Annotated in this window: 46 protein-coding genes (2 of these 46 cut by a window edge); 37 read left to right on the forward strand and 9 right to left on the reverse strand. The window is 56.6% G+C overall.

The genetic code is table 11. From position 1 onward, the window contains the following. From ETAA8_RS08390 to ETAA8_RS08430, 9 genes are all read left to right on the forward strand, one after another. On the forward strand, positions 1-3076 hold the 3' portion of the coding sequence (locus tag ETAA8_RS08390) for an efflux RND transporter permease subunit (RefSeq protein WP_315851586.1). Its footprint begins 449 nt before the window's first position; only the last 3076 of its 3525 coding nucleotides appear in the window; its start codon lies beyond the left edge, outside the window; it ends in the stop codon at positions 3074-3076. Beyond that, entirely contained in the window at positions 3069-4205 is a 1137-nt protein-coding gene (locus ETAA8_RS08395; RefSeq protein WP_202921680.1) for a sialidase family protein, read from the forward strand. Before ETAA8_RS08390 ends, ETAA8_RS08395 begins: the two co-directional genes overlap by 8 nt. Positions 4206-4249: 44 nt before the next feature. Next, the gene (locus ETAA8_RS08400; protein ID WP_145087432.1) at positions 4250-4606 is read left to right on the forward strand and encodes a hypothetical protein; all 357 of its coding nucleotides are present in this window, start codon (positions 4250-4252) and stop codon (positions 4604-4606) included. Positions 4607-4612: 6 nt separating this feature from the next. Continuing rightward, positions 4613-5275, forward strand: coding sequence for a YHS domain-containing protein (locus ETAA8_RS34465; RefSeq protein WP_202921681.1), 663 nt, complete (start codon positions 4613-4615; stop codon positions 5273-5275). A gap of 66 nt (positions 5276-5341) precedes the next feature. Beyond that, the gene (locus ETAA8_RS08410; RefSeq protein WP_261343640.1) at positions 5342-8092 is read left to right on the forward strand and encodes a cation-translocating P-type ATPase; all 2751 of its coding nucleotides are present in this window, start codon (positions 5342-5344) and stop codon (positions 8090-8092) included. Between the two features lie 213 nt (positions 8093-8305). Further along, positions 8306-9538 (forward strand): acyltransferase family protein, encoded by a 1233-nt coding sequence (locus tag ETAA8_RS08415; RefSeq protein ID WP_145087436.1) that lies wholly within the window; start codon positions 8306-8308, stop codon positions 9536-9538. A 307-nt stretch (positions 9539-9845) separates the two neighbouring features. After that, the gene (locus ETAA8_RS08420) at positions 9846-10253 is read left to right on the forward strand and encodes a heavy metal-responsive transcriptional regulator (RefSeq protein ID WP_145087438.1); all 408 of its coding nucleotides are present in this window, start codon (positions 9846-9848) and stop codon (positions 10251-10253) included. A 41-nt stretch (positions 10254-10294) separates the two neighbouring features. Then, positions 10295-12643: a heavy metal translocating P-type ATPase gene (locus ETAA8_RS08425; RefSeq protein WP_145087440.1), complete on the forward strand. Its 2349-nt coding sequence runs from the start codon at positions 10295-10297 to the stop codon at positions 12641-12643. 50 nt (positions 12644-12693) lie between these two features. Continuing rightward, on the forward strand, positions 12694-13215 hold the full coding sequence (locus ETAA8_RS08430; protein ID WP_145087442.1) for an alpha/beta fold hydrolase: 522 nt from the start codon (positions 12694-12696) through the stop codon (positions 13213-13215). Between the two features lie 591 nt (positions 13216-13806). Here the strand turns inward: ETAA8_RS08430 and ETAA8_RS08435 are convergent. The 6 genes from ETAA8_RS08435 to ETAA8_RS08460 are packed head-to-tail and all read right to left on the reverse strand — an operon-like array spanning position 13807 to position 17443. Beyond that, entirely contained in the window at positions 13807-14292 is a 486-nt protein-coding gene (locus ETAA8_RS08435) for a cupin domain-containing protein (protein WP_202921683.1), read from the reverse strand. A gap of 24 nt (positions 14293-14316) precedes the next feature. Further along, complete coding sequence (locus ETAA8_RS08440; RefSeq protein WP_145087444.1) at positions 14317-14694, reverse strand: OsmC family protein; 378 nt, start codon at positions 14692-14694, stop codon at positions 14317-14319. After that, a complete protein-coding gene (locus tag ETAA8_RS08445) occupies positions 14691-15443 on the reverse strand; it encodes a methyltransferase domain-containing protein (RefSeq protein ID WP_145087445.1) in 753 nt (250 codons plus the stop codon). The genes ETAA8_RS08440 and ETAA8_RS08445 overlap by 4 nt, the downstream gene beginning before the upstream one ends. Positions 15444-15471: 28 nt before the next feature. Further along, positions 15472-15864, reverse strand: coding sequence for a rhodanese-like domain-containing protein (locus tag ETAA8_RS08450; protein ID WP_145087448.1), 393 nt, complete (start codon positions 15862-15864; stop codon positions 15472-15474). Positions 15865-15905: 41 nt separating this feature from the next. Further along, positions 15906-17051, reverse strand: a complete 1146-nt coding sequence (locus ETAA8_RS08455) for a cysteine desulfurase family protein (protein WP_145087450.1) — start codon at positions 17049-17051, stop codon at positions 15906-15908. Further along, positions 17048-17443, reverse strand: a complete 396-nt coding sequence (locus tag ETAA8_RS08460; RefSeq protein WP_145087451.1) for an ArsR/SmtB family transcription factor — start codon at positions 17441-17443, stop codon at positions 17048-17050. The genes ETAA8_RS08455 and ETAA8_RS08460 overlap by 4 nt, the downstream gene beginning before the upstream one ends. A gap of 526 nt (positions 17444-17969) precedes the next feature. Here ETAA8_RS08460 and ETAA8_RS08465 point away from each other — a divergent pair. The 9 genes from ETAA8_RS08465 (at position 17970) to ETAA8_RS08505 (ending at position 30465) form a co-directional block, all read left to right on the forward strand. Beyond that, complete coding sequence (locus ETAA8_RS08465) at positions 17970-18167, forward strand: hypothetical protein (RefSeq protein ID WP_145087453.1); 198 nt, start codon at positions 17970-17972, stop codon at positions 18165-18167. A gap of 301 nt (positions 18168-18468) precedes the next feature. Further along, positions 18469-19875: an efflux RND transporter periplasmic adaptor subunit gene (locus ETAA8_RS08470; RefSeq protein ID WP_145087455.1), complete on the forward strand. Its 1407-nt coding sequence runs from the start codon at positions 18469-18471 to the stop codon at positions 19873-19875. An 11-nt stretch (positions 19876-19886) separates the two neighbouring features. Beyond that, entirely contained in the window at positions 19887-23387 is a 3501-nt protein-coding gene (locus ETAA8_RS08475) for an efflux RND transporter permease subunit (RefSeq protein WP_145087457.1), read from the forward strand. A gap of 30 nt (positions 23388-23417) precedes the next feature. Further along, positions 23418-23915: a hypothetical protein gene (locus tag ETAA8_RS08480; RefSeq protein ID WP_145087459.1), complete on the forward strand. Its 498-nt coding sequence runs from the start codon at positions 23418-23420 to the stop codon at positions 23913-23915. Positions 23916-23949: 34 nt separating this feature from the next. Further along, entirely contained in the window at positions 23950-24294 is a 345-nt protein-coding gene (locus ETAA8_RS08485; protein ID WP_145087461.1) for a hypothetical protein, read from the forward strand. Positions 24295-24402: 108 nt separating this feature from the next. Beyond that, entirely contained in the window at positions 24403-25752 is a 1350-nt protein-coding gene (locus tag ETAA8_RS08490; RefSeq protein ID WP_145087463.1) for a TolC family protein, read from the forward strand. A gap of 46 nt (positions 25753-25798) precedes the next feature. Then, positions 25799-27028 (forward strand): MFS transporter, encoded by a 1230-nt coding sequence (locus tag ETAA8_RS08495; protein ID WP_202921684.1) that lies wholly within the window; start codon positions 25799-25801, stop codon positions 27026-27028. Positions 27029-27648: 620 nt separating this feature from the next. Beyond that, positions 27649-28503 carry a hypothetical protein gene (locus tag ETAA8_RS08500; RefSeq protein ID WP_145087467.1) on the forward strand — a complete coding sequence of 285 codons (855 nt, stop codon included), beginning with the start codon at positions 27649-27651 and terminating at the stop codon, positions 28501-28503. Between the two features lie 1272 nt (positions 28504-29775). Next, positions 29776-30465 (forward strand): hypothetical protein, encoded by a 690-nt coding sequence (locus ETAA8_RS08505; RefSeq protein ID WP_145087469.1) that lies wholly within the window; start codon positions 29776-29778, stop codon positions 30463-30465. A gap of 102 nt (positions 30466-30567) precedes the next feature. Here the strand turns inward: ETAA8_RS08505 and ETAA8_RS08510 are convergent, their stop codons facing one another. Beyond that, positions 30568-30798 carry a hypothetical protein gene (locus ETAA8_RS08510; protein WP_145087471.1) on the reverse strand — a complete coding sequence of 77 codons (231 nt, stop codon included), beginning with the start codon at positions 30796-30798 and terminating at the stop codon, positions 30568-30570. Positions 30799-31073: 275 nt separating this feature from the next. Between ETAA8_RS08510 and ETAA8_RS08515 the strand changes: the two genes are divergently transcribed. From ETAA8_RS08515 to ETAA8_RS35870, 4 genes are all read left to right on the forward strand, one after another. After that, positions 31074-33551: a heavy metal translocating P-type ATPase gene (locus tag ETAA8_RS08515; RefSeq protein ID WP_145087473.1), complete on the forward strand. Its 2478-nt coding sequence runs from the start codon at positions 31074-31076 to the stop codon at positions 33549-33551. A 311-nt stretch (positions 33552-33862) separates the two neighbouring features. Continuing rightward, positions 33863-37006 carry a CHAT domain-containing protein gene (locus ETAA8_RS08520; RefSeq protein ID WP_145087475.1) on the forward strand — a complete coding sequence of 1048 codons (3144 nt, stop codon included), beginning with the start codon at positions 33863-33865 and terminating at the stop codon, positions 37004-37006. A gap of 28 nt (positions 37007-37034) precedes the next feature. After that, entirely contained in the window at positions 37035-38012 is a 978-nt protein-coding gene (locus ETAA8_RS34470; protein ID WP_202921685.1) for a hypothetical protein, read from the forward strand. 87 nt (positions 38013-38099) lie between these two features. After that, positions 38100-38717 carry an ISAs1 family transposase gene (locus ETAA8_RS35870; RefSeq protein WP_145087477.1) on the forward strand — a complete coding sequence of 206 codons (618 nt, stop codon included), beginning with the start codon at positions 38100-38102 and terminating at the stop codon, positions 38715-38717. 343 nt (positions 38718-39060) lie between these two features. Here ETAA8_RS35870 and ETAA8_RS08535 read toward each other — a convergent pair whose 3' ends face one another. Then, positions 39061-39366: a hypothetical protein gene (locus ETAA8_RS08535; protein ID WP_202921686.1), complete on the reverse strand. Its 306-nt coding sequence runs from the start codon at positions 39364-39366 to the stop codon at positions 39061-39063. Positions 39367-39862: 496 nt separating this feature from the next. Between ETAA8_RS08535 and ETAA8_RS08540 the strand changes: the two genes are divergently transcribed. From ETAA8_RS08540 to ETAA8_RS34475, 11 genes are all read left to right on the forward strand, one after another. After that, on the forward strand, positions 39863-41302 hold the full coding sequence (locus tag ETAA8_RS08540; protein ID WP_145087479.1) for a trypsin-like peptidase domain-containing protein: 1440 nt from the start codon (positions 39863-39865) through the stop codon (positions 41300-41302). Between the two features lie 1054 nt (positions 41303-42356). Then, positions 42357-42857 (forward strand): YajG family lipoprotein, encoded by a 501-nt coding sequence (locus ETAA8_RS08545; protein WP_145087480.1) that lies wholly within the window; start codon positions 42357-42359, stop codon positions 42855-42857. A gap of 628 nt (positions 42858-43485) precedes the next feature. Next, positions 43486-44655, forward strand: coding sequence for an ABC transporter permease (locus ETAA8_RS08550; protein WP_145087482.1), 1170 nt, complete (start codon positions 43486-43488; stop codon positions 44653-44655). Positions 44656-44681: 26 nt separating this feature from the next. Then, positions 44682-45191: a hypothetical protein gene (locus ETAA8_RS08555; RefSeq protein ID WP_238397705.1), complete on the forward strand. Its 510-nt coding sequence runs from the start codon at positions 44682-44684 to the stop codon at positions 45189-45191. A gap of 30 nt (positions 45192-45221) precedes the next feature. Further along, on the forward strand, positions 45222-46841 hold the full coding sequence (locus ETAA8_RS08560; RefSeq protein ID WP_145087484.1) for an efflux RND transporter periplasmic adaptor subunit: 1620 nt from the start codon (positions 45222-45224) through the stop codon (positions 46839-46841). Positions 46842-46854: 13 nt separating this feature from the next. Next, a complete protein-coding gene (locus tag ETAA8_RS08565) occupies positions 46855-47580 on the forward strand; it encodes an ABC transporter ATP-binding protein (protein ID WP_145087486.1) in 726 nt (241 codons plus the stop codon). A gap of 3 nt (positions 47581-47583) precedes the next feature. Next, positions 47584-48726 (forward strand): ABC transporter permease, encoded by a 1143-nt coding sequence (locus ETAA8_RS08570; protein WP_145087488.1) that lies wholly within the window; start codon positions 47584-47586, stop codon positions 48724-48726. Positions 48727-48760: 34 nt separating this feature from the next. Continuing rightward, positions 48761-50230, forward strand: a complete 1470-nt coding sequence (locus tag ETAA8_RS08575; RefSeq protein WP_202921687.1) for a TolC family protein — start codon at positions 48761-48763, stop codon at positions 50228-50230. Positions 50231-50341: 111 nt separating this feature from the next. Beyond that, positions 50342-50701 (forward strand): heavy-metal-associated domain-containing protein, encoded by a 360-nt coding sequence (locus ETAA8_RS08580; RefSeq protein ID WP_145087492.1) that lies wholly within the window; start codon positions 50342-50344, stop codon positions 50699-50701. A gap of 240 nt (positions 50702-50941) precedes the next feature. Next, positions 50942-51298, forward strand: coding sequence for a hypothetical protein (locus ETAA8_RS08585; protein ID WP_145087494.1), 357 nt, complete (start codon positions 50942-50944; stop codon positions 51296-51298). 498 nt (positions 51299-51796) lie between these two features. Next, positions 51797-51970: a hypothetical protein gene (locus tag ETAA8_RS34475; RefSeq protein ID WP_202921688.1), complete on the forward strand. Its 174-nt coding sequence runs from the start codon at positions 51797-51799 to the stop codon at positions 51968-51970. Positions 51971-52006: 36 nt separating this feature from the next. Here ETAA8_RS34475 and ETAA8_RS08590 read toward each other — a convergent pair whose 3' ends face one another. After that, positions 52007-52336 carry a YnfA family protein gene (locus ETAA8_RS08590; protein ID WP_145087496.1) on the reverse strand — a complete coding sequence of 110 codons (330 nt, stop codon included), beginning with the start codon at positions 52334-52336 and terminating at the stop codon, positions 52007-52009. Positions 52337-52404: 68 nt separating this feature from the next. Between ETAA8_RS08590 and ETAA8_RS08595 the strand changes: the two genes are divergently transcribed. From ETAA8_RS08595 to ETAA8_RS08610, 4 genes are all read left to right on the forward strand, one after another. Then, positions 52405-54585, forward strand: coding sequence for a heavy metal translocating P-type ATPase (locus ETAA8_RS08595; protein WP_202921689.1), 2181 nt, complete (start codon positions 52405-52407; stop codon positions 54583-54585). Positions 54586-54671: 86 nt separating this feature from the next. Continuing rightward, the gene (locus ETAA8_RS08600; RefSeq protein WP_145087498.1) at positions 54672-55055 is read left to right on the forward strand and encodes a hypothetical protein; all 384 of its coding nucleotides are present in this window, start codon (positions 54672-54674) and stop codon (positions 55053-55055) included. 138 nt (positions 55056-55193) lie between these two features. Next, positions 55194-56615, forward strand: a complete 1422-nt coding sequence (locus ETAA8_RS08605) for an efflux RND transporter periplasmic adaptor subunit (protein WP_145087500.1) — start codon at positions 55194-55196, stop codon at positions 56613-56615. A gap of 22 nt (positions 56616-56637) precedes the next feature. Beyond that, positions 56638-57671: the start of an efflux RND transporter permease subunit gene (locus ETAA8_RS08610; RefSeq protein ID WP_145087502.1), read on the forward strand. The gene runs 2173 nt beyond the window's last position; the window shows 1034 of its 3207 coding nt (coding positions 1-1034); the start codon lies at positions 56638-56640; its stop codon lies beyond the right edge, outside the window.

Below are 57671 nucleotides of genomic sequence, written 5' to 3' on the forward strand. Positions count from 1 at the left end.
GTTGCGTTCGCTGCAGGACTACGTCATCAAGTACGAACTGCAATCAGTTCAAGGAGTCAGCGAAGTTGCCAGTGTTGGCGGCTATGTCCGGCAATATCAAATCGAAGTCGATCCCGATGCACTTCGCTTCCACGACATCCCGCTGGATCGAGTAATCGCCGCCGTTAAAGACTCGAACATCGACGTCGGCGCGAAGACAGTTGAATCGGGTGGTATGGAATACGTCATCCGAGGCCGCGGCTTCATAGGCCAAAGTAAGGACGTGCTGCAGTCGCTAGCCGACATTGAGAAAACCGTCGTTGTTTCGCGTGACGGAGTTCCTGTGCGGATTCGCGATCTGGGGCAGGTTCAACTGGGGCCTGACTTTCGCAGCGGCGCTATCGACCTCAACGGCTCGGAGGCTGTTGGCGGGGTGGTAGTGATGCGGTTCGGCGAGAACCCTCGTGACGTGATTCAGCGCGTGCGCGACAAGATCAAGCAGATTGAGCCCGGCCTCAAGGGAGTGAAGGTCGTGGCGATTTACGACCGCACCGGCCTCATTAACGAAACGGTGGAGACGCTCACCGAGTCGCTGCGCGAAGAACTAATGATTACCGCGGTCGTCATTGTCATTTTCCTGTTGCATATCCGAGCCAGCATCATTGTGGCCGTGACCTTACCCATGGCCGTGTTGATGGCCTTCATCGGAATGGTGTGGTTCAAGATCGACGCCAACATCATGTCGCTGGCGGGGATTGCAATTGCCATTGGCGAGGTCGCTGACCTGGGGATCATCATTTCGGAGAACATCTATCAACACCTGGTGGAATGGGAAGCCAGCCAGGCAGGAGGCGTTCGTGCTACCGATGGAACCTTGCAACCGCGCGATGCCCGCACGCGAACCGAAGTGATTATTGACGCCACACACGAAGTAGCGCCGGCAGTGATGACCGGTGTGTCAACGACAATCGTCAGCTTCCTGCCGGTCTTCTTCTTGACCGGCCGCGACTACAAATTGTTTGCGCCGCTGGCCTGGACCAAGACGTTCGCCATGTTCGCGGCACTGTTAGTCGCCGTCTTTCTGGTTCCCGCGCTCTGCCGCTTGCTACTCAGCAGCGCTCGCTGGCCAACCTGGCGGGGGTGGGTAGCTGCCGGTGCCGCGGGCGCGGTGGGCATGCTCGCCAGCATCCTGTTTTGGCATCCTTGGATAGAGGACGTATCGCCGTTGCCCTTGTGGGCCACTGCACCGCTCGCCGGCTTACTCATCGGCGGCATGGCTTACTTGATGTCGCGGGAACGACTTCGACCGATCGAGGAGAATCCGACGAGCCGGATCATTCTGTGGATCTACGAGCCAACGCTTCGTTTTCTGCTTGCGCACAAGTTCAGTTTTATGGCGGTGCCATTGCTGATCATTCTGCTTGGCACGGGTGCCTGGTTGGGATTGCCGACGATTTTGTACCCTGCCGAGCAAGTTGTCCACGGTTTAGGTGCAGAGCCGAATGCGATTCCCGGTTACGTCGATCTCAAGCATCGGTTGCCTGGGCTGCGCACCGACGACTGGATTGCGCTCGATGAGGGAACCTGGTTCTACATGCCCACCCTCTATCCCGCAGCCAGTTTTTCGCAGGGTATGGAAGTGTTGCAAACTCAGGATGCCCTGATCAAGGAAATTCCGGAAGTCGCGAACGTGCTCGGAAAAATCGGACGAGTTGAATCGGCCCTTGATCCGGCGCCGGGCGTAATGATCGAAACGTACGTCATGTTGAAGCCCGAGTCGGAGTGGCGTCCCGGAGTAACCATCCACAGCATCTGGGAACAAATCAACGCACTTGGCACCTTGCCCGGCGTCACGCCAGCGTCACCACTGCAGCCCATCGAAGGGCGAGTGGTGATGCTCCAAAGCGGCATCAAAGCGCCCATGGCGATTCGCGTCTATGGCGATAATCTGGATGGCCTGGCTGAGGCGGCTCGCAGCGTCGCTGAGCGATTGAAGAAGATTCCCCAAGTGAATGCAGCCACGGTCAATCCGGATATTGTGCTCGGAATGCCGTACGTTGAGTTCGATGTGGATCGCGAGGCCGCCGCTCGTTTTGGCATGACGACGATGTCGGTCAATCAAGTCATCGAAACTGCGCTGGGGGGCATGAATCTCACGACGACCGTGGAAGGGCGCGAGCGCTATCCGATTCGCATTCGCTATCAACGAGATCTGCGCGAGCGCATCGACGACCTACCACGACTTCCGGTGGTGACGGAGTCAGGCGAGGTGGTTCCGCTGGAAATCCTAGCCAAGATGAAGACGACCTGGGGACCGGGCATGATCAGCAGCGAGGATGCGCGGCTGGTAGCACATATCGCGTTTGCTCCATCCGGAATGACGGGCGATCTGGAAACGGTTGAAGCCGTAGAGAACCATTTGCGCCAGGCACAAACGGATGGCACACTCAAGCTCCCTGCAGGTTATGCGCTGCTAACCGTCGGTTCATTTCAGAATCAGATCGCGGCGAATCGCCGCCTGATCCTCATCATGCCCCTCGTTGCCCTTGCGGAATTGCTCATCATCTATCTGAATTTTCGCAGTATCCCTCTGACGTTAATCATTTTTACACAGATCCCAATCGCGGTCTTCGGTGGCATGATTGGCCTGGGGCTATACGGGATCGAAATGAACACAGCCATTTGGGTTGGCCTGATTGCACTCATCGGCATCTCGGAAGACGACGGCGTGGTCATCGCGACCTACATGGAGCAGTTGTTCGCCCGCCTGCCGGTCCAGACGGTTCAGGGATTGCGCAATGCGACGCTAGAAGCCGGCCGCCGGCGCATTCGTCCCTGCTTAATGACGGCATTCACCACTTTCGCGGCCCTCCTGCCCGTCATGTTAGCCACCGGCAGAGGTGCTGACGTAGCCCGCGCGATGGCACTGCCAGTGTTTTTCGGCATGTTTATCGAATTAGTCTCGCTCTTCGTCGTTCCAGTCCTCTACTGCGGCTATATGGAGATGAAACTTCACTTGGCACCGCAGGACAATGCAGGACCACAACTTACCCAGGCAGCTTCCGAACGCCCCACCATGGAGACAACTCATGTTTAAGCGTCACTCGCTTGTTAACTCGCGGCTTCGGTTTCTATTTTGTTTATTGGCAATCTCAGCTTCTGTTCACGCGGCCGAACCGATTGAACTTGTGCGTGGTGAGGCACCTCGGCATCCTCAGCAACCACAGCTGTCCGTCGATGGCTCCGGTGGGGTTCACGTCGTTTATGGGGTTCACGACGTCGTCTGCTACCAATCCTCCAATGATGGCGGCAAGACTTTCAGCAAGCCCACGGAACTCACCTTTGCACACGCCATGTCTTTGGGCATGCGGCGCGGGCCAAGGATTGCCGCGACGGACAAAGCAATCTGCATCACCGCAATCGGCGGGAAGCAAGGAAAGGGACGCGATGGCGACGTACTGGCGATGAGTTCGCTCGATGGCGGCAAGACCTGGACTGGCCCCGTGCAAGTCAACGACGTCGATGATGCCGCCCGCGAAGGTTTGCACGCGATGGCCGCGGGGCCCAAGGGCGAAATATGCTGTGTCTGGCTCGACCTCCGCAACAAGGCAACGGAAATCGCGGCATCGACTTCGCTCGATGGGGGCAAGACCTGGAGCAAGAACGTCCTCGCCTACAAGTCTCCCGACGGCAGCGTTTGCGAATGCTGCCATCCGAGCGTTGCATTCGATGAACGTGGTCGGATTTATGTACAGTGGCGAAATTCGTTGGGTGGGAATCGTGACATCTACGTCACGACATCAGCCGACGGCGGTAAGAAATTTGCGAACGCAACCAAACTTGGAACCGGAACATGGCCGCTGAAGGCTTGCCCGATGGATGGCGGCGCAATTGCTGTTACAGGCAATCAAGTCAGTTCCGTTTGGCGGCGCGACAAATCGCTGTTTCTCGTTCTCTCTGGAAAGCAGGCTGAACAACCTCTCGGAGTCGGCGAGCAGCCTTGGATTGCGTCCACCAAAGACGGGCCGTTTGTGATATGGCTAATCAAGCGAGGAGAGCAAGCGTACTTGCTAACTCCCGACCAAAAGACCCCCGTTCCTTTGGCGAATCGTGCTGGTGATCCAGTGATTGCGGCCAGTCCTAAAGGGACGGGGCCGGTTGTGGTTGCTTGGGAATCGAGAGATGGCAAGAACTACACCATTCTTTGTCAGACCGTTAGCGAGTAACGAACTTCTACGTTTCAAGAATAAAATATCGAAAGGGTCATTCCATGATTCGACAAATTGCGTCCATTCTGCTTCTGTCTGTCGCTGTGTTGGGAGTTACCGCTGGTTGCAATCAAAACTCCAATCCACCGGCAGCCAATCCGCCGGCCTCTGGCGGCAATGTGGTTGGTCCTTCCGACATGGAAAAAATGAAAGCCGAGCTGGCCAAACTCTCCCCGGAGGATGCTGCATCAGCGGAGAAACAGCACGTTTGCCTAGTCACGGACAAGATGCTCGGAACGATGGGTCCGCCGCTGAAGGTCGATGTCGACGGCAAACCAATCTGGATTTGCTGCGAAGGCTGCCGCGATGAAGTCCTGGCCAACAAGGACACCTACCTCGCCAAGCTAAAGAAGGAATAAGGGACTATGGCCGACCTCCTTGAGTTTGCCAAGCAAGTGAAAGACCAATTGACCCGGGTCACGCGTGAGCCCCATTGGGAGTCTGGCGAAGCTGAACGGTACATGGTCGAGATCAACGCTCGTCGTGAGCGCCTTGCGCAAATCACGAACAGACTAATGACGACGACAATTCAACCGCGTCTGGAGATTCTCGCCGAGTATTTCTCCAATGCCACTCGCACCAGAAACGAACCGAGTGGCTGTTGCTCGTATTGGTTCGGCTACTGCGAACGGTTTCCGACGAGCACTAAGGTGTCTTACACGGTTGAGCACGATGTTCGTTTTGAAAAAGTTATCGTGCGTTACGACGCTGTGATGATGCCCGTATTCATCAAACTCGTGGAGCATGACAACCTGACATTTGCGCTGGATGAAGTGCAGGACGACTTAGTCGCAACGTGGGTGGAAACCAAATTGCTGGATTTTCTTGACGCCTACTTGCGCATTGATCGGGGCGCGGATTTCGCCGACGAAGCAACCACCGACCCCGTATGCGGCATGCGAATCAGTCGGTCTACCGCCAAGGTGAGCGACAGCTATCGGGGACATCCCTACTTCTTCTGTTCCGGCGAATGCCAGGAAGCGTTCGCTCGCGAACCCAAGGCCTATGTCGAAGTAAAGACCATGTGAGGTTTGGGCCGCAATTGGGACTGGGCGCGACCGCGTCCACCGGAAATCATGATGACAACGGCCGAAATGAACTCCGAGAGTGCGAGCCAGCCACATGCAATCAGCGCGAAGGATGCTCTGCGAGCGCATGGAATGAGTCGCGAGCATGGACACAACTCCACCTCGATTGCTGCAGTCCGGGCCGAGCATGGCTGGAACGAATTGCAGGAAGGACCACCGTACCCCTGGTGGAAGCGGCTATTAGGCCAGTTTCAGGATGTCGTGATCCTGATGCTGTTTTGCGCGGCGATCATCTCCGGAGCCCTCAACGAATGGAGCGATAGTCTAGCGATCATCGCGATCGTCATCCTCAATGGATTGATCGGATTCTTTCAAGAAGAACGTGCCCAGCAGGCGCTCGCCGCGCTGAGAAAGATCTCACGTCCGCAAGCGAAGGTGATTCGCGACGGCGCGTTAACCACCGTCCCCGCTATGGAACTTGTGCCAGGAGACGTCATTGAAATCGAAGCCGGCGATGACATTCCCGCTGACGCGCGATTGCTCACAGCGTTCAACCTTGGCGTTCAAGAGGCAGCATTGACTGGTGAATCGGTGCCAACCGCCAAGGACTCAGAGGCGATTCTGGCAGCAGATGCGTCACTCGGTGATCGCCGTAACATGGTGTATCTCGGGACGATTGTGGCCTGCGGCAAAGGACGCGCGCTCGTCACCGCGATTGGCATGCGGACGGAGTTGGGCCGAATCGCGGGCTTTCTCAAGCAAGTCGAACCGGAACCCACACCGCTGCAACTCCGCCTCGCGGAGTTAGGGAAGACGCTGGTGGCATTATGCCTCGGCATCGTGTTCGTGGTTTTCCTGCTGCAGTGGTTTCGACAGGGCAAGTTCTTGGAGGCGTTTCTCACTTCGGTCGGGCTGGCTGTGGCAGCGGTGCCTGAAGGATTGCCGGCAGTGGTCACGGTGGCTCTAGCGCTCGGTTTGCAGCGGATGGTGCGGCGGAACGCGCTCGTGCGCAAATTGCCGAGCGTAGAAACACTGGGATCGGTCACCGTCATTTGCTCCGACAAAACGGGCACGCTAACGCGAAATGAGATGACCGTGCAGGAGATCGTGACGGGTGATGGGGGCTTTCACGTTACCGGTTCCGGGTACGCGCCGCGCGGAAACTTTCTGCGGCACAGCTCGGACACGTCGAGCGACGCCGACACACTTTTGGCACCAGCGAAGGAAATTGCATTACGGCGAGTGCTCTTGATCGGCGGTTGGTGCAACAACGCGCGATTGCAACCTCCGGAATCAGCAGAGCAATCTTGGTCCGTGGTGGGCGATCCGACCGAGGGGGCCTTGATCGTGGTGTTCGCCAAGGCTGGCTTGGGTGGCGAACTTTCCACGCCCCGCGTGATCCACGAAATTCCGTTTGATTCCACTCGCAAACATATGACCATGTTCCTCGACTCGCGCGAGGAAGGTACGGTGATTTTCGCCAAAGGAGCCCCGGAAGTGCTGTTGGCACTTTGCCAACAAGAATGGGTGGGAGCGCGGGCCGTACCGCTCACGCCGGAGCGACGGGAGTTTTGGTCGCAAGCCAACGCCGAACTCGCGTCACAGGCATTGCGTGTGCTGGCGATGGCATCGCGCCCGGCACAGTCAGGTGAGCCGCACTCAGACTTGGAATCCGACCTGATATTCGCGGGGCTCGTAGGCATGATTGATCCACCACGCGATGAAGCCCGCGCCGCAATTGCCACCTGCCGGGCGGCGGGGATTCGGCCGGTGATGATCACCGGCGACCATCCCGCTACAGCCTTCGCCATCGCTCGCTCGCTGCAGCTAACTAGCGATGAGTCTGCCGTCATTGCTGGCCCCCAATTAGAGACGATGAGCGACGATGAACTACGCGAACGTGTGCTTCACACGGCCGTGTACGCCAGAGCTACGGCAGAACATAAGATTCGCATCGTGAAGGCCTGGCAATCGCGCGGGGATATTGTGGCGATGACCGGCGACGGTGTGAACGACGCCCCCGCCGTGCAAGCCGCCAATATCGGTATCGCCATGGGAATCGCCGGAACGGATGTCACCAAGGCGGCGGCCGACATGGTGCTGACCGACGACAACTTCGCCTCGATCGTAAGCGCCGTCGAAGAAGGGCGCGGCATTTACGACAACATCCGCAAGGTGCTTCAATACCTACTGGCCTGCAACTTCGGCGAGCTACTGCTGATGTTCTTTGCCAGTCTGTTCGGTTGGCCCTCCCCGCTGCTAACGATTCAGCTCCTGTGGATCAACTTGGTGACCGACGGAATCCCCGCGCTGGCACTCACGCTCGAACCGACAGAGACGGACGTTATGCAGCGACCGCCCCGACCGGCCAACGAACCGATCTTGTCTCGTCACTTAGGATTAGCGATCATCGCCCAGGGATTTCTGGTGGGAAGCACATCACTGATTGCCTTCGCAATAAGTCGCTACTATTTCGGCGACTCGTTAGAGCAAGCCCGCGCGGTCACCTTCTGCGTGCTCGTGTATAACGAGTTACTCCGTTCCCTTTCTGCGCGCAGCGATATTAAGACCGTTTTTGAACTTGGCTGGTTCGGGAACCCGTGGCTGTTAGTAACCGTTGTCATCTGCGTCTTACTGCAGGCAGCCGTGGCCCTTACTCCGGGTGTACGCGGTTGGTTCGAAATGCCGCCCCACGATACGCGACATTGGGTAATGATCGCTGTTTTGGCCCTAGTTCCCATCACGCTGGTTGAATTAACGAAAATCGCACTCGCGTTCAAGCATGGCCGTAACCGCAAAGTCCGGCTCAAAGAATAGGCATGCGGTCGCCCTCCTCTAACACGTCGCCTTCAACATTCGAAGTCCGCGCGGTCCTGCTTGCTTCGATAATAGCGATTGAGTCGGGCCTTAGCCCTGTCAATCTGCAGGAACCGTAGCGGCCCTGGATCGAACAAAAGATGCATCCCCAAGTGCGTCGTATTTTTGCAGTTCGAAACAATTCGGTAGATCCGATGCGCTGGACGTTTCTTTATGGGCTGGTACATCCCGATTGTTGGACGCGCGGCACGGTTTGCTGTGCCCGATTCTCAACCCTTGCAATTGCCGCGCGGGCACATCCCAGCGCTCGATGGAATCCGTGGTTTGGCTATTCTGCTGGTAACGGCTTACCGGTTCGCCGGGCCCCACGACGAAAGCACACCGGGCTGGGCATTACCGCTCATTGATCTCGGCAATCGTGGAGTCGATTTGTTCTTCGTCCTGTCTGGTTTCTTGATCACCGGAATTTTGTTCGATGCAAAGGGGCAAGCTAGTTACTTCCGGAATTTTTATGCTCGCCGTACTTTGCGAATCTTCCCGCTCTATTACACGACATTGTTCGTGGTTCTGGTTCTTCTGCCGCTATTAGGCATTTCGACAGCCTGGTTGAAGGCATCAACAACTGACCTCAATTCCCTGTGGTTGTACGGAAGCAACCTAATGATGAGTCACCGGGGCGAATGGAATTTTGGTGGATTGAATCACTTCTGGTCACTGTGCGTTGAAGAGCACTTTTACCTGGTCTGGCCGCTCGTGATCTTCGCCTTGTCGCGGACGAATGCGATGCGACTCTGCATCGGCTTGTTCTGCCTGTCAGCAGGTTCACGAATTGCTTGGATTTTGCTTGGTGGAACCGGCCCCGCAACGGAAGTGTTTACTTTGTTCCGGCTGGACTCGCTATGTGCCGGAGCGTGGATTGCCCTGGCAGCTCGCGGCCCTAATGGCCTGGGCGCGCTCCTGCCCGCTGCCCGCAGCGTCCTGCTCGTTAGCGGCCTACTGCTCCTCCGACTCGTCGTGTTGCGCATGCGTCTGATGACAATTCCAACGACACTATTTGCCTGTTTCTTTGCCGCTTTTATCTTGCTCGCAGTAGCTTCAGCGAAGCAGGGAATACTTTCTTGCCTCGGCCGTTCCAGTTTTCTGCAGTGGTTTGGACGGTACAGCTACGGCATGTACGTCTATCAGAATTTGCTGCTCTATGGCTTGGCAAGCGTCTTCACTGCCCAATCGCTTCAGCAACTGACGGGATCTGCCCTGTTTGGCCGACTTGGCTTTATGCTCGTCATGTCTCTGCTGACCTGCGGCCTGGCGTGGCTCAGCTGGCATAGTTACGAGAAGCGGCTGCTAGCTTTTAAGCATCTGTTTGAATCCAAGCGTCCAACAGTTCCTCTTGAACAGATTGGCGCTACCCTCCCGGCCAAAGAGGCGCGCGTCGCCCATACATAGGCCGCAAAACCAGAGCCAGGTCGATTCGAGAAGGCTGATTTCGATGCCCCAAGGCAGCGCAATCAGCCTTTTTTCATGGCTCGGGCTCCTCTTGCGCAGCTAGCGCGACGATGGCACCGCGTTCGCCTCGAAGCATCCGAGGTTGCGGTCGCCGGCGTTATCAGGGCGGAAGTCGCGGACGCTCCATATTCGAAGGCCATGGATATTCGGGACACCTGTCGAGAGCGGGTTACCGCGGACTCACCCTGATAGGCCTTGACCCTGTAGTAAGGTACAGACCGTAAGATGGCTATAGAGGAGACAAGCAATGCTGACGCTGACAATCGGCCAAGTCGCCCGCGAAGCTGGAATTGGCGTCGAAACCGTTCGATTCTATGAGCGCGAAGGATTGTTGGAACTGCCTGCGCGGCGGGCTTCTGGGTATCGACAGTTTGAACCAGATGCTGTTGCCCGTTTGCGTTTCATCAAACAGGCGCAGCGCCTTGGGTTCACCTTGCGTGAGATCAGGGAGTTATTGTCGCTAAAGCTCAATCCAGGAGCGACACGGGCACAGGTACGGCAGCGGGCCTTGGATAAAGTTACCGACTTTGACCGGCGAATTGCTGACCTGAAGCGGATGAAAAAGGCACTCGCACCGCTCATTGAAGCCTGCGACGGCAGAGGAAAACTGGACGGCTGTCCGATCCTCGCTGCAATTGAAAAGCCGTGCCACTAGCGGCGGACTCGCTCATCAACAACTTAATCGGGAACGATTCAATGTCGCACTCACACACCTCCCACAGTCTCCAAGTCTTAGGCGACCAAAACAAACCCACGATTGATCCGGTTTGCGGGATGACGGTAGACCCGAAGAGTGCTGCGGGTTCGGTGGAGCATCAAGGCACCACCTACTACTTTTGCAGCACACATTGCGTCCACAAGTTTCAAAAGAGCCCTGCCCAGTTTCTACACGCTGAAGAACCGCCAAAACACGATCGACCTGAAGTCAATGGCGACCAAGAGTCGGTCAAGTACACTTGCCCAATGCATCCGGAGGTTGTGCAATCCGGCCCCGGTGCTTGCCCGAAGTGCGGCATGGCGCTTGAGCCTATGCAACCAACCGTGGATGATGGGCCAGACCCTGAATTGATCTCGATGCAGCGTCGCTTTTGGATCGGCACGGTGTTGACGTTGCCGATCTCTCTGATCGCGATGGCGGGACTGATCCCTTCGGCGTCGCTGATGAAACTGCTGCACGAGAATATGGGTGTTTTGAATTGGACGCAGCTTGTGCTCGCTACGCCCGTTGTTCTGTGGTGCGCGTGGCCATTTTTTGAACGGGCCTGGCTGTCGGTTATCAATCGCAGCCCGAACATGTTCACGCTGATCTCAATCGGCGTGGGAGCGGCATACCTGTATAGCCTCGCCGTGACGATTGCACCCGGTATTTTTCCGGACGGTTTTCGGAACGCGGCAGGTGCAATTGAGCCTTACTTCGATAGCGCTGCGGTGATCGTCGTTCTCGTGTTGCTGGGCCAGGTCTTGGAACTGCGGGCGCGCTCACAGACCGGCGCCGCTATCCGGTCGCTGCTTGGCCTGGCGCCGAAGACGGCGCGTCTCGTTCGGGAGAACGGCTCGGAAGCGGATATTCCGCTCGGACACGTCCACGTCGGCGACCGGCTTCGCATACGGCCAGGTGAGAAGGTACCCGTAGACGGGGCCGTGCTCGACGGACAAAGCAACGTCGACGAGTCCATGGTCACTGGCGAGCCGATTCCCGTCGAGAAGGTGTCGGGAACCAAGGTGGTCGGCGGTACGGTGAATGGTACCGGGAGTTTGCTGATGCAAGCCGAGCGGGTTGGTGGAGATACGCTGCTGGCACAGATTGTTCGCATGGTAGGTGAAGCTCAACGCAGCCGCGCTCCGATTGAGAAACTCGTCAACAAGGTCGCAGCGGTCTTCGTCCCGGCAGTGCTTGGCATAGCGTTGTTGACCTTTGTGATCTGGGCAGTCTGGGGTTCTGAGCCGCGGCTGGCCCACGCCCTCGTCAATGCGGTGGCTGTGCTGATCATCGCGTGCCCGTGCGCCCTGGGACTGGCGACACCAATGGCGATCATGGTGGGAACGGGGCGCGGAGCCACTGCAGGTGTGCTGTTTCGTGACGCCGAGGCGCTCGAAACCTTGCGCAATGCTGACACGCTCGTCGTTGATAAGACCGGCACTTTGACCGAAGGCAAGCCAAAACTGGTAACGGTCGAACCAACAGGCGACTTCAGCGAACATCAATTGTTGGCCATAGCTGCGGGACTTGAGGTGAGTAGCGAGCACCCGCTGGCCTCAGCGATCGTACAAGGCGCTAAAGATCGCGGCGTTTCATTATCGGAAGTCCAAGACTTTCAATCCGTCACGGGGAAGGGTGTCCGTGGCTTGGACCAATCACGGCGCGTGGCAGTTGGCAATCCCGCCATGATGCGCGAGGAAAATGTGGCTGTCAGCACTGTCGAAGCACGGCTTGAACAGCTACGCAGGGAAGGGCAAACCGTTATGCTCGTCGCCGTGGATGGCGCCATCGCCGGATTGATCGGCGTTGCCGACCCGATCAAAGAAACCACGCCCGAGGCGCTGCAGATGCTACATGCAGAGGGCTTTCGGGTGATTATGCTCACAGGCGACAGTCGGGCAACCGCTGAGGCGGTCGCTCGGAAGCTCGGAATCGACGAGGTTATCGCGGAAGTGCTGCCCGAACAAAAAGGTGAGGTCGTCGCGCGCTTGCAACGAGAAGGCCGTGTGGTCGCAATGGCAGGCGACGGAATCAATGATGCTCCTGCGCTGGCCAAAGCGAATGTTGGCATCGCCATGGGCACGGGCACCGATGTAGCGATGGAAAGCGCGGCGATCACCTTGGTCAAAGGCGACCTCCGCGGCATCGTTAGAGCCAAACGGCTAAGCCGGGCCATTTCCGCTGGCATTCGCCAGAATCTCTTCCTCGCATTCGTTTACAACGCGCTGAGCTTACCTTTGGCAGCGTTTGGGCTAGTGACCCCAATGCTGGCCAGCGCCGCCATGAGTCTCAGTTCGGTGAGCGTGATCGCCAATTCACTTCGGCTTCGCGGAACAAAACTTTAAGATCGAATGCCGAACCGCGGTACAAGAGGCTGAGCCGTAAGGTGAACGTAATGAACGAAGTCCATTATTTCGGAGCCGACGGTTGTGCGCTTTTCGCGGCATTGGTCTCGGGTTCCAGTGAGCACGCGGCCGAAACAGATGAGTCAGTTGTTTTGGTGCTGCACTGCGGCGGTCCGGATCACCAGAGTCTCGTTCCGCTTGCTCGGCGAACCGGCGGTGTCCACCCGGTTGTTCTTCCTGATGTCCGAGGATACGGCAAATCCATTTGCCGCAACCCGAGCTGTTATACTTGGACGCAGTATGCCCAGGACGTGATCGCACTACTGGATGAGCTCGGTGTGCGTAAGGCGATTCTGGGCGGCGCTGGACTTGGTGCCACGATCTGCCTAAGCACCGCGGTCGCGTATCCCGATCGTTTTCGGGCTTTATTGCTGATTAGCGTCGAAGACATTGAAGTCGACGAAGCAAAACAGGCCGAAGTTGCATTTATGGACGCATTTGCGGAGCGAGTCCGGCTCTACGGAATTGAAGCGGTTGGTTGTCGCGGAACACCACATTCCGCCCTTCGGTGATCTGATGCACCGATACATCGAATTGTGGAATTGCGATCACGATCAAGAATTGACGCCAACAGATCTCGGGGCCGAGAGCTCTGAACAATCCGCCAGCTAGATGGCAATCATTTTTGGTGGGAGTTTGCCACCAACGATGCGGCGAATTGCTCCCGCTCGTACCATCTCATGCGTTTCAAAGGGCGTTTTGCACTGGGGAACGTTTACGGTGCGGCCTAATTCCACTGATGTGAGAATAGTCCTGATAGCTAAAAAAAGAGAAGGAGTGCGGAGGCCTTCGCCCCCTTGCCACTCCGCTGTGTGTGGGCCTGATGGCTTTGCCGCTGGAACATGGAGGGACGATGATCATGGCCGGCTGAATAGTTGCTGGCATGTCGATCGCCGCCAAAGTATCCGCGGCTGCTGTATCTGGCCTAGACGCTTCCTTGTTGAGCCATCGCCGGCTCAATCGCAGCAACCTAGCGCTGCCCCGGCAAAGGCGGCCGTCAACCACGTTTTACAGAGGGAGTTCAACAGCATCGCGAGATTACCCGAGTGTGTGACTTGCGTTCCGCCACAGTGTGCATTTGCAGAAGGAGCCAATCTCCTGTCTTACTTCGATTCCTTTTGGTTCCGAGGATCGTCATTCGGGTTCACGTACTCAATCTTCCACGGGCCAATGCCGTGAAACTGAACCACCGTTTCGCCTTTGATCCAAACAAAGTGCTTCATGCCGGTTTCCCAGTAGCCATAAGTTCCAGCCGGCATCGGCTTCGTCGCAGCTGCGTCGAATTTGTCGCCCATGCCAATGTTGAAGGTTCCTGAAATCACCGTGATCCGCTCCGTCTTGGGATGGGTATGCGGTGGGATACGATAGCCGTCGGGAGCCTTGACCCGGAACACGAATGGCCCTTCTTTGCTGGGATCACCTTCCAAGACGGCGATCTTGACGCCTGGGGGAAGTGAAGGCGGGCCTTCTTTCCATTCAATCTTGTCGAGGTGGTAAAGTCGAAATTCTTTCGTGTCGTGATCGTCGGCGCGTAGCAGTGAGCCGACGAACATTGCCATCGTCGCGACGGCCAGCGATGTATTTCGCATGGAGTGCTTTCTAAAAGAAGGAGTCTAGGTGGCCACGACGGCGATGCGTGCGGCCAGAGTCCGAGCAACGGGGCAACTCGCTGCTGCTGCTTGGAGCAGTTGTTTTTCCTCAGTCGTCAAGTTGCCTTCCAACGTCAGCGCATAAAACAGCGCCACTGATTCGATCGCGGATCGGTCGATCCGCACATCACAATTCACCGAGGTGAGCGGTAAGTGGTGTCTATCTGCGTACATGCGAACCGTCATCACCATGCACGTCGCCAGCGCCGCCTCTAACAATTCGTGCGGACCAAAGCCGAGCCCTGCCCCGCCTTTGGCGACCGGCAGATCTGCGAAGCTGGACTGGCCACCGTTGGTAAACGCTGTCTGGCAGGACTGATTGAGGCTAGCTGCTTTGATCATTTTTTGTCTGCCCGAATCACCGCGCAAAGCGAGGCTTCGTGTCCCGTACGAGCATTGCGACCCAACCAGAGGACTTGAGGATTGCTAAAACCATGTGCTTTCATTCGGTTCAGAAAGTCATCCTGGACCAAGGCTCCGCCAATGCACCGGAACCAATCGTTAATCTCACGTCGCACGTCCTGCGGCAATTCACCCTTGAGGACGATCTCGGCGAAAATGGTTCTCCCACCAGGCTTGAGCACTCGCGCGACTTCCCTCATCACGGCGTCTTTGTCCGGCGACAAGTTGTAGATGCCGTTGGCGGTTACAAGATCAACAGAATTATCCGGCAGAGGAATCGCGTCCGCTGGAGCATGTAGCCACTCGACGTTCTCGATGCCGAGTGCGGTCAGGTTGCTGCGGGCTTTGTCGAGCATGGGCTGGGCCAAATCCAGACCGAACAGGCGTCCGGACGGGCCGACCTTTTGTGCATAGAGATACAGGTCGAGTCCAGCACCACAGCCCAGATCGAGGACCGTTTCCCCCGACTTGGCATCCACGAATGCCTGAGGGTTTCCAGCTCCGGTAAATGATTCCCACATGCCGGCCGGCAAGCGATCGAGCAATTCGGACTCGTATCCAACGCTTTCGGCGAACTTGCGGCCGACCGGGAAGTTGAATTTCTCACCGGGAGTCGTCGCCACCAGTCCGTAGCGTTCCGCGACAGTGCACTTAATTTCCTCGCCGGAGAGTTCTGCAAGCGGTTTCATCTAACACCATGCTGCTTTCTGGAACGCCTTACTCGGCATCCTTGAATCCGGCCTTCAGCAACTCGGCGTAACCCGCCTTCAGCGGACGCACGTTGTAGCCATGCTTTTTGAGAAGTTCGGCTGCCTTGAGCGAACGCACGCCGACAGCGCAGTGCGTATAGATGATGCGGTCCTTGGGCAGTCGTGCTAATGAGGCTTTGACGTCATCGGCCTCCTCCAAACTGCTCAGCGGAAGCAGCAGAGCGTCCGCGATATGGCCACTATCCCATTCTTCTTTCTCGCGGACGTCGACAAGTACAGCTTTCTTCGCAGTGATATTCTCTTTGACGGTTGGCAACGAGTCCTTGGTGAGGTCCAGAGCGATCAAATCTGTCCCGATCAAGCAAACAAGAACCAAAGCGAAATGCGGCGCTGATTTCATTGGTTGGTTTCTCCCTAGGTGGGTGAGGCAGAAGATTCGTCCTAATGGGCAATCGCTGAACAGGCGTTGATGTGAAGCAGCATTTCAACAACAGTGTCGATTTCGCTGCGGGTAGTCTCGCGCCCGAGGCTGAATCGCACGGCTCCGAGGGCAACTTTGCGAGGCACTTCCATGGCGGCGAGGACGGGACTGATGTGAGTTGTTCCGGCGTGGCAGGCGGAACCAGTGGATGCGGCCAGGTTCGGCATAGCAGCCAGAATCTCGGTCCCATTCCTGCCGCGAAAGCTGACGTTGAGTGTATTGGGCAAGCGCTGCGTGGGATGCCCGTTCAGCGCGATCTTGTCGCCGAATGCCGCTTGTAAGTCGATCCAAAACTCATCGCGCAGAGTTTTGATTGAATAATCTTCGGTCCACAACTGGGCCAGTTCGCAAGCGGCACCCAGGCCCACAATTTCGAGAACATTCTCCATACCGGCACGTCGTCCGGCCTCGTGACCGGCGCCATGCAGCAGCGGTTCTAGCTCCACTCCCTCGCGAACATAAAGTGCCCCGACTCCCTTGGGGCCATACAGCTTGTGGCCGGCCACGGTCAGCAAATCGACGCCTAGCGATTCGACGTCAACCGGAATCTTGCCGACGGTTTGTGCCGCATCGGTATGGACAAGGATCTCATGTTTGCGCGCAATCGCCGCGATCTCCATCAGAGGTTGAATGGTGCCGACTTCGTTATTGGCGTGCATGATCGAAATCAGCGCAGTGTCTGGTCGGATCGCCCGCTGCAAATCCTCCAGATCAACGAGACCATGCCGATCAACTGGCAGGCGAGTCACTTCCGCCCCGAGGCGTTCTAAGAAACTGCAAGGCTCCAGAATCGCCGGGTGCTCAATGCGAGTGGTGATGACATGGAAGGGACGGCCACGAACACGCTTAGCAAAGAACAGCCCCTTGAGGGCGTAGTTGTTGGCTTCGGTTCCGCCTGACGTAAAGACGACTTCGGTCGCATCGCAGCACAGCAGCGCCGCTACCTGTGACCGAGCGGTTTCAACTGCATCACGAGCTGGCAATCCTGCCCAATGCACACTGGAAGGATTGCCGTACGGCTCCGTGAGGCACCGCGACATCGCCGCCGCAACTTCGCCGGCAATCGGCGTGGTCGCGTTGTAGTCGAGATAGATCGGCGAACTCATCGCTTGGCTACCTCGCGACGCCCGGACTTTGCTGATTGTGCCGTAGACTTCGCAATCGCCTTGGCCAGCCGCTCCTTGTCTGCCTGGATCTCTGCGGGGGTACGCTTAACGATAGGATCATTGCGGCCAACAAGTGCCAGCATGTCCTCGACCAACGCAGGTCGGCACAGATAGTAACAACGCAGTGAACCATCCTGGGCATAGTCCACGAGCTTCGCATGCCGGAGTACCGCCAAGTGCTGGGAAATGTTCGCCTGCCGAGCCGGTAGCAACTCCTCCATGTCCGTTACGCACTTCGGGCCCACGACCAGCTCCAGCAAAATTGCCAGCCGCGTGGGGTGCGAGAATGCCTTGAGTAATTCAGCGGCAGCGCGCGAATCCTTCAAATCCATGGCGACAAACTCCGTATTCGGATATTCGATCCTTCGAATATCCTAACGGCGAATGCCCCCGACGGTCAACAACAGAACCATTACCGTCCTGCCGCGTGTTATTCGCCTGATTGGCATTTCCAGGCGCCAAGATTGCGCATGGCTCAACACGCACCGCGACACTTTGTCGCGAATGCTCGATCTGAAGGAGATTCATGACGCCGTCCGACACTTACGGCAGGTCGCGAACTCGCCGAGAAATTGGGAGAACTGCGAAGGTTCAGCGCTCCCGGAAAATCCGGTTGGAGCGGTTGAACGAATGCTGCCGAATAGCCGTAATAATCGGTGTTCTACGGATCGCCACCCGGCGGGCCTCATTGTCCGCTGGCAGGTTTCGACATAAGCTGAATGTGAAAGGGAGAGCTAGCAAGAACCATGTTTCGCCGTTGCGTTTCACTCCTGATGATCGTGGGAATGTTTGCCAGTCAACTGGCAGCGATTCCTCACGCGCACGGAGCGACTTCACGAGAGGAGCAGCGGAAGCACGATGCGACGCCGCACTTCCATTGGTTCGGCCATTGCCATTCGCATCCCCACGCTCATGGGAAACACGACCACTATCATCAGCAAGATCAAACGTCCAAAAACGACACATCAGATGGTCAAACTCCGCGCCCTTCCGGCACTGATCCCGACCACAATGCGGACGCTGTTTACCTCGCAAGTGGAACGAGCTGCACGTTAGATTCCGGCGCCCAAGTCTCGTCGGTCCGCATTTTGCTGTTTGCTTTGCAAATGCCCGTCGCGCCATCGATTTGTGGAATTGACGGAAAGGCAGTGCGCGGCCTCCCCTGGCGCCCGCCTGATCAGGTGCTCGACGGCTCGGAAATCTATCTCACTCTGCGGACTCTCCGCATCTAAGCGCCCTCTTTGCGCTTACTCGCTCATTGCTGCGCAACTTGCTCGTTGCTCACTACTTCCCTTCTCCTGTTTGCGTTGCTCGGTTCGGCGCATTCTGCATTGGCCTGCGGTTTCGGAGAGTCTCCATGACTCGAAGCAAGTTCATCATCAATATCGCTGTCTCGCTGATGTCGTTGGGCGTCGCCATCGGGCTCGGAGCCTACGCCTTCAACGAATGGAAAAGTCGTCAGACCGCCGCTGCCACCAGTAAGGATGCTCCGCCCAAAGCACCTATCGCCGATGGAAATACGCCGGTGCGGATTAGTGCCGAAGCGCGCAAGAACCTGGGCGTTTCGTCCAAACCACTTCAGCTCAGCACGTACTTCCGGAAGATCGAAGTCCCAGGTGTGATCACTGACCGTCCCGGTATCAGCGATCGCGGCGTTGTCGCGCCCGTGACCGGCATCGTCACCAAGATCCATGCCTATCCAGGCAGTACTGTAGCTCCGAATGCACCGCTATTCGCGCTACGCTTGGTCAGCGATTCGCTGCACACTTCGCAACTCGAACTATTCAAAGCCACCAAGGAAATCGAAATTGCTCGCCAGCAGCAAAAGCGGCTTGAAGGATTGGCGGATATGGGAGGTATTGCCGGATCGCGGCTCATCGAAATCGAAAATCAAGTCAAACGTATGGACGTTAACGTCTTGGCATACCGGCAGGATCTGAAGGCACGCGGACTCTCGGAGAAGCAGATCGAAGCTGCGGCCAATGGGGACTTTGTAGCGGAGATTACGGTCACGGCTCCCGGCGAACAGGCTCTCAAGGTCGCGGAAGTTGCCCTGGCGTCAGCCATCGAAGGCGAACCGGCTCGATTACCGTTCAGTTTCGAGTTGCAAATGCTCAAAGTTGAGTTGGGGCAGCAAATCGAGGCCGGCCAACTCCTCTGCACGCTTGCCGATCACCGCGCCCTGCTGATCGAGGGGCAGGGCTTCAAGAAGGACATGCCGCTAATCCAGCGCACCGCCAAAGAACAACTCCCGATCAACGTCGGATTTGAGGTTGAGGAGGGAAACAACTGGCCGGCGCTGCCGAATGAACTCCAGATAAGTCATGTCGCAAATCTGATCGACACCGAAACCCGCACGTTCAGTTTCTACCTGCCGCTCGACAATCAATGGCAAGCCTATTCGCAAGGGGGCAAAGAGCGGCTGATTTGGCGGTTCCGCCCTGGCGACCGCGTGAGTTTATCCATCGCCGTTGAGAAAATCGAGAACGTGTTCGTATTGCCGCAAGCCGCACTCGTGCGCGAGGGGCCAGAAGCATTCGTGTTTCGCCAGAACGGCGATCTGTTCGACCGCGTCGCCGTCCACGTGTTGCACGAAGACAGCACCTCGGTGGTGATTGCCAATGATGGCGGTCCGCGGAAGGGAGCATTCGTCGCTCAGAACGCGGCGGCCTCGCTGAACCGGGTTTTGAAGGCCCAATTAGCGAGTGGCATCCCGACGAATGTTCACGTCCATGCCGACGGCACCACGCACGAAGCTCACTAGGAACCTAAACCATGCTTAACGCCGTCATCCGCTTTGCACTGCGGTATCGCATGTTGGTCGTCGTGATCAGCCTGACGCTGTTGGTCTATGGCGGCTACTCGGCCACAACGCTACCGATTGACGTCTTTCCGGATCTTGATCGCCCGCGGGTTGTCATCATCACAGAATGCCCCGGCCTGGCGACAGAAGAAGTCGAAACGCTCGTGACGCAGCCCATCGAAATTGCCTTGCTCGGTGCGGCCGGCGTGCAGGCCGTCCGCAGTCAGACGACTGCGGGGCTGAATGTGATTTACATCGAGTTCAGTTGGGACACGGAGATTCGCGCTGCTCGTCAAACGGTGCAGGAACGATTGGGCTCTCTGGGTGGCGTCCTGCCACCTGGCATCCAGCCTCAAATGACTCCTCCAGCCTCGATCATGGGCCAGATAGTGATCGCCGGCATGTACCGCCAGCGCGGTCCCCAAGGAGGTCAACTCGTTCCTATCGGCAAGACAGGTAACATGGCAGAGCTGATCGAGGGAACCGGTGAGCCGATCAAAGTCCTGGCCTGGAAGCCGGTCGATCGCCATCGCGTTGACACCTGGCAACCCTTGCCGATCTCCGAGATTGCCTGGGAACCCAAAGAAGCGAATGCCGCGATCTTCGAGCGTAAGGCCACGGCAAACGTCGCTGGACAATCGGTTGAACTCACGTTTCCATCCGACGAAGAACAAATCATGGTATTGCGTACGACTGCCGACTGGGTCGTGCGACCACGGCTACTCAAGATTCCAGGCGTCGCGGAGGTCTTCATCCAAGGTGGTGATCGCAAGCAATATCAGATCCTGGTCAATCCAACAGCATTGCTCGAATACGAAGTGACGTTGCAGCAGGTCGAGAAGGCGCTTTCGGAAAGCAATTTGAACACCAGCGGCGGATTTGCCATTCAAGGTGAAAGTGAGCGACCGATCCGCATTCTCGGCCGCCTTGGCCCCGATGCACATCGAGTCGTTGAGGATCTGCGAAAAATCCCGATCAAGGCGAATGGTGTTCGCCCAGTGCTTCTTGAAGATGTCGCCCGAGTTGCTGAAGGCGCGCAACTTAAACGCGGCGATGGCAGTGTCAACGGTCAACCAGGGGCAGTCTTCACTCTGGTGAAGCAGCCGCACGTCGATACGCGGTCTCTGACGGATAGCATGGCCGCCGCGCTGAAGGACGTGGAATCGTCGCTGCCGGCCGACATCATCATCAATTCCGATCTGTTCCGGCTGAAGAACTTCATTGACCGCGGGATTTTCAATGTTGCTGAGGCACTGGTGATCGGCGCCGTGCTCGTGCTCATCATTCTGTTCCTGTTCCTACTGAACTTTCGCACGACCTTTATCACCCTCACCGCAATCCCCTTGTCGCTCGTCATCACGACGTTGGTTTTCCGCGCGCTGGGTTTCCTGACGGGAGCACAGCTCTCGATCAACGTGATGACCCTCGGCGGTATCGCCGTCGCGATGGGCGAACTGGTGGATGATGCGATCGTTGACGTGGAGAACATTTTTCGACGGCTAAAGGAGAACAATAATTCCGCGCAGCCGAAGCCCGCAATCGCGGTAGTGTACGAAGCGAGCAAAGAGATTCGCAGCGCGATCGTGTTCGGAACGATCGTCGTGATTCTGGTATTCCTGCCGCTGTTCGCGTTGTCTGGCGTCGAAGGGCGGCTCTTCACGCCGCTGGGCATCGCCTACATCGTCTCGATTCTGGCGTCGCTCGTCGTTTCCCTCACGGTTACGCCGGTGCTGAGCTATTACCTGCTGCCGCAATCCAAGGCGACGCATCACGAAGGGGACGGATTCCTACTCCGCATCCTCAAGGTGGGAGCGACTTACCTGATTCGATTCAGCATGGCAGTCCCAACACCGCTGCTGATCATCACCTGGGTGATGGTCGCCTTCGCGGCCTGGGAACTAGCCAACCTGGGCCGGAACTTCCTGCCGCAGTTCGACGAAGGAAGCATTCTCGTCAACGTCACGCTTCCAGCGGGCTCATCGTTGGAGGCCTCGAACCAGTCCTCACGCTTGATCGACGAAAAGTTCCGCCAGCGGCAGATGTCTCCGGCCAATCCCGACGGAGAGATAATCAACTTTGTCCGCCGCACGGGCCGGGCGGAGATGGACGAGCATGCCGCTCCAGTGAATGCGGGTGAATACATCCTCAGCATGAATCCCAACATGCACCAAGGCCGAGAGGAGATGATTCAGCAGTTGCTGAAGGAGCTTCGCAATGAAGTCCCCGGCGTCGACATCGAAGTCGAACAACCGCTCGCACATCTTATCAGCCACATGGTCTCAGGCGTCTATGCTCAGATCGCGATCAAAGTCGTCGGCGATGATTTGGACACGCTGCTTTCAACCGCGGAGAAGGTGAAACGGGCGATTCAAGACATTGAGGGAGTTACTCCACCAGTCATTGAGCCGGTTCAGCAAACACCGGAAATCCACATTCGGTTGCGCCCGAACGACCTGGCCAAGTATGGCGTCACACGCGAGTATGTCGGCAACATTATGCAGACCGCTTTGCAGGGTGAAGTGACTTCGCAAGTGCTGGAGGGGCAGCGGCGGTTCGACCTGCTGATCCGACTGGAACAAGCGTATCGCACCGATTACGCGAACCTTGGCCGATTGCGAATCGACCTGCCCGACAACCGCGGGCAGGTGGAACTCGCGAGCCTGGCCGAAATCGGCGAAGGGGTTGGGCCAAATGCCATCAATCGCGAGAACGCCCGCCGTCGCATCGTCATCCGTTGCAACACCGAGAATCGAGACCTGGCGAGCGCCGTCGTCGAGATTCAGCAGCGCGTCAAAGACCGTGTCGAAATGCCGGAAGGATATTTTGTAGAGTACGCCGGTCAGTTCGAGAGTCAGCAGCGAGCCACGACGCTGATCGTTCTACTTGCCGGCGTGTCGGTCATTGGCATGTTCGTAGTTCTGCTGGTTCTGTATCCGTCGGTGCGCATCGTGCTCCAGATTCTGAATGCCTTACCGACCGCTTTCATCGGTGGTGTGCTGGCTTTGGTGCTGACCGGGCAAACGCTCACGGTTGCCAGTCTCGTGGGTTTCATTTCCCTGGGTGGCATCGCAGTGCGCAACGGAATCTTGCTGGTGACCCACTATTTCCACCTGATGAAAGAAGAGAACGAGCCGTTCTCGGAGGCAATGGTTCTCCGCGGCAGCTTGGAGCGGCTGGCGCCGGTGTTGATGACGGCGCTGACGGCCGGCATCGGCCTGGTGCCACTTGTGATCGGCGGCCAAGAACCGGGGCGTGAGATTCTCTATCCCGTCGCCACAGTGATCTTAGGCGGTCTGGTCACTTCCACGTTTTGCGAGTTTTTGATTCACCCCGGTTTGTTTTGGCAGTTCAGCGGCAAGGATGCCGAACGGTTAGCACACGAGGTGCATTCGGAAGATGAAATGCTGGTTGATCATCCTGCGCCGGCGCGGCCCTTACCGGTCGTGCCAGAAGCAGGTGCATCTGCGACGTAGTTCCCCCTTTGTTCCTCTTGGAGAAGTTCGATGAAGCGATTTTTTGCACTGATAGTTTGCTCGGCAATGTTATCGGTCATGTCCGGATGTGGCGGACCGCCCGCACCAGCTCCTGCGCCTGTGGCCAATTCCAGTCCGAAGGAAGCTGCACACGGTCCTCATGGAGAAGGCCCACATGGCGGCGCTGTGACCGACTGGGGCGGCGGAGCTTATCACGTCGAATTCACCGTGGATCACGATAAGAAGGAAGCCACGGTGTACATCATCGGCGGGGACGAAAAAACGCCCGCGCCGATCAAGGCCACCTCGATACACCTCGTTATCAACGATCCGATGACGGAAATGGATCTCGCTGCCCAGCCGCTTGAAACTGATCCCGCAGGAACTTCTTCCCGTTTCGTGGGCACACACGCCACGATCGGGATCGTGAAGGAATTCGCGGGCACGATTAGCGGCCAAATTGACGGCACTCCGTACACGGGTGACTTCAAAGAAGAACCGCACGATGCAGGGCACGAAAAGAAGTAACGAAACGCTGGCCGCTTCCTAGAAGGGGTTCGAAATGGGAATTCTTTGGAATAGCGTGCGGGTAGCACTTGTCGCCATCACGGTCGTCGTGGTGGCGGAACTGTCGAAGCGCTACCCGCGCTATGGTGCGCTGTTCCTTTCGCTACCGATCGTCAGCGTGCTCGCATTCATGTTGAGTTGGTTCCAGCATCGGGACCTGCCAACGATCACTCGCCTTTCACGAGAGACGTTGATTTTGGTCCCGCTGGGACTGCCGTTTTTTATCCCCTTAGCAATGGCCGACCGGTTCCACCTTAATTTCTGGTCGGCCTTTGCGGCTGGAATTGTGTTGAGTTTGCTTTCGACTGGAACCTGGTTGATGTTTGGCCCCCGCCTCTAACTATCCCGCCTCTAACTATCCCGCCTCTAACTATCCCGCCTCTAACTATCCCGCCTCTAACTATCCCGCCTCAATGTTCCCGACCTTGCGTTGGAAAGGAATCCGACCATGAATATCCTCGACAAAATCGCCCCGCCGCTCATCTTCTGTGCGGTCGCTGGCTTGTTTTGTGCAAGTCTTACCGCACAGCAACCGGTGACGGTAAGGAAGGTCTCAGTTACTCAAGATCCACCCCTCCCGCTTCCACCACCGGAAGAAATCACGCCGCCAACTCCGCAGCGCGGTTTGTCGTTGACAGACTTGGAGCACATCGCCCTCGGCAGCAATCCTTCGATCGGACGCGCATCAGCGCTGGTAAGCGCGGCGCAAGGCAACATGGTGCAGGTTGGGCTGCCGCCGAACCCCACGGTGGGATACAACGGCCAGCAGCTCGGCAGCGGCGGCCTTGCTGAGCAACACGGTGTGCAGTTTAGCCAGGAAATTGTGAGGGGCGGAAAGCTCCGTTTGAACCGAGCTGTCGCTGAACAGGAGTTGGCACGTGCCCAGCAAGAACTGGCTGCGCAACAACAGCGCGTTCTTACAGACGTTCGGATTGCCTTTTATAAGACGTTGATCGCCCAGCGACAAATCGACATGACTTCGAACCTGGTTCGGACTACGACTCAGGGAGCGGACGTTGTTGATGCGCTGATCAAAGCCAAGGAAGCAACCCGACTCGACGTACTCCAATCGCAGCTGGAAGTCGAGAACGCGCAAATTCTTTTGAAAAATGCCCGTAACTCTCACGATGCCGCTTGGCGTGAACTTTCCTCCGTGATTGGCGATCCTTACCTCCAAGAGCAAGCACTCAGAGGAGATGCCTTTGCGCCGCCCTGCGAAATCGCCTTCGATCAAGCCTTGGCGCGTGTACACGCTGCGAGTCCGGAGATTGCCATTGCGATGTCGGAAATCTCCCGAACACGAATGGCTGCCGAGCGTGCTCGTGTGGAAGCGGTGCCGAATGTGAGCCTGCAAGGACTCGTGAATCCGATTGACAACGGCATCGGGGGGCGACCCGACGGTGGTGTGACGGTGTCGATCCCGATTCCAATTCTCAATCGTAACCAAGGCGGGATTATGCGAGCCCAGAGCGAGATAGTCGCGGCGGAACGAGCCCTGACGCAACTCGAACTGAGCTTGAAGAACCGTCTAGCGCCGACGTTCGAGCGATACTCAAACGCGCGGAATCAAGTGGAACGCTATCGCACGGCGATTCTTCCTGCTGCTACTGAATCTCTCGACCTGAGCCGAAAAATGTACCAGGCGGGCGAGACCGGCTACCTCAACCTGCTCACCGCTCAGCGCACCTTTGCTCAAACGCACTTGCAGTACCTGGATTCACTAAGGCAACTTCGGATCACCGAGGCTGAGATCGAAGGCCTGCTGCTTTCTGGCAGCCTCGATGTAAGAGGCAGGTGATGGTGCCATCTCAATTCGAGGAATTCCGTTTCAGGAGCTTTTTTCCTTGGGCCTGATTGACGATCATCCGCATAAATGGCCGGCTCCCCTTCAGGCCTTGGAGCACCGGACGTTTCGTTGGCTTTGGATTGCTACTTTCGTTTGCAATTCCGGTTCGTGGATGCAGCGTGTAGCGACTGCATGGCTCGTTTTCACACTTGGCAACTCCGAAGCATGGCTGGGATTTGACGCAGCCATGGCGGCGATCCCGACGTTCCTCGTGTTGCCGTTTAGCGGCGTGTTAGCAGACCGCTTCGACCGCCGGGGTGTCCTAATACTGGCGAACATCCTGAACGCGATACTGGCAATAGCGCTCGCCGCAATCTGGTGGAGCGGAAGTCTGGCAGTCTGGCATCTGCTCATAGGTTCACTCTTGTCTGCAATGGTGGCCGCTCTTGCATCGCCAGCGAGTCAATCGCTGGTTCCTACAGCAGCGGGTGAAGATCACATCCCAAACGCCGTGGCCCTGAATTCGTTCCAGTACAACGTCGCACGCGCCGTGGGCCCTGCGATTGGCGGGCTGGCATTAGTGTCGGTGGGAGCCGGCTGGTGTTTCATTCTGAATGCGTTGACTTACTTGGGGCTGATTTTCGCATTGTTAGCAGTTCCAAGTCTAGCGAAACCACTTGGCCGCAAAGCATCTGCACTGGAAAGTGCCAAGGAAGGCTTGGATTTCCTCAGGCACAACACAAACGTACGGCTCTCGATTGCGCTTGTGTTAATACTTGCATTTGGCGGAGCCCCGATGGTGACGCTTCTGCCAGTAATTGCCAAAGGCGTGCTGAACGAAGGCGCCGCCGGGTACTCCATGCTGTTATCTGGATTTGGCGTAGGAGCCGCGTTGGCCGGTGCACTTCTTACATTTTTGCGGCCATCACGGTTGCCGAAATGGATCATCGGCGCAGCAATCATCTGTGCCATCTGTCACGTTGCGATTGTTTTCACTAGCACCTTGGCAATTGCAGTCGCCATAGCCCTGATTGCAGGCTGCGCATTTGTAGGTGCCATGATTGAACTCGGAACGCAGTTGATTTTCGAAACTCCTGATGAACTTCGCGGGCGAATCAGCGCTGTCCAGCAGTTATCCTTCCGGACCGCACAGCCGTTGGGAGGACTCATTGGTGCGTTGATAGCAAGATATTCCGGGATCCAAGTTGCCTTCATCGGATTTGGATTGCTTCTCGTACTTGGAGTTCTAACCGTGCTCTTATTCTGTAAACACCCCAAACTGCGATAGAGAATTGCGGTTCACAAAAGCCATGCTCAACTTCAAACTCAGTAGGTCGCCCTTCAAGCCACTTGGATGGGTGCTGCGCTGTTTGCTCGTCTGTGCTGCTTGGCAGGGCCCGGTTCCATATGCACATTCGCATTGTTCCTTGGTCGGATCTCGTGATCGTCAATTCTCCTCATCGATGGAACATTTGCACCACCGTGCCACCGTCGGCACGGATGCAGATGCGCACTCGGGTTGGCATCTGCATGTGAGCCTTCCGGTAAGGAAAGGGACCGCGCCGAGCGACCTGCAACACGAGCAGGAAGTGCCATTGCTGAACTTCGAGTCAAGCCAAAGCCTAACTGATCCTCTAGTTCGATCCGCTCAATTAATTTCGTGGCTTTCTGCTCCAGCTCAGCAAACTTGCCGGGCAAACATCGCCCCGGACGTGTGTATAGCTCGCACTCACTTCTTCGATTCCTTTGCGCCCACGCTGCCGCTTCCATTGCGGTTCAGCATCTTGCGATCCTGATGTCCCAGATCCCGCGCCAAACGCGAGATTGTGCAACTTGGCTGCTGCTACTGCGCCCACTCGGTGCGGAACTGCTGCGCCACTAACTACACCCATCACATCAGGTAATGCCATGCAATCTTCCATTCTTCGTTTCAAAACCCTCATCGTCCTCTGTTTCACAATCGCTTTCTGCATCTCGTTTGCGGAACCGGCTTTCGCTCGCCGGCGAAGCCGAAGCCGTAGCAATGCAGCTGCTGCCAAAGCCAGGCGAGAGAAGACCATCACAGCGGCACAATCGCAGTATGCAGCGGCTCAGAGCGTGTTGGCCGCCGCTCAAGGCGCCGGCGCCGGTGCAGAGGCACGCTTGCAAGCGGTTCTCGCTGAAATGAACGGTGCAGCATCTGAATTGCGAAATGCTCGATCGGCGTCCAAGGAGATAGCCCTGGATCTCGCTGAAATTGAAGAAGACATCCTCTCCGAGCAATCGGCGGATTCCTCGTACGCTCGCCTCGTGGAGGAAATTCGCACGACCAAACTGCAAATGACTCAAGCCGAGAAACGGCTTACCAAGTCGGCGGACTTCATCCGCAGGTACGAGCAAGCACGTGCCACCGATGGCGGGCCGGCCGCTTTCCGCCTGCGCCAAACGGCTTTGGCGAACGATCCTGCTTATACCTTGCACAAGTCCACGCTGACGGCGCTCGGCGACAAGCAAGAAGCGCTGAAGCGCGAACTCTTTCACAAGGATAAGGAGTGGCTGGAAACGCAAGCCCAACTGGCTGAAGCGCATCGGGATGAGCGTGAGGCGGCCACTGATTTGTATCGCTCGGCCAAGGACAAGTCCGAACCCAAACAACAGATCAAAACCGCTCAGCAGGCCGTGGCTGCGGCTCGCGAGTCGATGGCGCAATCGCAACAGATCCTCAGCAAGTTGGGAGCGAGCACTGCCCCCACCAAATCTGCCAATTCCAAAACAAAGAAGTGATCAGCGATCAAGATCGCAGCAAATGACAACACTTCCAATTTCGCCCGCATGTGTGTTTCATTCTGAGAGTTGACATGAAAACCATTAACCATTTCAGCGAATCGTTCCTCCTGATGTCACTAACGGAAGTGATCGCGCAGTCCATCACGTGTTTGGAAAACTGCACAAATAGAGTCACTCCCCAGAAAGAAGCGATCATTCCTTGGTGACATTGTCAAATGAGCTAGAGCAAGCGCGATACTTGCCGGATAACTTGCGTCCCGCTGAGTTGGGCCGATGAACATTACGAACGCACGGGCAAATGGGTTCTTCCCTGCCCGCGACTGCTTGTGCCGGTTGATTCTGCAGGCTGAAGGCAAACCGCTCGCTTCATGAGTTTTTTTAAGTCCTCGAACAGGGTATTCCGCCGTGGACTAAATCGAAGCTTACGATTGCTCAGATCGATACTGTCTTGGGCTGACGAACACCACGTGGAGCCGACTCCCCCTGAACACGCGCAACCTACGCTGTCAATTAAAACCGGCCTGCGAAGCTTGACTTCGCAGCGAACCGGCTGATACTTTGACGATGTGGTTAATTTGCAGCGGTTCCAAATGCGTCCCATCATTTCAATCCTGAGCTGTTTTGCCTTCCTCTTTCACCTGGGGGTGGGTTGCTGTACGCACCACTCGCACGCGATGGGAGGAAGTTCGCGTTTCTGCCTGGTCGCGATGCCGGCCGATTCTCATGCCTCGCACAGTTGCCATCACGCTGATTCCGACAAATCTACTCCTGGTTCGGAGTGCCCGGGCGAAAATTGCGATCACGGATCGTGCACGTTTATCGGTGCGTCAACTGCAGAGATGGCGAAAACGACGGCCGACGGTTTGGCGGTCGTCCCCTTTAGCAAACTTCCCAACTTGTTGGCCAAGTCTCAGAATCCGGTGGGCAACACGCAGAAATTCGTGTTTCTGCCCGTGCGCATTCATCTCTTCAATCAGCTCCTCTTGAACTGATTTCTTGCGTAGTTCGCGGCAATTTCCAGAAGAATCTGTGCTGCGCTTCTGCAGCCGTACTCCACCCGTCTGAATGCGAATCTGATTTTCATTCTGGTAAAGCAAAGGAGATTTTGTGCTTATATTCTCGGGTATTTCAAACCCTTATGTCCGCTTGGCGCTGGCCATCACAATTTGCGGCGCCGTGTGCTTAGCACCGATGTGTGCCAGTGCTCGTTCCCGTCGGTCAGGCCGCGGCAAAAGTTCGGCGGCTGCGGCTGCGGCCCGGCGACAAGCGATGATTCAGCAGGCCCAAGCTCAAATTGCTGCTGCTCAGACAGTGTTGTCCGCGGCGGAGTCTCAAGGCGGCAACGCCCAAACTCAACTGACCTCGTCGCTCAGCAAGATGCAGCAGGCGACTGACGCTTTCAAACAAGCCCACGAAACGGAGCATGGCCTGTTGAAAGAACTGACGGAGATCGAACACGAGATTCTCGGCGAGCAATCGGTCGATACTCCCTATGGACGCGCGGCCACCGAGATTGCCCAAGCGAAGCGTGAACTGGCGTCCATCAAAGCGCAGCTTTTATCTCAGTCGGACGTGTCGACCAAACTGATAGGCCTTAAAGGCGTCGCCCTTACGACTGCAGCCAACGAGGTCTTAGAAAGTCACCAGCCATATTTGTTCGCACTTTTGCGGGTCAGAACTGCTGGTCGTGAAATCGACGACGTTCGCACGGCGCTGTTTCGAGCAGACGAAGATTGGCGGCAGACTTCCGAAGCCTTGACACAGGTCCGCCAAGACATTGATTCCGCGAAACAACAGGCCATTGTCACTGGATTTGCTCGGATGAAGCCGTTGCATGAGTACCGCAAAGCATCCGATGCTGCGGCGGCCGCCAGGACGGTAATCGCGCAGGCCGAGGGAGTGCTGCAATCGCTCAATGCTACGAACAAACCGCCGGCAGCGTCGAGCAAGAAAAAGTAGGCGTAGCTGTTCAGTCTATATTCGATAGTTTCAAAGCCATTGAAAGGGAATGAATCGTGAGCAAGTGCATGCTGTCAGTTGGCGTCGCAATCTTTACTCTCGTCACGGTGTCCGCCAACGATGCGTTGGGAGCTGGGCACCGCCATCATCATCACCCGCAAGTTTATCGAGTTGGGACTGCAATGAGCGGTAGTTATTCGCCGAGTGATTATGCTCCACCTGTGACTGGATACGGAGGTCGTGGGTATGGTGGATACGTTGCCCCGCATCATCATCACCACCGCGGTAGGTAGGTTGCGAGAGGTGGTGCAGTTGGTTGAGTTTGAGCTTCATGTAGTTTGGGTCTCGGCGGCCGTAGTGTTGGCGATGCGGGGTTTTGATTTTGTTTCCGGTGCGAATGGTACGGTCGAGATTGGGTATCCGCCTAGACGAGATTGCTGTGTGCATGGCCCTTTAGTGTGCGAGCGAAGTCCTGTCGCACGCGAACGCCAAAGCCTTGGAAATCTGCCGAGTGCAAAAATGCTTCATCGGAAAGGTGAGGATGCCCCGCAGCCCTATAATTCGTCCCGTGTCGGAATTTCCCGGCCATTGCGATCTTTGGTGAATCGATGACTGAAAAGACGCGGATTGAAGTTGGTCTGTTGTTGCCCACAGTGCCCGACGCACGCGACCGGTGCGTTCAGCGACTTGGCGACCTGTTGAAAGCAAAACCAGGAATTGAAACTGCACACCTTGCCGACGATAAAGACAAAGGGCCTGCTCAGCTCTGCATTCATTATGATCCCGACCAGCTCTCAATCAGTGAAGTTCGCGACTTAGCCCGCAAGGCTGGCTTGGAACTCGACCAGCGGTTCGGGCATTTGCTGCTCAAAATGGAACCGATGCACGCTCGTCAGGCGCGCACGGTCGAGTCGCGCGCGAGGCGGATCGCGGGGGTACTCGAAGCTGCCGCCTCTCCTGCCGGCGTTCTGCGAATCGAATTTGATCGGCAAGCCATCGACGAAGGAGCATTGCGGGAGGAGGTCAAGAAGACCGGAGTGCGAATCGGCCCACAGTCAACACCGCCGCAGCAGGCCCAGCCACCCCAACCAGCAGGAAAGCCTTCCGAGAAAGAACACGATCATGAACATGGCGGAATTTTTGGTGAGAATACGGAGCTGATTTTTGCTGGAATATGCGGTGGGCTGCTGCTCATCGGATGGTTGCTGTCCTGGACCAGCATCTCGCCCTGGGTGCCGTGGGGTTGCTATCTCACGGCGTATTTCTTTGGCGGCTATTTCACCTTTCGCGAAGCTATCGAGAATATCCGCGCCGGTCGCTTTGAAATTGATTTCCTGATGCTGGTGGCAGCCATTGGCGCCGCGACGCTGGGAGAATGGTTTGAAGGTGCGCTGTTGCTGTTTCTATTCAGCATCGGACACGCACTGGAAAACTATGCGATGGGTCGCGCCAAACGGGCGATCGAGGCCCTCGCCAAACTCGCGCCCCAAACCGCAGTCGTCCGTCGCGACGGCAAAACTCAAGAAGTGCCGGTAGAAGAACTCAAGGTCGGAGATGTTGTGATCGTCAAACCGAACGAGCGGCTGCCCGCCGACGGATTTGTGATCAAGGGGGAGGGGAGCATCAATCAGGCCCCAATTACAGGTGAAAGCGTGCCCGTGGACAAACGGGCTGTGGATGATCCGCAGCTGGCGGCTGCGAATGCCGATCGGCTCGATCCGCAATATCGCGCGTTCGCCGGCACGATCAACGGCAGCGGCGCTCTGGAGATTCAAGTGACCAAGCTCGCAAGTGAATCCACGCTGGCCCGCGTCGTTCAAATGGTGAATGAAGCCGAGACGCAAAAATCGCCCACGCAGCTATTCACCGACAAGTTCGAGCGCTATTTTGTTCCCGCAGCGTTGGCGTTGGTCGTGCTGCTGCTGTTCGCCGGCTTGGTGATCGCTGAACCGTTCAGCAAGTCGTTCTATCGCGCGATGGCAGTATTAGTGGCGGCTAGTCCCTGTGCTCTGGCCATCTCGACGCCGAGCGCGGTTTTAAGCGGCGTGGCCCGTGCGGCGCGCGGCGGAGTGCTCGTCAAAGGCGGCGGGCCGCTAGAGAACCTGGGAAGGCTCGGCGCTATCGCATTCGATAAGACTGGCACCTTGACTGAAGGAAAGCCGCGACTTACTGACGTGATGAGTTCCGAAGGCGCCTCCGAAGAGGATTTATTGCGAGTCGCAGTGGCCGTCGAGAAACTCAGCGATCATCCGCTGGCAGCCGCTGTGGTGGAAGGAGGCAAGGAGCGGCTGAAGAGCGGTTCGGACTTACAGGCTCAGGACGTGCAAAGCATCACTGGCCGCGGTGTCAAAGCCACCGTGGATGGCCAGCCGGTTTATATCGGTAAGGACAAACTGTTTGCCGAAATTGCGGGCCCCCCGCTGCCGGATTCGCTGCGGGCATCGATCGAGAAGCTGAAAGCCAGCGGGCGCACGACGATGGTGGTCCGGCGCGGCGAGGCCTACCTCGGTGTGTTGGGTTTGATGGATACGCCGCGTGAAGCGGCCAAGAACGTGATTGTCCGCCTAAAGGAGTTGGGCATCAAGCGAATGATCATGCTCTCGGGCGACAATCAACAGGTCGCCAGCGCAGTCGCCCAGGAAGTCGGGATCGACGAAGCTCTGGGTGACCTGATGCCCGACGACAAGGTCGAGACGATCAAGAAGCTCAGCGCCCAGGAGGGCGTGGCGATGGTCGGCGACGGCGTGAACGACGCTCCGGCGATGGCCAATGCCACCGTTGGCATCGCGATGGGCGCGGCCGGCTCTGACGTGGCACTGGAAACTGCGGATGTGGCGTTAATGGCGGACGACCTAAACCATCTTCCGTTTGCCGTCGGTCTAAGCCGACAAACCAGCCGCATCATCCGGCAGAATCTCTGGTTCAGCCTCGGCATGGTCGCCTTTCTGGTGCCCGCGACCGTGTTCGGACTGCAAATCGGCTTAGCCGTTGTGTTCCATGAGGGCTCGACACTCCTGGTCGTTTTTAATGCCCTCCGGCTGTTAGCATATGAAGTGTCGCCGCCGAATGGACGGATGCGAGCGTGAGCAAGCCGCTACTAGAATAGCCTGCCCCCGCCGTCTCCTCGAAATTTGATGCACATCACCGATGTGGCTCTAGTGGTCGCTATGCTTATTTTGGAATAGCGTGCCGATGGTTGCCCTTCTGGTTCTTTCGACCCGACAGCCCCATATTCACTGAAAATGCCATTTTAACGGTAGTATTTTGCCCCCCGGCGAGTTACTGTCCTTCTATGCGATTTTCTCTGGGTTTATCTGTTCTTGAGAGAATTGCTTGTCCGGTTTGGGACGCAGCTACGTTTGTGTCTGCGCACCCCTTTAACCAACCCCGGTGAACTATGCACCTGCACTTGCATACCGCCCGGCGGTCGCTGGCTCTGTGTCTGCTCATTTTATGCGCGGCCACGGCGGTCAACGCCGCTGATGGATTTCTGATTCGACTGACGGCGGATGCGCGCGTCGAGGTCGTGCCGTATCAAGTGCCGGCCAGTGGTCGCGATGAGCAAACCGGCATCGCCGTTTGGAGCCGCGGCGGACCCGAACAATGGGCCGTGCTGCCGGGCAAACTGAACCTCACTGGTGCGCCCAGTGAACTTGCGGCGAACCTGCGGGCTGCGACACGCAGCGGCGGCGGTTCCGCTTCTGCGTCCGGTTCTGAAACGATGACCTTTCAACCCGAACAACTGCTGGGGCAAGTTGTCACCCGCGCGGTTGGTTTGCAATTTGTCACACCTGCCGATCAAGGGATCTGCTTGGACGGACGAATCACTTTCCGCCGCCAGCCCGATGCGGGCGCGACAAAGTTCCCTGCCACGGAAGTGAAGCTCCGCCGCGGCAACAAGGAACTGCGGACGATCCCGTTTGCTGCAGGACAAGCCGAACTTCGCTGGGAAGAAATTGCTAAGTTGCCCGAAGCGTTGAAGGCAGGATTAACCCCGGGCGACTATTCGTTGCGAATCGGCACCGGCCCGCTGACCAGTTTTCGTGTCGCGGATGAACGTACAAGCGCTGCGTTACTCGCACCACTCGATCAACTCGCAAAAGTCGCTGGTATCGATTCGCCCGCCTATCTGCTTGCTCTTGTCCAACACCTGAGCGTGCAACCTGATGAAGACGGTGAAGTGCGCAGCTACTCGGCTGATGCACTCGATCGCTTGGATGCAGCAGCGAGAAAGACCGTGGCTCTGTCGAAGGAAGTTTGGTTCGTCCGACTGCGTGATCGCGTCTGGAAGAAGCTGACAGTCGTTGATGGTAAGACTCCCATCGACGTAGCAACCACGGGCATTGAAGTCATCGACCTCGCCCGGGCAGCGATTCAAGAAGGAAACTGGGCCGCCGCGCAAAAAACGCTCGCCCTGCCGGCTGCTGCAGCAACGCCGCGGGCCCAAGCTTTGCAACTGTTGTATCGCGCGGTGATTGCGGCTGAATCGGGCAGTAACGGAATGGAGCCCGCTGACGAACTCTATCGCGCGGCGATTCACGGATTGCAAGGCGGTGAGGCTGCCGATCTGTTTCGCGCTCACAACAACTACGGCGGCATGCTCTTCGCCCGGGCCCGTGATCAGGTTCACAATCACGCGTTTCAGACGGCGACCGGAACCGCGGTTCCCATCCTGCGAGCGCTCGACGATTGGTCGGGAGCACTCTTTAATTTCGAACAAGCACTCGGGCATGCCGAAAAACTCGATCCCGCACTTGCTGCCGGTGTGCGAATTAATCTGGCTGGTTTGTACAACTTGCTCGCCGATTTGATTCGCGTGCTCGATCTGCCCACCGCAGGTGAACGACGATTCGTCCCTGGTGAAACCGCTGCGAAGAAGATTGCTGCTGAACATGCCACGCAAGTGGTTTCGCAAGGCAAGCAACTCGATGCCGTGACACGGGCTGCCGCAAATGAAGCGTTGGCTCAGTTGGCCTACCGCAGTGAAGAAAATGCCGCTGCGAAAAGTCACGCCCAGCAGGCATTGAACGCTTGGGTTGAAGCCGAATCGCTTCCTGGCGTGGAGAGCATCGAGCGGTTACTGGGACTGCTGGAACAAAAAGATCCCGCCGTCGCGCTGCGTCATTTGCAAACCTCGCAATTGCTAACTGAATTGCTTCGTTCGCGAATTCCCGCCGATCGCACCGGTCGCAGTCGCGCCGGTTTTTTTGCGCGACGCGCCTTTGTCTATGAACGGATCATCGAGTTGCTACTGAAGCAAGGCGATGCACGAGCAGCCCTCCGTATGGCTGAAAGTGCGAAAGCCCGTTCGCTGCAGGAAGTATTGATTCAACGCGGCGTGACCAAAACAAGCGAAGTGAATTCTGATTCGCTCGACAACCTCCTTGCCGCCTGGCCCACTGATACCGCAGCGGTCGAGTATTTTCTCGGCACCGAACGAGCCTGGGCGTTTGTGATCAATCCCCGCGGCGAAGTGCAAGCCTTTCAGTTAGTCGATCAAAGGGGCAAACCACTCGAGTCACGCGACTTGATCCGCCGCGTGCAAACGCTGCTTGTCGAATTCGAAGGCCAGGCCAACAAAATGTTCCGCCGCGCGTCGGCTGGGAATGGTTTTGACCACGCCTGGCAAGACGAACTGCATCGCTTCTGCGGGGAACTGCTGCCAGACAAGATCCGCGCTGAATTGAAGACAGCCAAGCATGTCGTCTTCGTGCCGCATCACGTGCTGCACTATTTTCCCTTCGCTGCCCTCGTGACGAAACTTGATCCCGTGGCGCGTGGCAAACTGGAATTACCGCAGCCGCAGTTTTTAATTGACGAACCGTTTTCGATCAGCCGGGCGCCGTCACTGGCTGCCTGGAGTTTGCTTCGCGCGAAGGAGAGCAAGTTCGCTCAAGTGCAGGCCGTCGGCATCGTGGAATTTGCGCAAGCCGCGCCGCTCCCAGGTGTTGAGGTGGACTTGGCCAATCTGAATGAAGCGTTCGGAGCGCGGTTGACAAAGGTACTTTCCGCCGACGATGCGACAGAAGGAAACATTCTCACTGCGTTTCGCCAGCCCGGCATGTTGTTCATCGGCACACATGGTCAGAATGTGGCTGATCTTCCGCTCACCAGTTACTTGCTATGCAATGCCGAAGCCGACAGCGATGGCTTGCTTACTGCGGGTGAATTGTTCAGCAGCGACGTGAAGTCACAACTTGTGGTACTCAGTGCATGCTATTCGGGGCTGGCCGATCGTTCGCCACTGCCTGGCGATGATCTGTTTGGTTTGGAGCGTTCACTGCTGAACGCAGGTGCTTCGACAGTGGTGTCCGGTCTGTGGGACGTTTATGACGGCACCGGCCCAATGCTCATGAAGTCCTTTTTTAGCGAGTTGGTCGCCGGAAAATCTGCCGCAACGGCGCTGGCCGACGCACAACGCACTTTTCTCGCCGATCGTCGCAAAGAGGGGGCAGGAGACCCTTGGATGCATCCGTATTTCTGGTCGGTCTATGCAGTTTCTGGAAGTGAATTGATCGCGTTGGAACGTCCAATGCGATAGTGGTTGTAACTTTATTGGGAGTTTGCTCATGCTAAAGAATGTGAAGTACGCCGCGTTATCCGCGGTGGCGCTGTTGGTCAGCGTGCCGTTTCTACTCGACTCGACCGCCCAAGAAGGCAAGCTCGCACCTTCGCCTGCGGCGGTTGCTGCGACTCCACCCGCGAGTTCAGCACCCGATCTTTACGATCCGGCGTTCGATCGTTATGTCGACTTAATGATGCTCGGGCGAGCCTGGGATCAACTCGATGCCGCCCTAATGACCGACTGCGCGCTGCAATTGGCCGAAGGCGAGCGGATACTTATGCGCAGTCACAAGGCCGTTAGTTCAAAGCAACTGCTTGAACTGGCCTCAAAAGTTGCCGCCGACAAGCGTGATCTTGCTACGCTCGACCGGCTCGCCAAGGTTTGTGAGTCGACAAAGAACACTGAAGCATTGACGCAAGTGACCGCGGCGCGAAAACTCGCTGGTGCAAGCCGCAAGATCGATCCCGCAATGTCGCTGTCGGTGGCCGAGACGAGTCCTGAACAATTGGCACTCTACCAAAATGCCATCAATGGTGCGCGCGGTGCCGGGATCGTTGGCGACGCTTCGTACTTCGAAAACTTAGACGCCGGGTTGAACGACAAAACAAGTGTTTTGGGCACTCTCTCTGAATCGCAACGAGTTCATCTCAAACGGATCATGGGTGAAGCTCGCAGTGCGATGCCCAAAGAAGGCGACCAACCGCTGAGCGAAACGCTGACGAAGTTGAAGCAAGCGAGCCGTGGCCCCGGCATTGGCGGCATTCTCCACGGGGTGAGTGACATTGTGAATGGCGGTCATCACGGTGGTGGCTACGGCGGTCATCACGGCGGTTACGGTGGTGGCTACGGCGGTCACCACGGCGGAGGCTATGGCGGTCACCACGGCGGTTACGGTGGTGGCTACGGCGGTCACCACGGCGGAGGCTATGGCGGTCATCACGGTGGTGGACACCATGGTGGAGGACATGGGTGGCACCCGTAAGCAATTGGATGCTTGAGAGGAAGAGAGCCGGCGCAGCTTTACCTCTGCGCCGGTTTATTTTATTTCCGTAAGTTTCCAAATCTGGACATGAGCGGCCACAAGGCCATCAGCTCGAAGCAACTGCTCGAACTGGCTGCCAAAGTTGCGGCTGATAAGCGCGACACTGCAGCGCTCGATCGCCTGGCGAAGGTTTGCGAAGCAACGAAGAACTCGGCAAATCTCGACCAGGTAACGGCCGCTAAGAAATTGGCTTCGGCCAGCTGCAAGGTTGATCCCGCCATGTCGGTCTCGGCGACCGAGACCAGCCCCGATCAACTGGCCCTCTATCAAGAAGCCATCAACGGCGTGAAGGCTGCTGGCATTGTCGGCGCGGAGAAATCCAATGAGATTCCTGCCGTGCAGCAACTGATCGACATGCTCGACCTGAGCGGCGCGGTGGTCACCGCCGACGCCATGCACTGCCAGCGCGAGACTGCGGAGAAGATCATCGCGAAGGAGGCAGACTTTGTGCTGATGGTCAAAGGCAATCAAGAAACGCTGCAAGCGGCCGTGCAAAGCGCGATGGTGCAGGCCTTCGAAGAGGAAGATTCCAAGCTGCGGCGTTGCCAAGTGAGCGAGAAAAATCGCGACCGTCAGGAGACGCGCGAGGTCGCGGCGATCCCGGTTCCCAAGGATCGGAGGTGTTCCGCCGCTGGCCCGGCGTGAAAACGATCGGCGGCATTTATCGCTGCCGGGAGATAGCGGGTAACCACCCAGCACAGCCAAGCTTGGAGTCCCACGAGATCAATCTTCTCAAAACCCTTCGACCTGTCGAAGTTGCAGAACTAACCGACCGCAAATTAAGAGCGGTAGACCTCCACTAGGCGAAAACTAAAGCCGGGCGACAGAGCATGATCCCGATTGCAAAAACCGGCGGACAAGTGCCCAACTGCAAATCAAAACCAAGTCACTTTTCGCTCGGATCTTACCCGAGTTCCTAACCTAGGTCGCTAGTCCGCTGCGCTGTTGCGGACTAGCGCGGTGATCAACTGTCTGTTTGCGCCTCGCTTTAGAAGCGAATTGAGATTCCGGGGCGGTGGTAATGATTGCCTTGTCCGTACCCGCCGTACCCATAACCGCCATATTGGTAGCCGCCGTAACCTCCGCCGTGACCGTAACCTCCGCCGTGACCGTAACCTCCGCCGTGTTGCCCATAGCCGCCGTGTTGCCCATAGCCGCCGTGCTGCCCATAGCCGCCGTGCTGCCCGTAGCCGCTTTGCCCATTGTGTTGTCCCCAACCTGCGGCATTCGCCGTGGTTGCGCTAGCGATGAACAACGCCGCTACAGTCAAAAGTCCGATCGAAAGCCGTCGCATTTGCAGATCCTTGTGTTGGTTCTCCGCTGACTGCCACCAGGCCGTCATTGATCAACCATCAATTGCACGCGTTGTGCCAAACCGACCAAGAATCCGTAAGTTCAGTCTAAGTAACACTTTAAAAACTGGAGCGTTTTCGCCTCCTGCGTCGCCGGTCAGCTTCTGTAGTCATTGTGACGGCAATTCAGATCGAGGTGATGGCGGTGCCAATTCTCGCCGCAGCCAAAAGTTCCGCATACCGATTCAACATGGATTGAGTTCCCCGCTAGCGGCCCACCCACCACCTGGATGTCTTCGTTTGCAAACCAGTTGGAAGTGTGACGCGTAGATATGGTTACTCTCTTGACCACGCCCCACAATTCTGCGAAATCCGACGCAAATTTACGCGTACACATCGCGTGCAACGCAGAATTTGCTGTAACACCCATGGCACAGCTAAATCAGTTCCACTTACCTGCGCACGGCTCGTGCGGCCTGAGCACGGAAAAGGATACCCATGACACGACGTTTCCCTTGGCTAACGAAGTTGCCCCATTTGGCAATCGCATTCACAACAATGATTGGCGCAGCAGTGTCTGGTCAGCCACCCATAGAAACCAAGAGCAATCTTTTTGAGCTTTCGGCACAATTCCGCCACGCAGCAAAATCAGCCCAGCCTTCACTGGTCCTTGTCGATGCCAAATGTGATCGGGCGGAATGTACTCCTAAGATGATTCCGGCCGAGCATTTCTCAGATCGCACTGCGCACCCCGGACACTTTCAGCCTGAATGCAGAGGCGGCGGGTATGGAACAGGCATAATCATTGACAAAAGGGGATACATTCTCACCTGCAATCACGTCATCGGACATGCCGAGTCGGTGTTTGTAACTTTGGCGAATGGGAGGCGTCTAGAAGCCCGGGAAGTCCGAAGCGACCCTCTGTCGGATCTGGCGGTCCTTTTCGTACCGGACGCAGCCGGCATGCTACCGGCAAAGTTTGGCAACTCAGCTCAGCTGGAGAAAGGCGATTGGGTTCTGTCTGTGGCACATCCCTACGGACTATTAGATTCAATTAGCGCCGGCATTGTGAGCGCCGTAGATCGGGAAATCCCTGAAGTGCCTCGGGCGCAGCTAATTCAGTCAGATGCAGGTTCTAACCCAGGCAGCTCGGGCGGAGCTTTGTTAAACACTCGCGGAGAGGTTGTCGGTGTCTGCGAGGGCAGCTACGGAGAAACGGCTGGCTTCGCCGGCATCAGTTTTGCCGTTCCGGCTAACGCGGCCCTAGATGTCGCGGGCCAGTTGATTCAATTGGGGATGGTACGCCGCGGCTACTTCGGTTGCCACTTTGAGCCGGTAACGCAGGACATCGCCACGGCGCTTGGAATGCGTGAAGCCACCGGCGTGATTATCACTTCCGTGGCGCCGCGGTCGCCAGCAAGCGACACTATCGCACTTGGCGATGTGATACTGGCATTCGACGGCAAACAACTCGGCACATCGACGATTCTATCTGAATTGATTGAAAAAGGGGATGTTACCAGATCGCATGAAGTTGTGATCAATCGTCAAGGCAAAACGTTGCTTGTAAAGGTGATGCTGGAGCAGCTTGCATCTCCCGGGCCCCGATCTCTTGAAATCGTGAATTATGCAACAGCGGCCAATTCTTTTGTCGACGAAGAACTAGGCATAGAGCTAGAGCCCATATCGCCACAACAGCTCGATAGTCTGGGCTATCACACGAAAGCAAATGGGCTCTTTATCAGCCGAGTGTTGTCCGCCAAGCCGGCATCCAGGTCCGGGGTCTGTGCGGGCATGCTGATTCTTGCAGTTGATCGCAAGCCAATTGTCACGCTCGATGATTACAAGTCCGCCATTCACAAACTGCAAAAAACTGACCGTCTATTGATTTTGATTGGTTCGCCAATAGGTAATCGCCACATAGTCGTAGATCGCTAGGAGTTACGAATGACCCATGGCGGCACTAGTGCACTTCCGAGTATCGGAGCCAAAAGGAAAATCCAAGGGTGTCCCGCGCACCTGGCCGGCGATAACAGCGGGATCAAGCGCTCTCGCCGGATTCATTAGACTTATCGTGAGCTTCATTTACCGCTGTGGAGCGGAGATTACTGATCCAGCGTCGACGGGCGAAACATCGTCTCGGCCCGCACTTTAAGCTCTTACTAAACGCAATAGTACCGCTAGCTGATTCGATAGAAGCTTGCAGTTTTAATCAGAGTTGTGCCAAATTGTTGAACTGAATCGGGCCGTGTGTCGCTAGCTTACGCCATACAAATGGCGGTTTTCGCCAATACGGTCTTGCAGACTGAAGGAAATCCAAGTACTCGACGATACTGACGATAGGAGTCCGCCTCAATTTGGATCGGAGTTAAGACGCGTGAATCGGCTGAGTGGAATATGGCTGCAAGGCTTCGTCTGGATGGCAACGATCATGTTGCCGATTCAGCCGCTGGCTGCTGGCTATTGTTCCTGCTGTCACTTCACTGCTGCTTCTGCGGCTGCTGGCGATAACTCTGATGCCAACCACATTAGCTGTGGGGCGAGACGGTGTGGGTGCTCAGCAAAGCAAGCCCAAACGGAACAGGGCTTGCATCCAAAAGTTCCACTCGCACCTTGCGAATGCCCACCAAGTTGCCCCTGCCATTTGCAACATGTACCAAAGGTCGCGTTGAAGACGCAGGAAGCTAGAGTTCAGCGGTGCGATCCAGTCGTTTTGTACGTTGACCCTGAACATTGGCCAGCGGTCACAAACGAGATACGACAAGCCCTGGTCAGCCTTGAGCACGATGTAATCTTGAGCGAAACCGCGCTCGAACTCTGTGCGGCTCTCTGCCGCTTTACGATTTAGTCGCAGACACCTGCGCCACTTCGTTTCCATTTACGTTTGTCCGACGTCGGAATCGTTTACACTATCTAGCGGCTGCAGTCCCATTGCGGACTGGCCCTTCTTTTTAGTTAACTACGATGCATCGCCCCGGAAAGGGTATAGACCATGTCGCGTTATTTCCCAGCGTCTGTTGCCTTGTTGTTCACAGCCATTGCCTTAGCTGGCTGCGCAAAGAACCCGACGCCGACCGCAGTTGCAGCTGACCCGCGGTATCTTCTTCCGGCCGAGCCGAGTGTCTCGGTAGGAGTCGTCGACTTCCGGGGTAAGGCAAAGACAGGAGAAGCCGTCTCTGTAATTGGCCGCGTCGGCGGCGGAGTCAAGCCTTGGATCGAAGGCCGGGCTGCGTTTCTGCTCGTCGATACAGGCGCTCCATTGCCATGCGCTGATGATAAGTGTGGCCCCGATTGCCCACACTGTGCTGCCGAGATTGCCGCCAGCACGACCGTCGTCAAATTCGTGGACGAGCAAGGGAAGACAATTGCTGTCGATTCGCGTCAACTGTTGGGCATCAAGGAGGAGGAGACCGTGGTCGTCCAAGGCATCGCAAACCGCGACGCTGACGGCAACGTGGCGCTCATGGCCAGCGGAATTTTTATTAAGCGGTAACCTCCCCAGAACCGACAACAGCTAATGAGATTGTACGTTTTCAGTAATTGAGTTAGAACTGTGGAGAAGGATACCTGAGGTCGACATGTTGCGTGTGCTACTTCTCATCGCGATGATTTGCCAAGTTGTGGGCTGCCCATACGCATGTATGGCGAGCGTGTCTACAATTTCGGCCAGTGTGCGATCGGAAGTTGGTTGCCGTTGTTGCCATCGCAAGCAAAGTACCCGCGAAAACTTGCCCAGCAACGGCGAGCAAGAGAGATCTTGCACCGATTGCTTCTGCAATAGCCCGGTCAACACAATTGGTGTTGTCGAAGTCGAACAGGATGTTCACTCTCTGGCAATTTGGACGATGGTCGAATCGCGCCCGCAATCGCGGGCAATTGGCGAGTCGATCAGCGAAACTTGGCGATGGCTACCGGGCGATGGCTCGGGAATGAGCCTACGTTTGGCCGTCCGTTCTCTCTTGCTGTAAGCATCTCTTTGCGCTGCTGGTCAGTTCGCGGTCGCTTCATCGGCGGCTTGCGGCGTCTCCCTTGACCAATACACGAATGGGTTCCTTCTGCCTCAAGTTTGGCAGTCGGCTCGTTCCCTCCATTCAGTCTACTTTTTCGATTGGACGCTGCGCATGTTTCGGCTTCGCTTGCTGCCGTGGGAGTATGGGGTTCGCAACCTGTTGCGTCGCCCAGCTCGTAGCGCCTTGACCTTGGGTGCGCTGTCGACCGTTGTGCTTTTGGTCTTCGTAGTCGTCGCGTTCATTCGCGGTCTCGAAAGCTCGTTAGCCGTCAGTGGTCAGCCAAACGTAGTGCTTGTGTACTCTATTAACGCCGCCGAAGACATCGAAAACTCCGCCATTCCGGCTCGTTCCGCTTCGTTGCTATCAGCGAGCCTGGAGGGAGTTGAGAAGCAATTCGGCGTCACGAGGATTTCTCCGGAACTATATGTCGGGACACGTATATCGCTACGCGAGAACGATCCGCCCATGTTCGGAATTGTCCGCGGCGTTTCGCACGCAGCGCCGCTGGTCCGTCGGCAGGTACAAGTTACTGAAGGTCATTGGCCTGGTCCGGGTGAAGTCATTGTTGGCAAACTCGTGGCAGCCAAACTGAGCTGCCAAGCGTCCGATTTAGAAATTGGCAAGACAATTCGCTTTGATGGACGCGAATGGAAGATCGCGGGACATTTCGCAGCCAATGGTGCCGCTTTTGAATCGGAGATCTGGGTTCCGCTCACCGATTTTCAAAACGCCCTCAAACGGCAGGATTTGAGCTTGGTGGCCATTGGTATGGCCGATGGCTCTTCTCCCAGCGATGTCGAGCTGTTCTGCAAGGAACGCTACGACTTGGAATTACAAGCGATCGGCGAAGTCAAATACTATGCCTCGCTGCAGAAGCACTACCAGCCAGTGCGCATGTTGGGCTGGCTCGTTGTGCTGCTCGTTGCTGGTGCGGGTGTCTTCGCGGGACTCAACACCATGTATGGCTCGGTCATGGGCCGCGTGCGCGAGTTGGCGACCCTGCAAGCGGTGGGTTATCGGCGGCGGGCCATTGTGGCCAGCTTGATCCAAGAAGCCGTGTTGCTTTCGACATCGGCTTCCTTGGTGGCCGCAGTCGTCGCCATCTTCGTAATCAACGGCACCGCCGTTCGATTCACGATGGGGGCGTTTGCATTGCGGGTGGATAGTGTGGCGATTTTAGTTGGGTGTGGCACGGGGTTGTTGCTCGGTGTATTCGGCGCAATCCCGCCGGCCTGGAAGGCCATGCAACATTCGGTCGTGGATGGACTCAAAGCGGTTTAGAGACATTTCATTTTGGGAGTTCAATCATGCGAATGGTACTGGCAATGGGTGTCTTAGGTTTCTGTGCACTGTCAATCGGCTGCGGACCGGCGGCAACGCCGCCAGCAGCGGGACCATCGGCAGAAGGCAAGGCCTTCCTTCTTTCGGCCGAGCCGATGGGAGCGAAGGGTGTGAAGCAATTGAAAGTTGATGCAAAGGACGGCGACGAGATCGTTGCTGAAGGTCGTATCGGCGGTGATGCAAAACCTTGGATCGAGGGACAGGCCGCGTTTCTCGTCGTCGACAAATCACTCTCGCCCTGTGCTGGTGACGAGGGATGCCCGACTCCCTGGGATTATTGCTGTAGCACCAATGAACTACCCGAGTGCAAAGCGATCGTGAAGTTTGTCGACGCGAGCGATAAGCCTTTGGCAACCGATGCCCGTAAACTTCTGGGCGTGAAGGAATTGCAAACCGTGGTCGTTCGCGGCAAGGCCAAGCGTGACGAAGCTGGGAACTTGACGGTACTCGCAACTGGCATCTTTGTTCGCAACTGAGCTGTCCATAACTGGGCAAGGGATTCTTCGATGGCCAATCAAGTGGATCTAAGTCAGCTCGCCGTGGATCGGTCAGGATCTGCGGTCGTCACGGCGGGCAAACGTCGCAACTTTGCCACGCGCTATGGCTTGCCGCTGGGAATTTTGGTGGCCTTTGCGGCGGTCATTGGCTGGTCACTGCAAGACAGCCTGTTGCCAGCTAAGTCGGTAACTATCACGCCGGTGGTGCTGACACGTGCCGAAGTGCAACAATCGGGTACTCCTGTGTTCCAAGCGGCGGGTTGGATCGAGCCGCGTCCCACGGCAACCGTTGTGTCTGCGCAGGTGGAAGGGATCGTCGAAACCTTGCTCGTAGTCGAAGGGCAGGAAGTCGAACTAGGTCAACCTCTAGCCAAACTTGTCGATGCCGATTCGCGAATCTCGCTGGCTGAAGCCAAAGCAGCTCTGCGGTTGCGCGATGCGGAGCTTGAACTGGCCAAAGCGACGTGTGAAGCGGCGCACACGAGCCTAGCCAATCCCGTTCAATTGCAAGCAGCAGTCGCCGAGGCCGAAGCGTCGCTCGCCAAAGTAGCGACAGATTCGCAGAGTATTCCGCTGCTGCTGAAGGGCGCTAACTCACGCCTGCAATTAGCCCAGCAAGATTTGGAAGGGAAACTCAAGGTTGGCGATGCGATTCCACAGCGCTCGGTGCAGCGTGCTCAGAGTGAACTCGATTCCGCCACTGCAGCGGTTCATGAACTTGAGCAACGCAGTAAGAGCTTGGAGTCAGAAGCGAAGTCGTGGCAGGACCGAGTGACTGCGCTTCGTTCACAACTCACATTGAAATCAGACGAGAATCGTCGTGTGAAGGAAGCCGAAGCCGGCTGCAACATTGCCGCTGCCCGCGTGGATCAAGCCAAACTAGCAGTCGAGACGGCGGAGTTACGTTTGGCGCGGATGACGATCACCTCGCCCATTGCTGGGCGCGTGCTCGCGCTGCACGTTCAACCTGGACGTCGCTTGATGGGACTCTCTCCCGCGTCGGAACGAGACTCTAGCGCGGTGGTCAGCTTATACGACCCGAAAAATCTTCAGGTACGGGCCGATGTGCGGCTGGAAGATGTTCCCAATGCTCAGATGGGTCAGCCGGTACAGATTTCGACCGCAGCGTTAGCAGCACCGCTAACAGGTGAAGTCGTCGCGGTTACCTCGCAAGCGGACATTCAGAAGAACACCCTTCAATTGAAAGTGTTGATTCACAACCCGCCTGCAGTGATCAAGCCGGAAATGCTAGTTCAAGTGACTTTCCTAGCCCCGGAGCTACCCGGCAACAAGGACATTGCCGCCCAAGATCCATTGCGGCAACTCATTCCCAAGGAATTGGTGACTACAACGCCGGAAGGAACCACGGTGTGGGTTGCCAACTTACAAACCTCGCGAGCTCGTCAGCAAGCGATCCAATTGGGCAAGGCGAGCACCGATCGACTGGTAGAGGTTGTTCAAGGACTGACTGCCACCGACAAGCTCATTGTGTCGGGTCGCGATGAACTTTCGCCGGGAAAGAGAATTCGCGTAACCGGCGAAGACCACAACCTCAATGGTGCAACGAATTCACTCAACGCGAACGCCTCGGCACCCCAAATGGCTGCTGAATCAAAGAACCAAAAGTAAAGGAAGATCGCTCATGTCGCTCGTTGAAATTTCCAGATTGACGAAGCAATTCCGCAAAGGGGATGAAGTCATCACTCCGCTAAGCGAAGTTCATCTTAACGTCGAGCAGGGCGAGTTCGTCAGCTTGATGGGGGCGAGCGGCTCAGGCAAATCGACGTTGCTGAATGCGATTGCGGGGATTGATCGTCCCACGTCGGGAGAGATCGTGATCAAGGGAACGGACATCACCAAGCTGTCGCGCTCGGCGCTGGCGGATTGGCGGGCGGCCAATATCGGATACATCTTTCAGATGCACAATCTGATTGCTGTGCTCTCGGCTTATGAAAACGTGGAGTTGCCCCTTCTGTTATTGCCCATGTCATCCGCCGAGCGCCACAAGCGGGTGATGCTGGCGCTCGAAGCCGTCCACCTGGTCGATCGCAAGGATCATTATCCGCGGCAACTTTCCGGCGGACAAGAACAGCGTGTCGGCATTGCACGGGCGATTGTCGCCAACCCGACGATTATCGTTGGCGACGAACCGACCGGCGATCTCGATGCCGAAACTACGGATCAGATTCTCGATTTGATTCAGCGACTGAACACCGAATTGGGGATGACGATGATCGTCGTCACCCACGACCCACGGGTTGGTGCTTTGGCCCAGCGACAGATCAAACTTGAAAAAGGAAAGCTGATTGAGAAAGGGCATGAAGTAGCCCTTGTCGGCAGTGGTTCCTTTGAACAACGGAGAGCTTAACGGATGTTCAAATTCACCCCTTATGTGTTCAAGAGTCTGTGGCGACACCGCGGACGGACCATGTTGACAGTCACTGGTTCCGCCGTGGCCCTGTTCGTCTTTTGCTTTGTCGGTGCGGTGCAACAAGGATTGGCGCGCCTGACGAGCAGCAAGGAAGCGGAACGCACGCTGGTGGTCTTCCAAGAAAATCGATTCTGTCCGGCCAGCAGTAAGCTCCCAGAAGACTATGCTCGCACTGTATCGAAGATGCCGGGCGTGAAAGACGTCGTCCCGATTAAGGTCTTCACCAACAACTGCCGCGCCAGTCTCGATGTCGTCGTATTTAACGGTCTACCGCCCGAAAAGCTGCGGACTGCGCGCAAACTGGAGTTGGAGTCGGGTAACTGGACCGACTTCGATTCTCGCACCGATGCCGCCGTGGTTGGCCAAGCGATCGCGGCGCGGCGCAGTTTGAAACCGGGAATGAAGTTCACCATTGGCGATGTGACGGTGTCCATCGTGGGCACGTTCAGATCAACGGTCGCTGCCGAAGATAACTTCATTTACACCCACCTCGACTTCCTGCAGCGAGCGCGCGGCAAATCGTCCGTGGGTACGGTAACTCAACTCGAAGTGCAACTTGCGGAAGGCACCAAGGCGGATGAAATCAGTCGCGCGATTGACGCCGAGTTCCGCAGCGGTCCGGTCGCAACGACAACTCGCTCGAAGGGTGTCTTTCAGCGCGACACGCTGGCCGACCTAGCTGAACTCATCGGATTCGCACATTACTTGGGCTACGCCTGCGTGGGTTTGGTGTTGGCACTGGTTGCGACAACGACAGTCATGGCCGTGCAAGATCGAATCAAAGAACATGCCGTACTGCAGACCCTCGGTTTGCGACCAGCTCGCATTTTCCGCCTAGTGCTCGCGGAAAGCGTTTTGCAGAGCATTGCGGGAGGTGTTCTCGGCATTGGCTGCGGCACTTTGCTACTGTTTCTCGGCGGCTTCGCCATTGGCGCTGAGGGGGTAACGATTGCCTTTCAGCCCTCACTGGAAGTTGCCACGCTGGGAGTGGTTGTCTCGGTGATTGTGGGTTTGCTCGCCGGAATAATTCCTGGTTGGCAAGCCGCTGGAACTGAAATTGTCAAAGCACTACGTCATGCGTGATTCAGATCGCACTTCAGAAGCATGGAGGCTTCCGATGAATACTCGATATGTCCTAATCATCATGAGCGGGCTGATGCTCGCCCCCGGTGAAATTGGTGTTAGCGTCTGGGCGCAGTACCCTGTGCCGAAACCACAGCCGGCGCCGCCGTTGCAATTGCCATCCCCGCCGGGTCTAGATGCCTATAACATCCGGCCTCAACCGGCTCCGGGTCAGTACGTTCAGCCAGCGTCTGCTCGTCAACCGATTAGCCCGCCACCTGCGGCGCTCCCGTCGCCCATGCCAATCGGTGAACCGGTGCCGGTGCCACCTGGCATCCCTCAGCCGTCGCAGGAATTGACGGTGGAGATGTTGGAGTCCATCGCGCGGATGGAGAACCCGTCCATTGCGAGAGCCGCATCTCTAGTCGAAGCAGCCAAAGGAAACTGGGTTCAAGTCGGTCTCGCTCCGAATCCAACGACCGGCTACGAAGGTCAGCAACTCGGGAGCGGCGGCAGGGCCGAGCAACAAGGGGTATATGTCGAGCAAGAATTGGTTCGTGGCGGCAAGCTGCGGATCAATCGCGAAATTGCTGCGCAGGAAATTGGCCGCGCGAATCAGGAGTTGACAGCTCAATTGCAGCGAGTCACCACGGACGTGCGAATTTTGTTCTTTCAGGCTCTGATCGCGCAACAGCAGGAGCGACTTACGAATCAATTGGCTGCGAATGCTTCCCAAAATCTGACTGCTTCCGAGAATTTGCTCAAGCAGAAGGAAGTCGGCAAACTCGACGTCTTGCAAGCGCGACTGGAAGTACGCAACGTGCAAATTCTAGTCGTGAATGCTCGGAACCGGCGAGCTGCTGCCTGGCAAGGCCTGACTACTGTTGTGGGACGACCACATTGGCAGATGCAGAACCTGGTTGGAGATCTGGATTCCGTGCCGCAGCACACGTGGCATCAGTCATTAGAACGACTATTGGGAAGCAGTCCCGAAATCGCGATCGCCATGACCAACATCGAGCGCGCCCGCTGGCAAGCTGAGCGTGCTCGCATTGAGAAGACTCCAAATATCACCGTCCGCGGGATGGTGAACGTCATTGATAACGGCATCAACGGCGATCCCGACGGTACCGTTGCCATCGGTCTGCCTTTGCCGATTTGGAATCGCAATCAAGGAGCACTCGTTCAGGCGCAGCATCAGGCGGCCGCCGCCGAACGTGCGCTTGAGCAACTGGAACTGAGTTTACAGAATCGGCTGGCACCTGTCTTTGAACGTTACTCGAACGCGCTCAATCAAGTGAAGGAGTATCGCGAGAACATCCTGCCAGCAGCGCAAGAATCTCTCGACCTCAGTCGGCAACTCTATCAAGCTGGCGAAGCGGGCTTTCTCAATTTGCTCACTGCCCAGCGAACGTATTCGCAAACAAACCTGGCCTACCTCGATGCTCTGCGAGATCTGCGTACCGCTGGGGCAGAAATTGAAGGCCTTTTACTTTCCAACAGCCTACAAGCCGGAGGCCCGTGAGCTGTGTTCGTTTACTAAAACACTGTGTCGATTGGTTCTTGTCCATGTAGTTGTCCCGTTAGTTAAGGAAGGCTCGCGGGACTCGTTAATCCCTTTCAGGAGAAGTTGAACATGTCTAATTTCGCCAACCGTCGTCTCTGCCTTATCGGTGCTGCTGCCATGCTGGTGTTCGCCAGCGGATTGGTTTCTGCGCAGCAACCAGCTCCGCCGCAGGAGCAAATCTATACGGCAATTCTCAAAGTGCCGAGCATGTGCTGCGGCAAAGAATCTGGCCCAGCAATCGCCGAGATTTCAAAGATTCCAGGCGTGGTTAAGGTGGTTCCAGATTACAAAACACGAACCCTGACCATTATGCCGACCTCGAACGCAATTTCGCACCGAGCGATTTGGGAAGCTGCCGAACGGGCGAAGGTTCCACCAACTGAATTAGCAACCTTGGTGGGAGTTTATAAATCGAAACCGCAGCGATAGACGATCGTGAGTGCGGCCAAACCTTTTGCGTGAGGCCTATCCGCCACACGCACTCCTCCAAATCATTTACAGAAATGGTCAAAGAGGAAACGTGCTATTGGATTACTGACTGACGGGCGAGCATGAACCACTTCACCGGTCGGAGCGTATCACACGATTGAAATACTCCGCGAGACTCGGACGTCTCGTGGATCACTTCCCGAGCCAGTCGCTGGGGAGGATGCCATTTATGGAGATTCGATGATGATGACTTTTCAATCGCGCCGACTGTCGGTAGCCAGCATCGCAGCTTTACTAGTTGCGTGCTGTGGACTCGCGAATGCACAGCAGGCGGTTCACGAACACACGCACGACCACACCTCGGTGCTGTCTGTGCGTGCCATGCAAGACGCTCGTTATGTCATTCAGGAAATCTCGAAAATCCCCGGTGTCGGCCGTGTGGTTCCGGACTACAAGGCACAAACGCTAACGATTATTCCCAAGAATAATGCCTTTCCTTCACCTCGCATGATTTGGGACGCCGCGCAACGTGCCCAGATTCAACCAGCACGTCTGGCGACCGCGCACGGCAATTTCAACGCCCGCCCGTTGCGCTAATCGTGCTTCGATCAATCGTCGCGTGGCAGGCTGATCGCTGATCCACCGCTTAGCAAAAGGTTTCTCCATGAAAATCAACCACCTCCACGAGTCCTTACTTTTGTTTTCTGTATCCGCAGTCGTGGCAATGGTTCTGTGTTATGCAGACCCGTTGCAAAAGAAGTCTCGCCAGGCAATCCTCCTAGTTGAGAATATGTGCTGCGACCTCAGAGCTGGGGATGTGGCAAAAGAGCTAAGCAAGGTCACCGGAGTAACTTCAACGAGGCAATCCATCGCAGACCGCGAGATCCAGATTACAGTTCATGGAGATGCTCCGGTACTGCACGCTTCACTCTGGAGTGCCGCTGAGAAAGCCCGCGTACGGCCAGTGAAACTGATCGTGGACGGTCGAGTCATAGCGCAGCAGAATGACTAGTGAAAGCAATCGTGCAGCGCCGATGGCGAATATGGCCGCTAGCGGCGGCCAAGGAACAACATCAAATCACGGAAGGAATTTCGATGCGTAACTCAGTGAAGTTTTTGTTCGTCTGTGGTCTCCTCTTGGGAGCTTTGGGGCTGAGCGGCTGCGCTACTGAATCGGGCTCCTTAACCTGGAATCCGTTCAGCGGCAGTCGCACCGGCAGCAGCAGTTCCGGCAGCAGCAGCGGCTGCGGACCTGGTTGCAACCATTAAGACTCAGCTAATCGACATTAGCTCCGGTAAAGGCAATCACTGGCGTGGCGCGAACATGATCAACGCCATGCCAGACAGGCAAAGTGACACCCCAACATAGTCCGCAGTCGACGGTCGAATACCGTCGACAAGCCATAACCACAGCAACGCAACCGAAATATAAACACCGCCATAAGCGGCGTAGACGCGCCCGGTCGCAGTAGGATGCAGGGTAAGAAGGTATGCAAAAACTGCCAAGCTGATCGCAGCGGGTACCAGGAGCCAGGGCGACTTGCCCTGTCGCAGGCATAAGTAAGGCAGGTAGCAACCAACGATTTCCGCAATTGCCGTAATCGTGAAGAGCGCCGCCGTTGTAGCCAGTTGCATAGTGCGTTGTACCTCTTTTCTTTGCCGCGATCTCAAGCCCAGCGATCATTGCTCGAAACGATTCTAACATGACTCGCTACTTCAAGATTCGCGGGATGGACTGTGCCGAAGAGGTAGCCATCCTCAAAGGCGAAATTGGTCCGTTGGTTAGCGGCGAGCAGAACCTGACGTTCGACGTTCTCAATGCTCGAATGGTAGTAACGGTTCCAGAGGACCAGGTCGCCACAGCGGAGATTATCAAAGCTGTTGCCGGAACCGGCATGACCGCCGACGTTTGGCGGGAGGCGAAGGGAGACGAGCCGGCAGTGAGTTTTTGGTCGCGCAATGGGCAAACAATTCTCACTGTCGCTTCGGGGATACTTGGCCTACTTGGTTTCGCGTTTCAAGTCCAAGCATCCGGAAGCATTGCTGCCGCTTTTGGCTTTGCTGAGCAGGCGGGGCCAGTTGCGACACCGATTCTCGCGAAGTTGTGTTTCAGCCTAAGCATCCTCGCAGGTGTCTGGCATTTTCTGCCGAAGGCGTGGTATTCCCTCGCGCGCTTCCGGCCAGACATGAATTTGCTAATGACCGTCGCGATCGCTGGTGCGGTCACGATTGGCGAATGGTCGGAAGCGGCGACAGTTGCTTTGTTGTTCTCCGTGTCGCTGTTGCTCGAATCGTGGAGCGTGGGACGTGCGCGCCGAGCGATTGCCGCACTGATGAGTTTAGCTCCGCCAACGGTCAGGGTAGCTGGAAAAGACGGAGCCGAGCGGGAGGTTCCACCTGACCAAGTCAACGTCGGGGATCTTTTCCTAGTTAGGCCCGGCGAGCGGATTGCATTGGATGGCGTCATCGCTCAGGGAAGCAGCGACGTGGATCAGGCTTCGATCACGGGCGAAAGCGTGCCGGTCAGTAAATCGCCAGGTGCTGAAGTTTATGCCGGCACCATCAACGGCGACGGCGCTTTGCAGGTTACCTCGACGAAGGTTACCAGCGATACGACGCTGGCCCGCATCATTCGCATGGTCGGCGATTCGCAATCGAAGCGTGCTCAATCGGAACAGTGGGTAGAGACGTTTGCTCGTTACTACACTCCCAGCGTCATGGTGGCAGCGCTCGCAGTACTTGTCATGCCGCCGCTCCTGTTGGGCGGTCAATGGCACGTCTGGTTTTACAACTCGCTCGTGCTGCTTGTCATCGCCTGCCCTTGCGCGCTTGTGATCTCCACGCCGGTGAGCATCGTCGCTGCCATTGCAACCGCGGCGCGTCAGGGGGTGCTGATCAAAGGGGGAGTGTTCGTTGAGGTTCCCGCTCATCTCAAAGCCATTGCCCTGGATAAAACAGGCACCCTGACAGAGGGCAAGCCTGCTGTGGTTGAGGTTGTGCCGTTAAATGGGCATTCGGAAGAAGAGCTGTTGCAGCGAGCTGCAGCGATGGAGTCACACAGCGATCACCCACTGGCGGTCGCGATTATGCGTTATGCTGCCGAAAAAAAGGTCGTGGCGGCAGCAGCAGAAGAATTTCAGATTCTGCAAGGCAAAGGAGCCACTGCCAAATTCGAGGGTCGGTTATTTTGGTTGGGAAGCCATCGCTACCTGGAAGAACGCAAGCAAGAAACGCCTGAGATTCATGAGCGGCTCGAAGCAATGTCTAGTGCTGGCCGCTCGGTGGTTGTGATTGGCAACGAGAATCACGTCTGCGGCATGATCGCCCTGGCCGATCAGGTGCGCCCTGCTACGGCGCAGGTCATCACTGCTTTACGCAACCATGGCATCGAGCATGTCATCATGCTGACCGGCGACAATCAAGCGACGGCTTCCAAGATTGCAAAAGCGACCGGCATCGACGAGTTCCGTGCCGAACTGCTCCCCGCTGACAAGGTAAACGCGATTGAGGAACTGTTGAAGAAGTACGGCCAGGTCGCGATGGTTGGCGATGGGGTCAACGACGCACCCGCGCTTGGCCGCGCAACACTCGGAATCGCAATGGGCGCGGTAGGCAGTGACGCAGCCATTGAAACAGCCGACGTAGCTCTGATGAGCGACGATTTGTCGAAGGTCGCTTGGCTGATTGGGCATTCGCGAAGAGCACTAGCCATCATCCGCCAAAACATTTTCGCGTCCCTGGCAATCAAAGTTCTATTCGTCGTCCTCACCTTAGCTGGATTTGCTTCACTTTGGGCCGCCATTGCGGCCGATGCGGGCGTTTCCATTCTCGTCGTGTTAAACGGCTTGCGACTCTTGAACGGTTCTCCCGCGAAAGGTGGATGAAATACGAAGCTCGCAATTTGGTCGGTATTGACTAAACCCCAGTCCTGGCCAACAATCGAGAGCAAATCGTCACCCTGCACTACCTTATGCACTCCATCACCACTTTGCTTTCGATCGCCGCGTTCAGCCTGCATATCCTGCTAGGCTGTAGTTGGCATATTGCGCATGGTGCCAGCGAAGTGCATGGCTCGGGTGAGCATTCCCATGCGCACCACTTGCCGTGTTCCGGTCACTCAGAGCAGCAGTCAGACTCCCTGCCGACATTACCTGACAGTTGCAGCGTGCAGCATTGCGTCTATTTGCCGGCCGGGCAAACGGAAATATCTCCTGCCAACGATGTAGCAGTGGTGCCCGTAAACGACCAAATCGTATGCGGCCAAGCGATTGCAATCGTTCATGAGCAGTTTGAAATTGGTCTTTTTAAGCCGCATGTGCGCAGGCATTCGGCACTTTGCCATTTCTTGAACTGATTCTTGCTATCCAAGCGGCCACTCGATTTCGAGTCTACTCGGCTGCATCTACTTTGGATTTGCAATCAGCCCCTACATCGCGCTTTCCATTCGTCGGCGCGTTTTTCCAGTCAACGCTCTTTCGCAAAGGCGCGGCCCATGGCGCAAACAAATTCTCCATCGCAATCGACGCCCGCTGCTTGGGCGCGCTGGACTCCGTTCGCGATCATTGGATTGATCGCGGTGGCGGCGTTCGTGACTTATCCACAGTGGGAACCATCAGCCAGACCTTGGCTGGCAAAGATTTTGCCGGTCACCGCAGGTGAGACGGAGAAGGGCGAGGAAAAGCATGAGGAGGCTGGTCACGCTGCTCACGGAAGTAGCGATTCGATTGAACTCAGCCTGCAAGGCCGCAAGAATATCGGACTGACGGATGAGTTCATAAAGCCGGTGAAGTTGCAGCCGTTCACCAAATCGATCCGTGTGCCTGGCATCGTCGTGGAGCGCCCAGGACGTTCTGTTATTGAAGTCACGGCCCCCTTCACGGGAGTCGTAACTCGAATTTATCCCACTGAGGGCGAGGCACTTGAACCGGGCCGCAAATTATTCGACCTTCGGTTGACGCATGAAGATCTAGTGCAATCACAAGCCGATCTGTTACAGACGACGGCTGAGCAAGAGGTTACGGACAAGGAAATCACGCGACTGGAAAAACTGGCGGCCGATGGCACAGTTCCCGGCAAGCGGCTACTCGATCTGAAATATGAAAAAGACAAAAGTGACGCTGTCCTCCGCGCCCGACGCCAAGCCCTGATCTTGCATGGCCTTTCTGAAGCTCAAGTCAATGCCATCGTACAGAAGCGCGAATTGTTTAAGGAGATGACTGTTACCGTCGACAATGTCGCCGCCGACGGCAAGCGAAGTCCATCCGGAGGCCTTTTTCAAGTGCAGAGCATCAAAGTATCCCAGGGACAGCAGGTGGATGCCGGCGACACGCTCGCGGTGCTCGCCGATCACGCGGAACTTTACATCGAAGGGGAAGCATTCGAACGCGACGTGGCGGACCTCAACCGAGTGGCGGAGCGCCAGGCTCCGATCGCCGCAGTATTGGAGACGGATGGTGACAAAGGTGAAATCATCGAAAACCTGCACTTGCTGTACTTGTCGACAAAGGTTGATCCCGCCAAAAGAACCCTCGACTTCTACGTCACGCTCCCAAATCAACCGCAGAGGGATTCCAAGTATGAGGACGGGCGCCGATTCATTGCTTGGAAGTATCGTCCCGGCCAACGAGTGCAGCTCGAAATCCCCTTAGAAGTTCTTCCGAATCGTATCGTGTTGCCTATCGACGCCCTCGCTCAGGATGGCACGGAAACATACGTTTTCACGCCAAACGGAAAAGGCTTTGAACGTCGTAGCGTGCACGTGGAGTATCGCGACCCCCGGCACGTGGTAATTGCCAATGACGGATCTGTCTTTCCAGGCGACATGGTTGCACTGACAGGTGCCCAACAGTTGCAAGTTGCAATCAAGAACAAATCTGGCGGCGCTCCCGACCCGCACGCCGGACATAGCCACTAACGCAGGAAGCGAAAGCAGAACTATGCTCAACTCAATTATCAAAATGGCGCTGCGTTACCGCTTGATTACGATCGCGCTGGCGCTCGTAATCACGGTGTACGGCAGCTATGAAATGTATCAACTGCCCATTGATGTGTTTCCCGATTTGAATCGCCCGCGAGTAACGGTCATGACGGAAGCCTTGGGGCTTGCTCCGGAAGAAGTGGAAACACTAATTACGTTTCCTCTGGAGTCTTCGCTGAATGGAGCAACAGGTGTGCAGGCCGTGCGCAGCTCGTCGGGCGTGGGCCTCTCTGTGATCTACGTGGAATTTGCTTGGGGCACCGACATCTACGTCGATCGTCAAATCGTTGCCGAAAAACTGGCATTAGCCGCCGACCGGTTGCCCAAAGGGGTGAAACCGCAAATGGCTCCCATTTCGTCAATCATGGGGCAAGTGATCCAGATTGGCGTTACCAGCGAAGGAAACAAGACCGATCCGATTGAGGTTCGCACGCTCGCCGACTGGGTCATTCGACAACGGCTGCTAACCATTCCGGGCGTCGCTCAGGTGATCACGATGGGGGGCGGCCGCAAACAATACCAAGTGCTAGCCAATCCCAGTGAAATGTTAAAATACGATGTGACGCTTGAAGACATCGAGAAGGCTGTGGCCGGCAGCAACAGTAACGCTACAGGTGGCTATCTGGAAGAGGGCGGCCAGGAGTTGCTCGTACGCTCGATGGGCAGACTGCGCAACATCAAAGACATCGATAAGGTGGTCGTGAAAGCGGGCACCGACCGTTCGATCTTACTGAATCAGGTCGCCACTGTTCGAGAAGCCGCCCAGGTAAAGCGCGGCGACGCCGCGGTCGATAGTTCGCCAGCGGTGATGATCATCGTCTCCAAGCAACCCGGCGCTGACACGCGTCTGCTGACTACGAACGTCATCAACGCTTTGGCAGACCTGCGCCTTTCGCTGCCGCCTGACTTGAAAATCAATGCCGAAGTCTATCAACAAAAAGAGTTCATCGACCTGAGCATCCACAATGTCATCGAAGCGCTTGTTGTCGGCGG

Source organism: Anatilimnocola aggregata, from assembly GCF_007747655.1.
Classification (GTDB): Bacteria; Planctomycetota; Planctomycetia; order Pirellulales; family Pirellulaceae; genus Anatilimnocola; species Anatilimnocola aggregata.

Excerpts from the sequence above, each read along its gene's own strand:
- ETAA8_RS08580 (WP_145087492.1), top strand. The coding sequence starts at position 50,342 with ATGTCTAATTTCGCCAACCGTCGTCTCTGCCTTATCGGTGCTGCTGCC.
- ETAA8_RS35870 (WP_145087477.1), top strand. The coding sequence starts at position 38,100 with ATGAGCGGCCACAAGGCCATCAGCTCGAAGCAACTGCTCGAACTGGCT.
- ETAA8_RS08545 (WP_145087480.1), top strand. The coding sequence starts at position 42,357 with ATGTCGCGTTATTTCCCAGCGTCTGTTGCCTTGTTGTTCACAGCCATT.
- ETAA8_RS08440 (WP_145087444.1), bottom strand. The coding sequence starts at position 14,694 with ATGATCAAAGCAGCTAGCCTCAATCAGTCCTGCCAGACAGCGTTTACC.
- ETAA8_RS08505 (WP_145087469.1), top strand. The coding sequence starts at position 29,776 with ATGATTCAGCAGGCCCAAGCTCAAATTGCTGCTGCTCAGACAGTGTTG.
- ETAA8_RS08445 (WP_145087445.1), bottom strand. The coding sequence starts at position 15,443 with ATGAAACCGCTTGCAGAACTCTCCGGCGAGGAAATTAAGTGCACTGTC.
- ETAA8_RS08500 (WP_145087467.1), top strand. The coding sequence starts at position 27,649 with ATGCAATCTTCCATTCTTCGTTTCAAAACCCTCATCGTCCTCTGTTTC.
- ETAA8_RS08605 (WP_145087500.1), top strand. The coding sequence starts at position 55,194 with ATGGCGCAAACAAATTCTCCATCGCAATCGACGCCCGCTGCTTGGGCG.
- ETAA8_RS08515 (WP_145087473.1), top strand. The coding sequence starts at position 31,074 with ATGACTGAAAAGACGCGGATTGAAGTTGGTCTGTTGTTGCCCACAGTG.
- ETAA8_RS34470 (WP_202921685.1), top strand. The coding sequence starts at position 37,035 with ATGCTAAAGAATGTGAAGTACGCCGCGTTATCCGCGGTGGCGCTGTTG.
- ETAA8_RS08415 (WP_145087436.1), top strand. The coding sequence starts at position 8,306 with ATGGGCTGGTACATCCCGATTGTTGGACGCGCGGCACGGTTTGCTGTG.
- ETAA8_RS08535 (WP_202921686.1), bottom strand. The coding sequence starts at position 39,366 with ATGCGACGGCTTTCGATCGGACTTTTGACTGTAGCGGCGTTGTTCATC.
- ETAA8_RS08395 (WP_202921680.1), top strand. The coding sequence starts at position 3,069 with ATGTTTAAGCGTCACTCGCTTGTTAACTCGCGGCTTCGGTTTCTATTT.
- ETAA8_RS08470 (WP_145087455.1), top strand. The coding sequence starts at position 18,469 with ATGACTCGAAGCAAGTTCATCATCAATATCGCTGTCTCGCTGATGTCG.
- ETAA8_RS08435 (WP_202921683.1), bottom strand. The coding sequence starts at position 14,292 with ATGCGAAATACATCGCTGGCCGTCGCGACGATGGCAATGTTCGTCGGC.
- ETAA8_RS08490 (WP_145087463.1), top strand. The coding sequence starts at position 24,403 with ATGAATATCCTCGACAAAATCGCCCCGCCGCTCATCTTCTGTGCGGTC.
- ETAA8_RS08560 (WP_145087484.1), top strand. The coding sequence starts at position 45,222 with ATGGCCAATCAAGTGGATCTAAGTCAGCTCGCCGTGGATCGGTCAGGA.
- ETAA8_RS08465 (WP_145087453.1), top strand. The coding sequence starts at position 17,970 with ATGCGACGCCGCACTTCCATTGGTTCGGCCATTGCCATTCGCATCCCC.
- ETAA8_RS08520 (WP_145087475.1), top strand. The coding sequence starts at position 33,863 with ATGCACCTGCACTTGCATACCGCCCGGCGGTCGCTGGCTCTGTGTCTG.
- ETAA8_RS08410 (WP_261343640.1), top strand. The coding sequence starts at position 5,342 with ATGAACTCCGAGAGTGCGAGCCAGCCACATGCAATCAGCGCGAAGGAT.
- ETAA8_RS08475 (WP_145087457.1), top strand. The coding sequence starts at position 19,887 with ATGCTTAACGCCGTCATCCGCTTTGCACTGCGGTATCGCATGTTGGTC.
- ETAA8_RS08585 (WP_145087494.1), top strand. The coding sequence starts at position 50,942 with ATGATGATGACTTTTCAATCGCGCCGACTGTCGGTAGCCAGCATCGCA.
- ETAA8_RS08420 (WP_145087438.1), top strand. The coding sequence starts at position 9,846 with ATGCTGACGCTGACAATCGGCCAAGTCGCCCGCGAAGCTGGAATTGGC.
- ETAA8_RS08570 (WP_145087488.1), top strand. The coding sequence starts at position 47,584 with ATGTTCAAATTCACCCCTTATGTGTTCAAGAGTCTGTGGCGACACCGC.
- ETAA8_RS08480 (WP_145087459.1), top strand. The coding sequence starts at position 23,418 with ATGAAGCGATTTTTTGCACTGATAGTTTGCTCGGCAATGTTATCGGTC.
- ETAA8_RS08600 (WP_145087498.1), top strand. The coding sequence starts at position 54,672 with ATGCACTCCATCACCACTTTGCTTTCGATCGCCGCGTTCAGCCTGCAT.
- ETAA8_RS08430 (WP_145087442.1), top strand. The coding sequence starts at position 12,694 with ATGAACGAAGTCCATTATTTCGGAGCCGACGGTTGTGCGCTTTTCGCG.
- ETAA8_RS08575 (WP_202921687.1), top strand. The coding sequence starts at position 48,761 with ATGAATACTCGATATGTCCTAATCATCATGAGCGGGCTGATGCTCGCC.
- ETAA8_RS08455 (WP_145087450.1), bottom strand. The coding sequence starts at position 17,051 with ATGAGTTCGCCGATCTATCTCGACTACAACGCGACCACGCCGATTGCC.
- ETAA8_RS08590 (WP_145087496.1), bottom strand. The coding sequence starts at position 52,336 with ATGCAACTGGCTACAACGGCGGCGCTCTTCACGATTACGGCAATTGCG.
- ETAA8_RS08510 (WP_145087471.1), bottom strand. The coding sequence starts at position 30,798 with ATGAAGCTCAAACTCAACCAACTGCACCACCTCTCGCAACCTACCTAC.
- ETAA8_RS08565 (WP_145087486.1), top strand. The coding sequence starts at position 46,855 with ATGTCGCTCGTTGAAATTTCCAGATTGACGAAGCAATTCCGCAAAGGG.
- ETAA8_RS08555 (WP_238397705.1), top strand. The coding sequence starts at position 44,682 with ATGCGAATGGTACTGGCAATGGGTGTCTTAGGTTTCTGTGCACTGTCA.
- ETAA8_RS34465 (WP_202921681.1), top strand. The coding sequence starts at position 4,613 with ATGGCCGACCTCCTTGAGTTTGCCAAGCAAGTGAAAGACCAATTGACC.
- ETAA8_RS08450 (WP_145087448.1), bottom strand. The coding sequence starts at position 15,864 with ATGAAATCAGCGCCGCATTTCGCTTTGGTTCTTGTTTGCTTGATCGGG.
- ETAA8_RS08550 (WP_145087482.1), top strand. The coding sequence starts at position 43,486 with ATGTTTCGGCTTCGCTTGCTGCCGTGGGAGTATGGGGTTCGCAACCTG.
- ETAA8_RS08425 (WP_145087440.1), top strand. The coding sequence starts at position 10,295 with ATGTCGCACTCACACACCTCCCACAGTCTCCAAGTCTTAGGCGACCAA.
- ETAA8_RS08595 (WP_202921689.1), top strand. The coding sequence starts at position 52,405 with ATGACTCGCTACTTCAAGATTCGCGGGATGGACTGTGCCGAAGAGGTA.
- ETAA8_RS08400 (WP_145087432.1), top strand. The coding sequence starts at position 4,250 with ATGATTCGACAAATTGCGTCCATTCTGCTTCTGTCTGTCGCTGTGTTG.
- ETAA8_RS34475 (WP_202921688.1), top strand. The coding sequence starts at position 51,797 with ATGCGTAACTCAGTGAAGTTTTTGTTCGTCTGTGGTCTCCTCTTGGGA.
- ETAA8_RS08485 (WP_145087461.1), top strand. The coding sequence starts at position 23,950 with ATGGGAATTCTTTGGAATAGCGTGCGGGTAGCACTTGTCGCCATCACG.
- ETAA8_RS08460 (WP_145087451.1), bottom strand. The coding sequence starts at position 17,443 with ATGGATTTGAAGGATTCGCGCGCTGCCGCTGAATTACTCAAGGCATTC.
- ETAA8_RS08540 (WP_145087479.1), top strand. The coding sequence starts at position 39,863 with ATGACACGACGTTTCCCTTGGCTAACGAAGTTGCCCCATTTGGCAATC.